The organism is Klebsiella sp. MPUS7 (assembly GCF_009905335.1).
Lineage (GTDB): Bacteria > Pseudomonadota > Gammaproteobacteria > Enterobacterales > Enterobacteriaceae > Klebsiella > Klebsiella grimontii.
Window position 1 is genome coordinate 4,248,488 of the sequence record NZ_CP047604.1, and the last position, 57,671, is coordinate 4,306,158.

Below are 57,671 nucleotides of genomic sequence, written 5' to 3' on the forward strand. Positions count from 1 at the left end.
ACGGCGCTTATCGGCTACGGGCAGGCCCTGATCGTCAATAGTTTTTACCGTATCGGGATGCGCGATATCAGCGCCTGCGACGCCGGAGCCGGGAGCGCGATTCTCAGCACTCTGCAACAGGCGACGCTGGGTCTGGGTCCGGCGATTCTCGGCTCGCTATTCTTAGCCCTTGCCCAGCGCAGCGGCGGCGACTATCCGCGGGCGCTGATCGATTTCCTCGCGGTGGAAGTGGTGATGATGCTGGTACTGGGCGCCATCGCGCTATGGCTACGCCACCACCTTAACGTCCGCCCGGCGGTCGCGACCTCATAATCACATCCGCATAACCTGCAATTTGCATAATAGACATCCAGCGGTCATCATAACCGCTGGATGTAAAGGAGACGTTATGCAGGAATTAATATCGCAAATCGCCGCATTAGGCATCAAAATTACCGCCACGACCTCACTCATTATTATCTTCGGCATTATTTTTCTGACGGCGATTGTCGTTCACCTTATTCTGCACAAAGTGGTGCTGCGTACCTTCGAAAAGCGGGCGCAGGCCAGCAGCCACCTGTGGTTGCAAATTATTACCCAGAACAAATTGTTTCATCGTCTGGCCTTCACCCTGCAGGGGATTATCGTCAACGTGCAGGCGGTGTTGTGGCTGCAAAAAGGCAGCGAGGCGGCGGAAATCCTCACCACCTGCGCCCAGCTGTGGGTGATGATCTACGCGATGCTGTCCTTCTTCTCGCTGCTGGACGTGGTGTTCAATTTATCGCAGAAATTCGCCACCGCCTCTCAGCTGCCGCTTAAAGGCATATTTCAGGGAATTAAGCTGGTCTGCGCGATTATTGTCGGCATTCTGGTCATCTCCTTACTGATTGGCCAGTCGCCGGCGATTCTGATTAGCGGCCTCGGCGCGATGGCCGCGGTACTGATGCTGGTGTTCAAAGACCCGATTCTCGGCCTGGTCGCTGGGATCCAGCTCTCCGCCAACGATATGCTCAAACTCGGCGACTGGCTGGAGATGCCGAAATATGGCGCCGACGGCGCGGTGATCGACATCGGGCTGACCACGGTGAAGGTGCGCAACTGGGATAACACCATCACCACCATTCCCACCTGGTCGTTGGTTTCCGACTCGTTTAAAAACTGGAGCGGTATGTCGGCCTCCGGCGGCCGCCGCATTAAGCGCAGCCTGAATATCGATACCACCAGCATTCATTTTCTCGATGAACAGGAGCAGCAGCGCTTAATTCAGGCCCGGCTGCTGAAGCCGTATATGGATTCGCGTCATCAGGAAATCAGCCTGTGGAACCAGCAGAACGCCGCCGATCAATCGATATTGAATCAGCGCAAGATGACCAATATCGGCACCTTCCGCGCGTATTTGCAGGAATATTTGCGTAATCATCCGCGCATCCGCAAAGATATGACGCTAATGGTTCGCCAGCTGGCACCGGACGCCAACGGTTTGCCGATTGAGATCTATTGCTTCACCAACACGGTAGTGTGGGCAGAGTATGAGAGCATCCAGGCGGATATTTTCGACCACGTATTTGCGGTGGTTGACGAATTCGGCTTGCGGATCCATCAGTCCCCCACCGGCAACGATATTCGTTCGCTGGCGGGCGCGTTTACTCAGTAATATCCTCAGGCACTGGCGCGGGAAATGACGCGCCAGTCCATCATCACCCGCTCAACCGCGGCGTCGGGATTATCGATCCTTTTCATTAATAACGTCACGGCGGTACGGCCAATTTCGCGTGAAGGCTGTTCCACGGTGGTCAACTGCGGCGATACCACTTCGGCGAGTTCGGTGCCATCAAAGCCGACCACCGCGATATCTTCCGGTACCCGCAGCCCGGCCTGCGCAATGGCCCGCAGCGCGCCCGCCGCCAGCGAATCGGAAACCGCAAACACCGCATCCGGCTTCTCTTCCTGAGCCAGCAGCGTCTCCATCGCCTTTGTACCGGCTGCGGCGCTTAAGTCGCTGGCGTAGATCACCTGCTGATAGTCCAGCTCGCGAACGTGCAGCACGCTTTTATAGCCGCGCTCGCGCAGACGGGAATAGCGGTAGCTGAGATCGTGGTTGATTAAAGCAATGCGTCTGCGCCCGCCGTCGACCAGCCGGGAAACGGCGCCCTGCGCCGCGTCGACGTCGTTGATGCCGACGCAGGAGATACTGCCGTTATCGGCGTATTCCGCGCACTGAACCCAGGGCGCGTCGCCGATTATGGTGGTCAGTTCCGGCAGGCTGGAGAGCGCGTTCATGGTGATGATGCCGTCGACCATTTTGCCGGAAAGCAGCTGCAGGCCCGAGGTGGAACGGGCTAAATCCGAACCGGAATTACACAGCAGAATCCGGTAGCCGTTCTTTTCCGCCTCTTCTTCAATACCCTTGACCACTTCGGCGCAAAAGGGGTTGGCGATATTCGAGACCATCACCAGAATCATATTGCTGCGGGCCGTTCGCAGCTGGCGGGCCAGCAAATTCGGCTGGTAGTTACTCTCTTTGATCGCCTGCAGCACACGTTCGCGATTCTTCGCTTTCACGGTATCGCTGTTATTCAATACCCGCGATACCGTCGCCACCGAGACGCCCGCCAGACGAGCGATTTTCTGAATTGACATAGAGGCTGCACTTCCCGCATAGACGTTATATTTCGCAGGCTATCATAAATGAGCGCCGTCCGCGCCGTCAGCAGGTTTTGCAAGAATCGACGGGATTGATTAGCACGCTAAGGTCGCTATCATGATAGCGTCGGCGTTGTTTCGCGAGAGGCGAAACGTACGCTGGCCGTTGAACGTCATCGGCATATAACTGGGGTATCTCTTGAACACCATAAAAAATATTCACATCGCGGCGGCAATGATCACCGACGGTCAAGGACGCTGTCTCTTAGTACGCAAACGAGGGACGGAATACTTTATGCAGCCTGGGGGAAAGCCTGAAATCGGTGAAGCCTCGGAGGCGGCGCTGATCCGCGAGCTCGAAGAGGAGCTCAACTTCCTCGTCTCACCTGAAGAACTGGTTCCGGTAGGCCGCTTCACCGATACGGCGGCAAACGAGCCGGGCCATACGCTCTCTGCGGATATCTTTCAAATAGCAACCAACAGAGCGAGCTTTACACCGACGGCAGAAATAGAAGAAGTTATCTGGTATACGCCGGGCCAGGATCGGCATATTAAGCTTGCTCCTCTTACCGAGAATCACCTGCTTCCTCTGCTGAAAAAGGCGTAAGCGCCCGGGGCGCATCGAAAGTCTTGGTTCATTTGTCTGCAAGCCAAAATCCATGGTGCCGTCGTTCCGGTGGCGTTGCGGCGGCCTGCAGGCAGAGCCAGTTCAGGCTGAAGCGCCCCACTTCCACAAGAAACATTTGTCCGCATCTTCCGGTTAAGATTTAGCACATCCTGCTGATTCACCTCCCTTCAAACTGCGACGTGTTTTAGCTCTTAAAAACGCCCCATTTTGTACGCCAGATCATATTTCGCCAGACAATCCTTTCCCCCACAATCCAAAATATCGCAACTTTCCCTTACAAAAATAAGGTCATTACAGAATAACCTCCACGAAATAAAACAAAATAAAAACACAAAATTAACAAACAGCGATGAGATAGCGTTTTTTTTGACTTATTGTGCTGTTTTTTTTTAACCAATTCTCCCCGATTCAGCGAGAAAATTCCTGGTAACTATGGATTATTCTTAAAGAGAGATCGACATAAAATTCTGTATCTTAAGATTTTTCTTATTCATAATAGTAGGTTAGTATAAATCCAGACAATTTTTGGACTTAAGAATTTACACATTTTTCATCTATATAACTCTCCAGAAATTAAAGTTGTCACATTTATTAACTAGCCATAATATAGCCACATCATTGAACGATAGGGTAAGGCAATATAGGGAAATAAATCGACATATGCTTCCGCAGAAATATGAGAAGGTATACTGCATAAGCTGTCAGTATCAGTGCGAAATCTATCCACGACCTACGATAAAATCGATTAACTGCACTGAAACTCACTATTGCGTATGGCCTGATAAAAATATCTATTTAAAAAATGGTGTGCATTGTTTTTTAATTAACAAGCACTACAACTTCTCTAATTCTGGATATATTTTTGTTGATTTTTCTCGCTACAACATCAGATTATTCACCAATAATAAATGGATTGAATATCTGCTCAAAACAGGCTTGCGGGTAATTTTGATTGCCGACAGATTAGCGCAGCCGCTGGCGCTGTACTGGAAACACCGCTGTCAGCAGATAATTTCGATTATCAATACCGGCGATACTCGAGATGAGATTGAAAAGAAAATACAGCTTTCGTTTCTCGGTCAAAGAGATGCTCGAGGTTACCGTCAAAAACTTAGCGATCAAGAGGTATTGGTACTCGATCATTTACTCGCAGAGAAGTCGGTTAAAGAGATAGCAAAAGAATTGCAGATGGCAGAAAAGAGAATTTACGCAATCAAGCTCAGCTTGCAGAATAAGATGGGAGGCAGAGGGAAGTTAAACATTATTCTATCTGGATAAAGTCATTATCAGTATTTGTAGCAATAACTCCATAAATGGAACTAACTTAATTATTCTCAGGAAATTTAAAATGAAAAAAATCGTATTAGCGGGTGTTGTGGCTGCGGCTCTTATCTCTTCCAACGCAATGGCTAACGTGACGACTTCCGCCACTGCAAGCTGGGATGCTAGCGCAACTAAAGACACCACCAGCGCGCTGGTTGTCACTCCGCTGAAATCCCTGAACTTCCAGTACGCTGAAGGGATTAAAGCGTTTAACGCTCAGAAAGGCGCTTTTGATATCACTATCCAGGGCCAGTCTGGCGCGACTGACTTCACGCTGACCTCTCAGATCGTCAGCAACACCCTGAGCCGTACCACTGACGCCTCTACTCTGGCCGTTGGTGTGAGCTGGAACGGCAACGCGCTGAACAAAACCACCCCGGTAACGATGATTGATACCGCCAACAACATCTCCGCGGGTCTGGATGCGCTGGCTGTCGCGACCGCCTTCGCAGGCGCCGATCGCGTCAGCACTCAGGGTAACTTCGATTTCACTATCGACTCCGCGACTTCTGACGGCAGCACCGCCGCTGAGTTCAAAGATTTAACCGACGGTTACTGGAGCGGCGACGTTCGCGTTCAGTTCAATGCGGAATGGACTATCTAATCAGGTGTAGCCAACACCTGTCCGGTATGACAAGGAGGCTTCGGCCTCCTTATAAGGATGCGCCATGAAACTGAATCCATTATTACTCTCTCTCTTTTTATTCACCGTGACGCCCTCCTCCCATGCCATTAATGTCGGAGACGTCACCTCAATAATGGGGCCAGACGCCTCGACGCTGGCAAAAGAAATCATTAATACCACCGATACGGCACGTTACGTTAGCGTCAGCGTGGAGCGTATCTCATCGCCTATGGCCGGCGGCAAGGTTATCCCGATGGCGAGCAGATCGGAATTATTATCAACACCAGCCAGTCTGATATTACCTGGAAATGCTAAAGAGAACTTTCGTTTTTTTTACAAAGGACCTCAGGATAACCAGGAACGTTATTATCGCATATCCTGGACCGATGAGCCGGTGACCGAGTTTGAAGCCAGTAAAAAGAAAAAACAGGGCGAGGCAACGACCTCGGCCATTATTGGTACGATTCTGGTGGTCGCGCCGCGTGAAGAAAGATTTGACTATCGTCGCGATAATGACACGGTAACCAATACCGGTAACGCTTCATTCCGCGTTATCTCCTACGGACCCTGTCGTGATAAAGCGAAGGATGAGGGGCAAGGCTGCCGTGAACGCTATTATGTCATGCCTGGTATCAGCGTAAAAATAAAGCATACCGATCTCACCAACAAAAAAACACGAATTGGAATATGGCACGGTGAGCAATATATAAATGTAAACTGAGTAATATTATGGATAATCTTGGTTATGTCAAAGGGACGTTGTTCGCTGGGTTATTGATTACGGTAAACCAGGGTTGGGCAGCTAATGCCACAGCGCCAGTTAAAGTCAGTAACTATGTTATTCCTTCGGTATTTGCTAACGCGTTATATCAGGGCATGTCGGTCCCTGTTTTTATTCGTTATGAAGGCGATAATAGTACCCAACGCAGCCAGCAAAAAATCGCTGATGCCATCCTTACCATCAAGGATAATGAGTTTCGCCTGAACCAGATCGCGCTCAGCGATCTGCCGGAACGAACCGAATTATCACCTCAGATAAAATCATTGCTCAACGACATGCAGGACAAAAGCATCGGCGACGGTCAGCGCGTTTATATCAACAAAGACGCCTCTCTCTCACTCGATACGCGTTCCTTTTATCTTGAGCTGACGGTTAACCGGGCAGCCATGCAGGCCGCTATTTTGCCGCGTACCAATATGCTTGGGGAATCCACTGCCCAGAATCTCTCGAGCGTGCTGAATTACTCGATGGGGAGCTATTACAACAAATATGAGAATACCGATAGCGCCAGCAGCTATCTGACGCTGGACAATACCTGGTCGCTGCGGGAGCATCATCTGAATTTTAACGGTTCCCTCTACGGGATTGGTACCGGCAACCAGCAGGGTAAACTGTATCGCTCGATGTACGAACGTGACTATCAGGGACGCCGCTTCGCAATGGGGATGGTGGATACCTGGAATCTGCAATCGATCGCCAGCATGAGCGCCCTGAACTCCAGCCGCATTTACGGCATCAGCTATGGCAATAAAAGCAGTTCCCAAACGCAGGACAATACGCTTGCTCTGGTGCCCGTAACGGTGTTCCTGCCGGCCGCCGGCGAAGTGCACGTTTATCGTGACGGCAAACTACTCAGCATTCAAAACTTCTCGATGGGTAGCTACGAGCTCGATACGTCACGCCTGCCGTTTGGCATCTACAACGTTGATATACAGGTGGTCGTTAACGGGCGCGTGGTCAGCAGCCGGACGGCGAACATCAATAAAACGTTCGCCCGGAAATCGAGCGTGACCGGCGATCTCTCGTGGCAAACTTTCGCGGGCAGCCTCGAATACAACAAGATGGACTATCGCCATAAATACAACATCAATTATGGCACACGGAATACGTGGATAGCCGGGGTCGCCGCTGCAACCAGCCAACCCTGGCTTTCCGGCGTGAATCTGAAAACCACGCTCTACGGTTTTGACAATAACGGCGTCAATGAAACGGAAGCGAACGTGATTTTCAACAACGCGTTCAGCTTTAACCAGCAGGGGCTGCTCGCTACCGACGGCAGCTGGCAGAGTACCTCCACCTTCAACATGAGTTTACCGGACGGGTATGGCAACCTGTGGGGGTCGCGCCAGTACAGTTCCATCGGTAACGCGCTACCGATGCAGCAAAACGACTACGTGACCGTCGGCGCCAACGCTAACCTGCGCAAAATCGCGCCGTTCCTCGGTACGCTGAGCGTCAGCCGCACCAATAACAAATATACCGGGAGCACCTATACCAACGTCGATTACGATCAATCGCTGTTAGCTAATCGCTACGCAACCGTCACGCTACGCGCCGGTATTCAGAACTATCAGTACAACAACCATGAAAATCTGCGCGATAAGTACGTCAATATTGACGTCTCTATCCCCTTCTCTACCTGGCTCAGCACCGGGGTGTCCAGCCAGAACGGAAACATGCTGGCGAACGCCACGCTGCGCAAAAGCTTTGACAACAGCGCCATTACTCAGGTAGGGGCATCGGTTTCGAAGCAGATTAAACAGAATAAAAATGACGATAGCCGCTACCGTTCCGACGATTACGCCGCCAATGGTTACGTTAGCTATGACACCAAATATAACGCTGGCACCGTCTCCGTTAGCCGCTCATCGCAGCACAGTTCAAACTACAGCCTGAGTTCGCAGGGCAGCGTGGCCTGGACGGAAAAAAATGTCTATGTCGGCAAAGGCACGCAAACCGCGGGCCTGGTGGTCAACACCAACTTCAGCGGCAAAGGCAGGATGATGGCGCAGATCAACGGCCAGAACTACCCGCTGACCGGCAAAAGCAACTTCATCAGTCTTCCGCCCTACTCGGAATATCAGGTGGAGCTGATGAACGACAAGAATTCGGAAGACAGCGTCGATATCGTGACCGGCCGACGTAACAAAGTCGTGCTCTATCCCGGCAACGTCAGCGTGCTTAACCCGGAGGTCAAACAGCTGGTCACCGTATTTGGCCGGGTGAAAGACCGTCGCGGCGGTTACTACGCCAACGCCGATATTCATAACCACATTGGTAAAACCCGAACCGACGAACTCGGTGAGTTCGCCATGGACGTCGATAAGCGTTATCCAGTGATTACCCTGGTGGATAAATTCGGCGGCATTTGCGAAGTGGATCTGGATCTGAGTGAAGCGAAAGGCGCTGTCTGGGTCGGGGAGATTCCTTGTGAGATCCAACAACAAACGGCATCAGTGACTGGAGATGTTAAGAATGTCTATTAAACCCCAGAGCATCATGCTGCTGGCCGGCTGGCTGCTGGCTGCGCCGGCTATGGCGCTCACCCCCAGTAACAGCGGAAGCGGCAGTAACTCCTATATGTTTATCGACAATGATGTTGATGACGAATATTTCATCACCACCAGCTCCCTCGACCCGCGCTTCACCGGAGCCAACGTCTGGACAAAATATCCGACTAACCAGCGTAGCCTGGGATATATAACCTACATCGGCTGGGCTTACGCCAACCGCTACTTCGACCTGTGGATCGAGAATTCGCCCATTAACCAGCCATTTCTCGGGATCCGCTGCATGTCTACGGGCTCAAGCTGCCCGGCGTCTGGCTATATTTCTCCCGATGTCATCGATAAAGACGGCTACTATCATGCGATGTCCGGCAACACCGTAGCAAACGGTTATTACGGCGCCGGAGCGCTGAGCCAGTCGGCCTATGAGTATTTTCGCGATCGGCCGGTGGGGACCATCGATTCTTTGCAGCTTAATCTTTGCTACATGAATTCCAATACCGATTATGACTTTGCCTCCGGCGTTCGCTGTAAAGACCTCCCCAGCGGGGGAACATGGCGCTACTACACGTTCAACCTCGAAAAGGTCTCGCATCTGAAGTTAAACAGTACCGGTGCTCTGGCAGAAGTGTGGATTGCCAGCGATGGCACGCCAAGCGTTAACCTCGGCTCTGATTTGTGTCAAATGGGTGTGGTCGGGAGTGCTTCGGGGATCATCTGTAAAATGGTGTCTTACAGTTTTCAGGAGACTAAAACTCTCACCACCTTACTTGATTTCCGGATGGTGATCGACACGGCGATGCTGGGATTTTCTCCTTCTACGTCTGACGTAAAGTACAGCGGTGATGGGGCAAGCTGGACCAATTTTGGTACGGTCAGCACCTATAACAAGGTTTTCAAACCGTCAGGCGAGTACGTTTACGTATTCCTGTCCAACGCCTTTTTCCAAAAAGTCCTCAAGGCAGGAACGGATTTAACCAACAAGGATGCTCTGTTTACCTTCTATTTTGATAACTCCGTCACGCCACAATCGGGTTATTATCAGTTCACGCCATCAACATTAATTAACATCATCCCACGGGAATACGGGATTAGCATTGTCGCCAGCGACGGGACTTCTCATCCCAAAGCATCCGGCAAAATCGGTAGCGAAGAGCCCATCACCTTTGAGTATAAAGTCACCACCTCCGCGTCGCGTCAGGCCGACAGTATTACCGCCCAGGTGATTGGCGACTCCGTCAACATGTATGGCTTGCCGTTCTGCCTGTTTACCTCAGCGGACGAGACGCTAAAAGTACCGGTCCCGGCCTACCTCGAATGGACATCCGCTACCGGTAAAGCGGTAAAAGTCCGCAACAGCTGCGGCGAAGCGCCTGTCGATATGACCAACGCCGTTTGGGTACAGACGGCCTGGAACGCCAACGTCAACGACGGTTTCTTTTTTACCACCACGCTGAAACTGCTGTTTCCGATGGATGACCCACATTCACAATTCACCACCAATGGTCATGACTGGATGGGGACCGTCAGCGCCACCGGCGATGTAAAAGTGACCGCCACGTGGGTCGGCGTGGACCGGGGGGTGTGATGCAAAAAATCCTTGTCATCGGATTATGCGGGCTGTGTATTCAGCCCGCTTCCGCGGTGTACTTTGATTCCATCATTTATGATATGGATGCCAGCAAAGATTTTATCTCCCGGCCGCTGGTCAACGATACAAAAAGCACTAACTTATATACCATTTCGGCTTACAAAATCTCCCGGCCGGGCAACGGTAATGAGCGACCGGTGCCTGGTCAGGATAAAGATCTGGTCTGGTCGCCGCTGCAGTTCACCGTGCAGGCCAAAGGTCAGGAATATTTTAAGCTCTATTACCGTGGGCCTAAAGATGACGTTGAGCGCTATTATCGGGTGATCTTTAAGGAGACGCCCGTCACGGTTTTCCCCTGGCGTCAGGATCAGAAAAAACTGAATGTTGTCCCTTCGGTATCGATGAGCACAATTCTCATCGTGCGCCCGCGTAAGACGCGATTCCAGTATGAAATTAATGAAGCCACAGGCACCATTAAAAATACCGGTAACACCTTTTTTAGAGTTGTTATCCAGAAAGGATGCAATGGTGATGATGAAAGTTCAACGCAATTTTACATGCTGCCAGGGGAAAGCTGGACCGGCCCCGAGGCGAAGACTAGCAACAGGAAATACATTGTCGCATTAGGCCGCTATCATCAGTTAGGAAAGGGCTGTTTTATGAATTCGCCGGGCTAACCGCCGCTAATCCAGAGCGGGGATATTATGCCTGAAGCGCAGCTCGCGCAGGCGGTTGAGCCCGCCAAACTTTTTGCATAAAGAGTATTGAAAGCGGTAGACGCTGCGGGTATCACACGCCATGATGCGGGCGATATCCTGACTGGAGTGCCCGTCCGCCAGCAGGCGCAGCGTCTTCATTTCATGCTCCGTCAACGACGGTGTGCGCCGGCAGCGAAGATTTCGCCCCAGCATGATGCGTTTTATTTTCTTGATTAAGCTGGTTAAGCCATCGTTGACCTCTACCACCGACCATAATAATCCGGAACGCAACATCCAAAAATTAGCCATGGGTAGCATGCTCTTATCCGCGAGCAAAATAACTTTCAGCCCGGTCTCATGCAATTTTTCAGCCCATCCCTCATGCAGAAAATACAAAATATTGTCGAGAGAGAAATCCACTACCACCATTCCTTCAGGCAGGAAACAGGTAATTTCACGAAATACAAGATCATTTACCGCACGTTTGAAAAAATAGTTTTTATCTGGCCATACAGAAAATTTCCTCTCTCCACAATGCGAACGTTCAATTTTATCTTCTGCTTCAATAGGGCAGTTTAAACCACACGCCATACATTTAATCTCATGGTCACCTGCCGGCATTACGCTTACCTCTTGAGTGGCTAAAAATATTTTCGAAAAGATACAGACGGAATATCAAACATACTATAAACAAAAATTCCTGCTGCTATTATATTTACTATAAACATAGAAAACAAAAGACTAATTTATACTTCCAGACCTTAGGGAAAATAACGTTAACAGATCTTATTAAATATTTTAATAGAATCTCCTATAATTTAACTATATCATATTCTATATATCAAAACATATCTGACCTGATTTCCTTAGTCGAAGCGAGCATAATATTTTTTTGTGACTAAATTTATCATCACGCAATACATAAAATTCGCAGGCTATCATCATTCTTTGCTTCTTGTGGGCAATGACCCATTCACCGCCGCCGGGAATGTCTCCGCCAGCCAGTCGATAAATACGCGCAGCCGGGATGTGACATGGCGATTCTGCGCATAAACCACGTGAAAGGGATAAGGAGCCGGACGCCATTTGTTCAATATTTCCACCAGTAATCCGTTCGCCAGCGCATTTCTCAGCGAATATGAGAAGGTCTGCACAATACCCAGCCCAGCCTCCGCAGCCGCAATATGCGCGTTGCTCTCATTTATGCCAAGGTGATGTTCCGTTTTAATCTCTTGCGCGATGCCGTTAGCCAGAAAGCGGAACGGGAAGGCTCTTCCGCTGGCGGGAGATAAATAGCTGACCAGCCGATGTCCGTTCTTCAGCTCATCGGGATACGCGGGAACACCATAAAGCCTGAAATAGCCCGGCGTGGCGCAGGTCACGATCGTCGCTTCGCCGATTTTGCGCGCGATCAGCGTCGAGTCGTCCAGCGGCCCGCCTCTGATCGCGCAGTCGATATTGCCGCTGATAAGGTCAGATGGGCTGTCAGCGACCGCCAGATCGATGCGGATATCCGGATAAGTCGCCATAAAATCAGCCAACAGCGGGATCCGCACATCGCGAGCGGTGGATCCGCCTACCGCGACGCGCAGATGGCCCTTTGGCTTATTGCGGGAAGCGCGAAATGAGGCATCCACCTCATCCAGCTCTTTCAGAATCCGCACCGCTTTTTCATAGTACTCGCGCCCTTCCGGCGTGACGGTAATGCGCCGGGTCGTGCGCTGTAGCAAGCACACGCCCAGATGCGATTCAAGCTGTTGAATCGCTTTACTAAGGGTGGCATTGGGCATATTCAGGGAGTCTGCGGCCCGAGTAAAGCTGTTGGCTTCAACAACGCGCGTAAAAACTTTAAGGGCTGAAAACCGATCCATTATTCGCTGTTCCTGATAGCAGTCGCTGATTATTCACCGGCGTGAAGAGTGTTTTTCACATTACTCCGTTTTTTGCATCCGTGGCTGACGGTAGAGTGACTCCCGTACTCAGTCGCCAGGTGGTCACGGTAAGTGGATGACTCAATTGGCATATTCATACTTTAGTTAAGGAAGTGCATCATGAGTAAAAAACTTTCGGCAAAAATCGCGTTAGTCACCGGCGGCACCTCGGGCATCGGCCTGGCATCAGCCCGGGAGCTGGCCTTGCAGGGAGCGACGGTCTATATCACCGGTCGCCGTCAGGAAGAGCTTGATGCGGCGGTCGCGTTAATCGGTCCCGCCGCCAGCGGGATCCGCGCCGATGCCTCGATATTAAGCGACCTCGATAGGGTGTTTTCGACCATTGCCAGCGAATCAGGGCGACTGGATGTGCTTTTTGCCAATGCGGGCGGCGGCGATATGATGCCGCTGGGCGCCATAACGGAAGAGCACTTCGATCGCATTTTCGCTACCAACGTGCGCGGCGTGCTGTTCACCGTCCAGAAGTCCTTGCCGCTGTTGACCCTGGGGGCTTCCATCATCCTTACCGGCTCGACCGCGGCGGTGAAAGGCACCGCGAACTTCAGCGTGTACAGCGCCAGTAAGGCCGCCGTGCGTAATCTGGCACGCTCATGGGCGCTGGATCTCAAGGATCGCGGTATCCGCGTGAATGTGGTCAGCCCGGGACCCGTCCGTACGCCCGGCCTGGGAGGACTTGTCGCAGAAGAGCAGCGTCAGGGGCTCTTCGATATGCTGGCCGCCGACGTCCCGCTGGGCCGCATTGGCGAGCCCGAGGAGGTCGCTAAAACCGTCGCTTTTCTGGCGTCAGACGACGCGAGCTTTATTAACGCCGCCGAAATCTACGTTGATGGCGGGCTGGCGCAGATCTAAAAAATGCTGCCTGAAGACCCTTGGATTCATGGGTCTTCAGGTGCTACCGTACATCTATAATTAACCGTTTTGTTCTGTCGCCGAATGATCGGTATACCTGTTCTAATAATTATGGATGATGATATCAATGAAACTCAAAATAGCGCTTATCGCGCTCGGCTGTTCGCTCGCCGCCCTTTCCGGCTGTACCTCCTCAAAATCTTCACCGGAACGCCACGCTTACTACTTTATTTCACACCGCAGCGATTTCGTCGGCGGTAACTTCGCCACTAACCGTCAGGAAAACTACCGCTTAAATCTGCCGAACTTTACTGAAATCTATGCCCGCGGCCAGCAGGACAGAAAATCGGGGATGAGCGAAAGCGACGCCCGCCGTACTGCCGACGCCATCAGGCAGCAGGTGGCGCAGGGCACAAAAACCCAGCACGCGTTCAACGGTAACGCCAGCGATAAATGGGACAACGAGATGGAAAATAAAGACGCCGTGCTGTTTGGTAATGAACTGGCCGGGACCTATCTCGACGGCTATTTTGGCGTGAAATAACACAGCGGGTGCGCGAAATGCGCACCGCGCCTTCTGCTTATCTTTCCACCTGCACCCAGCGCTGCTGCTGATGGCTTTTCACTATCGCATCAACGATGTACATCACGTCCGCCCCCTCATAGAACGAGGCGAAACGCCGCGACGACGCCGGCGGCATCTCACCGGCGCGCACCGCCTGATAAAAGCTGAGCATCATATTTTTAAACGCATCGGGCCAGCCTTCGTTATGCCCGCCGGGGAAATGGGCGCTGGCGGCGGCCTCGCCGAGCATCAGGCTCGGATCGTCGCTCAGCAGCTGGTTTGGCTGCTGGCGATGACCTACCCACAGCCGCTGCGGCACCTCCTGCTCCCATGCCAGCGAACAGTTACTGCCGTTGATCTCTACCGTCAGGCCATTTTTTCTCCCGGCGCTGACCTGCGAAACGGTAAAACAGCCCTTACTGCCGTCATCAAAACGGAACAGTACCGACCCCAAATCTTCGGTGTCGACGGGCCGCGCCTCATACGCGCCATTATCGCGATGCTGGCTAAAGGTCGCATCCCCGGCGACGGGCGCCTTACGCGTCGGCCAGACGATAGAGAGATCCGCCATCACCTCGACAATGCGGCGACCGGTCATAAACTGCACCGTATCGCACCAGTGGGAGCCAATGTCGGCCACCGCCCGCGAGGCGCCGCCCTGCGCTGAATCAACCCGCCAGTTATAGTCGGTTTCCAGCAGCATCCAGTCCTGCAAATAGCTGCCATGCGCCGCAAACAGCCTCCCGACGTCGCCGTTGCGCACCATCGCCGCCGCCTGCTGCACCATGGCGAACTGGCGATAGACAAAGCTAACCCCGTGGACCACGCCGGCATCCTCCGCCAGCGCCACCAGCTCACGCGCTTCTTCCGCGGTCATGCAGAGCGGTTTTTCTGAAAAAACGTGCAGACCGGCGGAGAGGATCTGGCGGTTAATCCGCGCGTGCAGGTGGTTCGGCGTACAGTTATGCACCACCTGCAATCCGGGGTGGGCCAGCAGAGCCTCGACGCTGCCGTAGGCGTGCGCCACGTTGAGCTGACGCGCCTTCTGCTGCGCCATCTCGAGGCTACCGTCGCACAGCGCCACCACCTCGATATCCCCCACCCGGCGCAGCGCCTCCAGGTGCGCCGGCCCGATAAACCCGGAACCAATAATGCCGACCTGGATCATTCTCTCCCCTCCTTGCCCGCGGCGAAATCATCAAACGCCCGCCCGGAGACCGGGATGATATGGCGGCGGATAAACTCGCTGCCTTCGCGCGCGCCAACCTCCGCGTCCTTCAGGCAGCACTCCCACTCCAGCACCGCCCAGCCGTCAAAATCATACTCGGTGAGCTTGCTGAAAATCGTTTTGAAATCGATCTGCCCGTCGCCCAGCGAACGAAAGCGCCCCGCCCGCTGCGGCCAGTTCTGATAGCCGCCGTAGACCCCGCTGCGCCCGTCGCGGCGGAATTCGGCGTCTTTGACGTGAAACGCTTTGATTCGCGCGTGGTAGATATCGATAAAGGCCAGGTAATCCATCTGCTGAAGATGAAGGTGGCTGGGATCATAGAGTATGTTGCAGCGCGGGTGGTTATCGAGGCGCTGCAGAAAACGCTCAAAGGTGACGCCATCATGCAGATCTTCGCCGGGATGGATTTCGTAGCAGAGATCCACGCCCTGTTCGTCGAAAACGTCCAGCAGCGGCCGCCAGCGCCGGGCCAGCTCATCAAAGGCCTCATCGAGAAGCGGCTGATTATGCGGCGGCCACGGATAAAAATAAGGCCACGCCAGCGCCCCGGAAAAGGTGGCATGCGCTTTCAGCCCCAGACGCGCAGAGGCCACCGCCGCCTGGCGCACTTTCTCTACCGCCCACTGCTGGCGCGCCTGCGGGTTACCGCGCAGCGCGGCGGGCGCAAAGGCGTCAAAGGCCGTATCATAAGCCGGGTGAACGGCCACCAGCTGACCCTCAAGATGGGTGGACAGCTCGCCGATCGCCAGGCCATGCTCCGCCAGCTTGCCGCTCACCTCATCGCAGTAGGTCTGGCTGGCGGCGGCGCGTTCAACATCGAAAATCGCCGGATGGTTGCAGGGGATCTGTAATGCCTGATAGCCCAAACCGGCAGCCCACTGCGCCAGGCCCTCCAGGGTATTAAACGGCGCCTGCGAACCGATAAACTGCGCCAGAAAAATGCCCGGCCCCTTGATTGTTTTCATACCACCTCCTGAAAAATTAACGCGACTCTTTCTCGTTGTACTGGAAAGAGAAAAGGAAAATCAGGGCGATGACCGCTGCGGCCACCGCCGGGATCCACCAGAAGGCGACCCACGCCTGCGGTACGCTCTGGCCTGCCACCAGGTGGTTATACAGCGCGCCGGAAATCTGCGATCCCAACAGCATGCCGATACCGTAGGTGAACATCACAATCATGCTCTGCGCCTGGCCCTTCACCTTTTCACCGGCCACGCGATCGGTATAGATAAAGCCGACAACAAAGAAAAAGTCGTAGCAGACGCCGTGCAGCAGGATGCCGAGATAAAGCAGGAACCGTCCCTCTTCGCTGACGCCCAGCGCAAAGAAGGCATAGCGTACAAACCACGCCGCCATGCCGATCAGCAGCATGTATTTCACCCCGAGACGGCGGAACAGCAGCGGGATCACCAGCATAAAGAAGATTTCTGACATCTGACCGAAAGACATTGCGGTGCTGACGTCCGCGATACCGGCATCCGCAAGATAAGACGCGGTGTAGGCGTAGTAGGTCCCCAGCGGAATCGAAATCAGCGTCGCGCAGAGGGAGAAAATCAGGAAGTGACGCGTTTTCAGCAGCGCGAAGGCGTCGGCGCACAGCAGGTCGCGAAACTGAACCGGGGTCCCTTTCGCCGGGGCCGGCGTGTGCGGCAGCGTCAGGCTATAAACGGCCAGCGCCACCGAACAGAGCGCCGCAACAGAGAAAATTCCTGTGGTATCGGAAATCCCCGTCACGCCGATAAAGATACCGGCGATGATCCAGCCGATGGTGCCGAAGACGCGCACCACCGGGAAGGTTTTATCGACGTTCGCCAGGCTATGGAAAGCGATGTTATTGGTCAGCGCCAGCGTCGGCATATAGCACAGGGTATAGCCGAACAGCAGGCCAATCAGCAGCGCGCCGTTTTGCGCCACCAGCGCCTGCGGGACAAACCATAGAATCACCGCGCCGGCCAGATGCATCACCGCCATCACCTTCTGCGAAGCGAAAAAACGATCGACCAGCATGCCCAGCACAAACGGCGAGAGAATAGACGCAATCGGCCCGGCGGAGAAAGCATCGCCGATCAGCAGCGACATCTCATAGCGGGTCATCACCAGCCCCAGCGTCACCGACCAGCTACCCCAGATAAAGAACTGCATAAACATCATTAACGACAGCCGCGGCACCAGAAAACGGTGGGCTACGCGGGGACTTTCACGACCTTCGGTTGTTGTGACCATTTCGACCGCCCTCAAAAAAGTAATCGATTACAAATACGCTCAAATAAAAAGTAATCGATTACAAAAAGAAGATCGCGAGCAAAATACGCTAAGCGCGAAGAAGATCACAATAAAAGTGGAAGATACCCCGCCGGACGGCGGGGCGATCGCGCGCTACGCCGTCCGGCGCAGGGTTTTAAAGGCCGCAAACAGGAACAGGATCCACACCGGCAGCAGAATCGCCGACAGACGCATCCCGTCGATGGTGCACATCAGCACCAGGATCAGCGCCAGAAAGGCGATACAGATATAGTTACTGGCGGGCGACAGCAGAGCTTTAAACTTCGGCTCGCGCCCCTTGCGCCGTTGGGCGGCGCGGAATTTCAGGTGCGCCAGGCAGATCATGATCCAGTTCAGCAGCAGCGTCGCCACCACCAGCGCCATCAGCAGGCCGAGGGCTTTCTGCGGCAGCAGATAGTTAAGCACCACCACCAGGGAGGTAATAATCCCGGAAAGCAGCAGGGAGTTGACCGGCACGCCGCGCTTGCTGACGCGGGCGAGAAACTTCGGCGCGTTGCCCTGCACCGACAGTCCAAACAGCATCCGGCTGTTGGAGTACACGCCGCTGTTATAAACCGACAATGAAGCCACCAGAATCACAAAGTTCAGCGCAGAAGCCACCACGTTGCTGTCAAGATTATGGAAGATCATCACGAACGGGCTGCTATCGGATTGGATTTCCACCCACGGATAGAGCGCCAGCAGAACCACCAGCGAACCGATATAAAACAGCAGAATACGGTATACCACCTGGTTAACCGCTTTCGGGATGCTCTTTTCCGGGTTCTGCGCTTCTGCGGCAGTAATGCCAATAAGCTCCAGTCCGCCGAAGGAGAACATAATGACCGCCAGCGACATAATCAGGCCGTGCCAGCCGGTGGCGAAGAAACCGCCGTGTTTCCACAGGTTATCGATTCCCGCTTTACTGCCGCCGTGGCCGCCGAACAGCATCCACAGGCCAAAGCCAATCATGCCGATAATCGCCAGCACCTTAATCAGCGCGAACCAGAACTCCGCTTCGCCGTAAAGGCGAACGTTTACGAGGTTCACGGCGTTGATAATGAGGAAGAAAGCGGCGGCCCAGATCCACGTCGGCACGTCCGGCAGCCAGTACTGCATATAGATGCCGGCGGCGGTCAGCTCCGCCATCCCCACCAGCACGAACATTACCCAGTAGTTCCAGCCGGAAAGAAAACCGGCAAACGGGCCCCAGTATTTATAGGCAAAGTGGGCAAAGGAGCCAGAAACCGGCTCTTCAACGACCATTTCGCCAAGCTGGCGCATGATCAAAAAGGCGACGATGCCGGCGACGGCATAGCCGAGCAGGACCGCCGGTCCCGCCATTTGAATCGCTGGCCCGATGCCGAGAAACAGGCCGGTACCGATGGCGCCGCCAAGGGCGATAAGTTGGATATGTCGGTTCTGTAAACCGCGGTGCAGCGTCGGGCCGCTTTCCTCTACGGTCTCCGACGACGTTGACGCGTCTTTCACGTCGATCCCCTGTGTATTTATATGAAGGGGCACCTTTTAACACTTATACTCGCCATACTTCAAGCGGCAGATGCGCAGGCTTCATACGTTCATTGATTTATCACAAGGGACGATCGGCCCTGCCCGCCTCTGCATTTTGGCTCAGAACGCGTAACCTACCGATACCTTGAACGTCCGCGGTTCGCCGCGGAACAGATAGGTTCCGCTGTCATCCGCGCCGGACCAGTAGTTCTCATCCGTTACGTTATCGACGCCCGCGCGTACCGTCATCTGGTTTTGATTCGCGTTAAGCGCCAGGCGATAGCGCACGCCGAGATCGAGGGTGGTATAGCTATCAATCTTCTTGCTGTTCGCCTGATCGGCATACTGCGAACCCGAGTGGTTGAGGCGCGCGGTGGCGGTCAGACCGTCGATGGGCTTGATGTCATACTCTGCGCCAAGCACCGTGTAGAACCCCGGCACGCCGATCGCTTTCTTACCATCGTTCAAACCCTTCGCGGTTTTCGACAGTTCGGCATCCAGCCAGGTAGCGCTGGCGTTAAGGCGCAGGCCATACAGCGGTTCGCCGAAGATATTAAATTCGACGCCGCGGTTACGCTGCTCGCCGTTAAGCCCGTAATAGCCGTTGCTGTCGAGGACCGCTGACGGCATTTTAATTTCAAACAGCGACAGCGAGCCGCCAATTGTGCCGAAATCGGCCTTCACCCCGACTTCGTTCTGTTTTGAGTGAATGATCCCAACGCTTTCACCATAGTTTTTAGCGGAGGTTGGCGCATTGCTGCCCGGCTGTAGCGCTTCGGTATGGTTGGCGTATAAAGAAATCACTTTCCACGGCTTATAAACCACGCCGTAAGTGGGCATCCAGCGGCTGTCATCAAATGCGTCATCGGTTTGCAGGCCGGTGGTTTTGTTGTAATTGCGCACCACTACCTTTTGATGACGCGCGCCAGCGGTAAACAGCAGCGTATCGTCGAGCACGCCAAGGGTGTCGCTTAGTAGCCAGCCCTGCGAACGGGTGCGGCCGCTGGTCAGCGGATCGTCATAGTCGCCGCCGAATGAAGCGTTGGCCGGAGGCGCGACCTGCCGGGTATCGTAGATGTTCACCAGCGGATTATCCGCCGCCTTCGACATCCGCCATGCTGTTTTGTCGTTTTGAGTTTTCGCCGAATAGCCGACGTTGACCCTGTGCGATACAAAACCGGTGGCGAACTCGCCGCGAAGGCCCGCCATGCCGCTGGCGGTATCAATATAGCGGTTGGTATCGAGGCGCCCCGCCGTGGCGTTGCCCGCCCGGTCAATCAGCTTCGAGGCGCTATACAGGCCAATCTCATGGGCATGCTGCGCCCCTAACGAGGCGTAGGCGGTCCATTTATCAATAATGTCGTATTCCATTCTCAGCATACCGAACTCATTTTCGATATCGCTGTAAGCCCATTTTTGCGTGTAGTTATGGGTGTTATCCGGCAGACGCGGGATAAAATCCACGGCCGAAATATTGATCCCCATCGGGCCGCCGTGGAAGGTTTTCTTCTGATAGCCAAAGTCAAAAGAGCTGCGTAAGCGCTCACCGCGATAATCGAGGCCAATCGAAGCCAGAGTGGTTCTGCGCTTGTCATTGTCGACCGCCGCCTCGCCTTCGCGATGCACCAGGTTCACCCGCGCGCCGAACTGGTTATCGTCGCCAAAGCGACGGCCTAAATCCAGCGAGCCGCCGACCTGCGAATCCGAGGTATAGTCGACGCCAACGTTGGCGGTGGGGATATCTTCCGCGCGCTTAGGTTCGAGGTTAATCATCCCGCCGACGCCGGAGCTGGCGGCGCCGTTGAGCAGGGCGTTGGCGCCTTTAAAAATTTCGACCCGCTCAAGCATGGCGGTATCCACCACCTGACGCGGCACCACCCCGGCCAGCCCGCTCAGGGTCATATCGTCGCCGTCAAACTTGAGGCCGCGAATGCGGTAGGTCTCGGCATAGTTACCGTAGCCCTGCACCGGCTGAACCCCGGCATCGTTGCTCACCACGTCGGTGATGGTTTTCGCCTGCTGGTCCTGAATCAGCTTCGAGGTATAACCGATGATGCTAAACGGAACGTCCATGGCGTTTTGCTCGCCGAGCATCCCGAGACGCCCGCCGTTCGCCACCTGTCCGTCGAGATAGGCAGGCACCACCAGATCGCCGCCGGCTTTAAAATCGCTGGCGGGCGTTGCCTGGACGACCATGGTTTCTTCGCTTTTCTTGCTTTCCGCCGCCGCGGCTGAATGGGTGATTGCGCCGATGGTTAACGCCAGCAGCGTTTTGCGTAGCGGGAAAACAGAAGAGTGATAGGTACGCATAATGAGTCCCATAGGTAAGAAAAAATAAAAAAAGATTAATTATTAATAAAATCAATAAATTAACATTTACTTCGCCGCCGATGTTCTCTTTTCGATCTTGCGTGAGCGAGCCCTATCCCGCTTTCGCAGTTTCCCCGTGAGCATCCGCTGAGGCAGGCAATCACCGAAAACATAAAAACAAAATAAGAATGAGAACTATACGCATTATCTTAACGTAATCAAGAAGGGCTTTTAGCGCATGAAAAAACGTTTCATTTTTCGCTGAAAAGTATTCAGAGCCGGGGAAGTGACTAAAAGAGAAAAGAAAAGGAATACAAAACGCTGATGGAAAAGCGCCGGAACCTGACAGGCTCCGGCATACAGTATTACGCGCTGGCGCTGTCCAGACGCGCCAGTTGGTCGGCGCTCAGGGTCAGCGCGGCGGCGCGGGCGAAGCTCTCCACCTGAGCGATGCTGGTGGCGCTGGCGATAGGCGCCGTTACGCCTTCGCGGCTCATCAGCCAGGCCAGCGCGACTTCGGCGGGTTTGGCGTCGTTTTGCTCCGCCACCTCAACCAGCGTATCGACGATGCGCAGCCCGCGCGGATTGAGATATTTGCCAATGCCGCCCCCGCGCTGGCTTTGCGCCAGATCGGACTGCTGGCGGTATTTGCCGGTCAGGAAGCCGGACGCCAGGCTGTAGTAGGTCACCACGCCGATATCGCGGCTGATGCACAGGTCGCCGAGCGCGCCCTCAAAAGCCGAGCGATGATAAAGATTGTATTCCGGCTGCAGCACCTGCCAGGCCGGCAGACCGCTTTTGCGCGACACTTCCAGCGCGCTCGAAAGCTGGCCGGCGTCAAGGTTGGAGGCGCCCATAGCGCGGATTTTCCCCGCCTGCTGCAGGGCGTGAAACGCCTCGAGGGTTTCCGCAACCGGCGTTTCCGGGTCCGGCCAGTGGGCAAAATAGAGGTCGATATAATCGGTGTTCAGGCGCCGGAGTGAATCCTCAACCGCCTGCTGGATCCACGCTTTTTTCAACCCTTTATGCCCGGGAAGGCCTAAATCGGCCCCCACTTTGGTGAAGATCTTCACCTTATCGCGCATGCCGGGCCGCGCCTGTAGCCAGCGGCCGATAATGGTTTCAGACTCGCCGCCCTGATTACCCTCCGCCCAGCGGGAGTAAACATCCGCCGTGTCGATAGCATCAAAGCCGTGGTCTATAAACGCATCAAGAATGGCAAAACTGGTTTTTTCATCGATGGTCCAGCCAAAAACGTTGCCGCCAAACACCAGCGGGGCGATGGAAAATCCGGTTTTGCCCAAGGGACGTGTGATCATGCCGTTCACTCCTTATCGCTTATATTCAGTATCCTTCGGAACGCCGTGAGGGCCAGGAAAGGACAATTACGGGATAGTAAGAAAAGGAAGCTTGAAGCGGGCTAGCCGTGCCCGCTGAATGCATAACAACATTATGTCCCGGAATAGACGTCAAAGCTAAAATATTTCCCGGCTAACTTTTTATAAGTGCCGTCGGCGAGAATGCGGGCAATCGCGCCGTTAATCTCCTGGCGCAGGGCATCGTCCTCTTTGCGCAGGCCAATCGCCGCGCCGGCGCCGAACAGCTTGTCGTCCTTCAGATGGCCGCCAACGAAGGCAAAATCTTTACCCTGCGGCTGCTGCAGGAAGCTGTAGTCGGCCATCATCCCGGACAGCACCGCGCCATCAATACGCCCGGACTCCAGATCCTGAACCACGCGATCCGCCCCCTGATAGGCGACGATATTGATCCCCGCCGTGCGCCAGTGCTGGTTGACGTAAGTCTCCTGCGCCGAGCCCTGTTCTACGCCGATGGTTTTGCCCTTCAGCTGTTCGACGGTATTCCCGGCCAGGGTATTTTTACGCGCCACGAGGAACACCGGACCGTTGTAGAGCTTGTCGCTAAAGCCGATCTGCTCTTTGCGCTTCTCGGTCATATACATGCCGGAGAGGATCGCGTCGAACTTACGCGCCTTCAGCGCCGGGATAATGCCGTCGAAGTTGCTTTCCACCCACACGCACTTGGCCTGCAGCTGGGCGCAAATCGCGTTGCCGAGGTCAATATCAAAACCCGCCAGCTTACCCTGCGGATCTTTCCATTCAAACGGCGCAAAGGTGGGATCGACGCCAAAGCGAATTTCCTTATTTTCTGCGGCCAGGGCTGAAGTTGAGGCCATCAGCGCGACCCACAGCAGAAGAGATTTTTTCATTATTTACGGACTCCAGAGATCAACGGCAGTGTGTTTCAACTAACCGGACGAACAGCGTCGCGCCGGTAGAAATAATGTCATCATTAAAGTCATAGCCGGGGTTGTGCACCATACAGCCGCCCTTCCCGCCTTTCTCCCCATTACCCAGCAGGAAGTAGCAGCCGGGGCGTTTCTGGAGCATAAAAGCGAAATCTTCGCTGGCGTTCATCGGCGAAATGGATTCCAGCACGCCCTCCTCGCCAAATACCTCCAGCGCCAGCGCTTTGGCGAACTCGGTCTCCTCGTCGCTGTTGGTCAGCACCGGATAGGAGTCAAAAACCTCAACCTCGCTGCTGGCGCCGTAGCTTTTGGCGGTAAAATCAGCGAGCTCCTTGATCCGCTTAATTAGCAGGTCGCGAATTTCCGGCTTCATCGCCCGCACGCTCAGCTCCATCACCACGTTCTCGGGGATGACGTTGGAGGCGATACCCGCCTGGAAAGTGCCGACGCTGACCACCGCGGTTTCGCCCGGCGGTACGTTACGGGCAACGATACTTTGCAGATTCATCACCAGCGCCGCGCCGGTCACAATGGGGTCGACGGTGCGCTCGGGGTGCGCGCCGTGGCCGCCGTAACCGGTAATGGTGATTTTGACCGTATCCGCCGAGGCCATAAAATTACCGGCGTAAAAGCCGAGTTTCCCCACCGGCAGGCCCGGCATATTGTGCAGGCCGAAGATGCGCTCGCAGGGGAAACGTTCAAACAGGCCGTCTTTAATCATTAAATCCGCGCCGCCGATAGCTTCTTCCGCGGGCTGGAATATCAGGTGTACCGTGCCGTTGAACTGGCAGGCCGGCGAGGCGATATATTTCGCCGCCGCCAGCAGAATGGTGGTATGGCCATCGTGGCCGCAGGCGTGCATTTTCCCGGCAACGGTGCTGGCCCACGGGAGATCGGTCGCTTCGAAAATCGGCAGCGCGTCCATGTCGGCGCGCAGGCCGATTGTGCGCGGAGAATCGCCTTTGCTTAAGGTTCCGACCACCCCGGTTTTCGCCAACCCGCGGGTCACCGTATAGCCCCACTCGGTCAGTTTTCCGGCCACCAGCTCGCTGGTATTAAACTCTTCCAGGCTTAATTCCGGATGGGCATGTAAATAATGACGGATCGCAATCATTTCATCTTCGGTGGCTTTAATTTCAGGAATTACACAGTCGGTCATGCCGGTCTCCGGGAATAGAATCAGATGCAAAGCTTTAATAACTTAACGTGCTAAGGGTTTATTGCAAGCAGGATTTCTTATTCCGCAGGCAGTTTTCATCTGATTTATTCATAGTGATTTAACGGCGAAGCGGACGTCTTTTACTCTCGCCTGAACCAGGGCGCTTCTTACATTCTCTGCTTTTTATTAATCATGAAGCATAATACTCATTTATAAAGTCTAAATAAGCAGATAAAACATCAAAGAAGAGGCGCAAGAATGATATTTTCAACTTTGCGGTTTTTAAGTGAGAACAAGGGCGGGTGGGCATTGCCCGATAGCGCTACGCTGACCGGGCTACCGTCCCTCAGACGCGGGGAAATCGGTAGCCCGGACAGGCGCGCAGCACCGCCTCCGGGGGAAGCGGTAGCGAGGTTAAGGCAGAAAAAGGTTAGTGACTCAGCGCGCCGTTAATCAGGATCGACGTAATAATCCCGGTCGCGGCGGCAATCAGCACATAGTTGCCATCAATATAGGACCAGTGCTGCCCGCGCGGCGGTGCCGGTAATCCGCGATCGTTCCAGTCGTTTATCCGGTAATCATTGCCGCGAAAACGTTCCGGCGCCGGATGACCTTTGCGGAAATCATGCCCGTTCCACGCAAAGTGGTCCTGCTCATGACGCGCCTGATGAGGGTTACCCTGCGGCCCCTTGTCACCATGCGCCGGGCCACGGTTATCGCCGTTGCCCTGATGGTTGTTAGCCTGCGGCCCCTGCTGACGGTTACCGTTCGGGCCGCCGCGCCCGGCGTCTTGCTGCCAGACCTGCTGCTGACCGTGGTTGTTGCCGCCAGGACCATCCGCCCAGGAGACGGAAGTCAACGCACAAGATAAAATAATCGCCAGTGAAAGAATCTTTTTCATAATACACCTCCTGATATATTTCCTTTGTACCAGGAGAATGTGGAGGAATAGTGAGTAACAATATAACCAGGACAATTCCTGGCATATCCGCTTAGTCTTCCAGGGCGCATTTTTATTGCCTGCGCTCATTTAACCCAGCCACAGGGTTTACTATGCCCCCGGGTATACCGCAAGCCGGCTCGATATCCATTGCGGATAATTATCCCGAGGCTGAACCATGGACGCTAAATAACAAAAAAGGCCGCTTTCGCGACCTTTTTTAGCAAAGAGTCAGTAATTACTCAGTGACTTTAGTTTTTAGCTCTTCGGCACCCTGCTTGGTTTTATCCCAGCCTTCTTTGCTGACCTCTTTGGTCTTATTCCAGCCTTTTTCGGTGCCTTCTTTAGTTGCGTTCCAGCCCTTCTCAGTCCCTTCTTTGGTCTTATTCCAGGTTTTCTGCGCGCCTTCGCTGACTTCGCTGCCTACGCTGTCGCTTTTGCCTTCCGCCGCGTGTTTAGCTTTGAGCTGCTGCTCTTCACCCTGGTGCTGGGCCTCGTGCAGTTTTTCCTTCGCGGTGTTCGCCCCTTCATGGGCCGCCGCGACGGTATCGTCGGTTGCGTGTGTCGTTGTTGCAGCAAAAACAGGAGCTGCTACCAGAATCGCAGATAACGCAATCATTGCTTTTTTCATAATATCCTCTCTCGCTAACGAACTTAATGTTATGAGTCGCATTTAGCATGGCACAAGATTTTGCCGTCTGGCTTTAGGGATTGTTCTTAAAACTGATTTCAGACTTTTCTATCGACTTTTGGTCTGCCGCTCCCCCCTTTGCACCTGTCCGGGCTGCCGCTTTTTACCGCTATAGAGTCCGCAGCCATCAGAAGTCTCTCCCGCTCAGCCGAACGGCCGCTCTTTTGCCAACCGGCTCACGTTTTTATACCCTGGTTCGCACTTTTCCGCCGCTGACGTTCCCCTGATCCTGTCGCTATGCTTTAATAAGCTAAACCGGTTTAACTAAGTTTAGCTATGGAGATTTTTCAGCATGATTGCAAAAGTTTGGGTTCTGGGAGATGCGGTAGTTGACCTGCTGCCGGAGAGCGAAGGCCGTCTGCTGCGCTGCCCCGGCGGCGCGCCGGCCAACGTGGCGGTAGGTATCGCCCGTCTTGGCGGCATCAGCGGGTTTATCGGGCGCGTCGGCGACGATCCGTTTGGCCGCTTTATGCGCCACACCCTGCAGCAGGAGCTGGTCGACGTCAGCCATATGCGCCTCGACGGCGAGCACCGAACCTCCACCGTCGTGGTCGACCTTGACGATCAGGGCGAACGCACCTTTACCTTTATGGTGCGCCCAAGCGCGGATCTGTTCCTGGCGAAAGAAGACCTGCCGCAGTTTGCCGCCAACCAGTGGCTGCACGTCTGCTCTATCGCGCTCAGCGCCGAACCCAGCCGCAGCACCACCTTCGCGGCTATGGAGAAAATCAAGCTGGCCGGCGGCCGGGTCAGCTTTGACCCCAATATCCGCCCGGACCTCTGGCAGGATCAGGAGCTGCTGCACGCCTGCCTCGATCGCGCCCTGCGCATGGCCAACGTGGTGAAGCTGTCGGAAGAGGAACTGGTATTCATCAGCGGAAGTGATGATTTAGCGCAAGGCATCGCCAGCATCACCGCGCGCTACCAGCCTGAATTGCTGCTGGTCACCCAGGGCAAAGCGGGCGTGCTTGCCGCCTTCCAGCAGCAGTTTACCCATTTCAGCGCCAAGCCTGTGGTCAGCGTGGACACCACCGGCGCGGGTGACGCTTTTGTCGCCGGACTGCTCGCAAGCCTTGCCGCCAAAGGGATGCCGACGGATATCGAAGGGCTGGAACCCACCCTGACGCTAGCGCAAACCTGCGGCGCTCTGGCGACAACGGCGAAAGGCGCGATGACCGCTCTGCCATACCAGCGCGATCTTAATCGCCAGTTTTGATTCTTCAGGCCGTCGTGCGCGGCCCACTTTGTTGCATCCATCACATTTATTAAACCGGTTTAGCAAAATCCATTTCCAAATGTTAAGGGTCATGCTTAACATAGCGCCTAAACCGGTTTAGCAAAAAACAACATTTCCAAATTTTACTTTCGGGATGCAATCAGCATGTATAAAAAAAGCACACTCGCGGTCCTTATCGCTTTGCTAACCGGTGCCGCCTCAGCCCACGCGCAAACGGACCTCAGCACCATCGAAGCCCGCCTGGTCGCGCTGGAAAAACGCCTGCAGGAGGCGGAAAACAGAGCGCAAACCGCGGAAAACCGCGCCGAGTCAGCGGAGAAAAAAGTCCAGCAGCTGACCACCCAGCAGCAAAAAAATCAGGACACGACGCAGGAAGTGGTTCAACGTACCGCCAAGCTTGAGAAAAAAGCCGATGAGAAAAGCGGCTTTGAGTTTCACGGCTACGCCCGCTCCGGCGTGATAATGAATGATTCCGCCGCCAGCACCAAATCCGGCGCCTATATGACGCCAGCGGGGGAAACCGGCGGGGCTATCGGCCGTCTGGGAAACCAGGCCGATACCTATGTTGAAATGAACCTTGAACATAAGCAGACCCTGGATAATGGCGCGACGACCCGCTTCAAAGTGATGGTCGCCGACGGCCAAACCAATTATAACGACTGGACGGCGAGCACCAGTGATTTGAACGTTCGCCAGGCTTTCGTCGAACTGGGCAACCTGCCTGCCTTTGAAGGGCCGTTTAAAGGCTCCACCCTGTGGGCAGGGAAACGTTTCGACCGCGACAACTTTGATATTCACTGGATTGACTCTGACGTTGTGTTCCTCGCCGGTACCGGCGGCGGTATTTACGACGTCAGGTGGAACGATAGCATTCGCAGTAACTTCTCTCTTTACGGACGCAACTTCGGCGATATTGCTGACTCGAGCAATAGCGTGCAGAACTATATCGTCAGCATGAACAACTTCATCGGTCCGGTGCAGGTGATGGTCAGCGGGATGCGGGCAAAAGACAACGATGAACGTCAGGATACCAACGGCAATCCGGTCAAAGGCGATGCGGCAAATACCGGGACGCATGCGCTGCTCGGGTTGCATAACGACACTTTTTACGGCCTGCGTGAAGGCACCAGCAAAACCGCCCTGCTCTACGGTCACGGCCTGGGCGCTGAAGTTAAAGGCATCGGCTCTGACGGCGCGCTACGCTCGGGCGCCAACACCTGGCGCTTCGCCAGCTACGGCACCACGCCGCTCAGCAAAAACTGGTTTATCGCCCCGGCTATCCTGGCGCAAAGCAGTAAAGACCGTTATGCCGAGGGCGACAGCTATCAGTGGGCAACGCTCAACATGCGTCTGATCCAGGAGATCAACCAGAACTTCGCCCTCGCTTACGAAGGCAGCTACCAGTATATGGATCTTAAACCTGAAGGTTATAACGATCGCCATGCGGTGAACGGTAGCTTCTACAAGCTCACCTTCGCTCCGACCTTTAAGGTCGGCAGCATCGGTGATTTCTTCAGCCGTCCTGAAATCCGCCTTTACACCTCATGGATGGACTGGAGCAAAAAACTGAATAATTACGCCAGCGACGACGCGCTGGGCAGCAGTGGTTTTAAATCGGGCGGCGAATGGTCGTTCGGTATGCAGATGGAAACCTGGTTCTGACGGGTAACGTCTGACGGCAGGAACATCCGGGGCGATTACGCGCGCGTTGTCGCCCCGGACACGATAATGACGCAGAAACTGCGCCCCCGTGAACACGGGACGACAACACGAAAATTTTACGCATTCAGAGGGTACTATGGATTTTGAACAGATTTCCCGCTCGCTGCTTCCGCTTTTGGGAGGCAAGGAAAATATCGCCAGCGCCGCGCACTGCGCCACGCGTCTGCGGCTGGTGCTGGTCGATGATTCGCTGGCCGACCAGCAGGCCATCGGCAAAATTGAAGGGGTTAAGGGCTGTTTCCGCAACGCCGGGCAGATGCAGATTATTTTCGGCACCGGGGTGGTGAACAAGGTCTACGCCGCCTTTATCCAGGCGGCGGGCATTAGCGAATCGAGCAAGTCGGAAGCCGCCGACATTGCGGCGAAAAAGCTTAATCCTTTCCAGCGTATCGCGCGCCTGCTGTCGAACATCTTCGTGCCGATTATCCCGGCAATCGTCGCCTCCGGCCTGCTGATGGGCCTGCTGGGGATGGTCAAAACCTACGGCTGGGTTGACCCGAGCAACGCCCTCTACATCATGCTGGATATGTGCAGCTCGGCGGCGTTTATCATTCTGCCGATCCTGATTGGCTTTACCGCGGCCCGCGAATTCGGCGGTAACCCCTACCTCGGCGCGACGCTCGGCGGCATTCTGACCCACCCGGCGCTGACTAACGCCTGGGGCGTGGCCGCCGGTTTCCATACCATGAACTTCTTCGGCCTCGAGATCGCCATGATCGGCTATCAGGGGACAGTGTTCCCGGTGCTGCTGGCGGTATGGTTTATGAGCCTGGTTGAGAAGCAGCTGCGTCGCGCGATCCCCGATGCGCTGGACCTGATCCTGACGCCGTTCCTGACGGTGATTATTTCCGGTTTTATCGCCCTGCTGATTATCGGCCCGGCCGGTCGCGCGCTCGGCGACGGCATCTCGTTTGTCCTGAGTACCCTGATTAGCCACGCCGGCTGGCTGGCTGGACTGCTGTTTGGCGGTCTCTATTCGGTTATCGTCATTACCGGTATTCACCACAGCTTCCACGCCATCGAAGCCGGGCTGCTGGGTAACCCGTCCATTGGGGTTAACTTCCTGCTGCCGATTTGGTCCATGGCCAACGTCGCTCAGGGTGGCGCCTGCCTGGCGGTATGGTTTAAAACCAAAGACGTCAAAATCAAAGCCATTGCGCTGCCCTCGGCGTTTTCCGCTATGCTGGGCATCACCGAGGCGGCGATTTTTGGTATCAACTTACGTTTCATGAAGCCGTTTATCGCGGCGCTGATCGGCGGCGCGGCGGGCGGCGCGTGGGTCGTGTCAGTGCACGTCTATATGAGCGCAGTCGGCCTGACGGCGATTCCCGGCATGGCTATCGTGCAGGCCAGCTCGCTGCTGAACTACATTATCGGTATGGTCATCGCCTTTGGCGTCGCTTTCGTCGTCTCTCTGCTGCTGAAATACAAAACGGACGCTGAATAATGTCACTTCCATCACGTTTGCCTGCGATTTTGCAGGCCGTTATGCAGGGCCAGCCGCGCGCGCTGGCCGATAGCCATTATCCCCGCTGGCACCATGCGCCGGTCACCGGGCTGATGAACGACCCCAACGGCTTTGTCGAGTTTGCCGGGCGCTATCACCTGTTCTACCAGTGGAACCCGCTCGCCTGCGATCATAAGTTCAAGTGCTGGGCGCACTGGAGTTCAGACGATCTGCTGCGCTGGCGGCATGAGCCTATTGCGCTGATGCCGGATGAAGAGTACGACCGCAACGGCTGCTACTCCGGCAGCGCGGTGGATAACAACGGTACGCTCACCCTGTGCTATACCGGCAACGTGAAGTTCGACGATGGCGGCCGAACCGCGTGGCAGTGCCTGGCGACGGAAAACGCCGACGGCACCTTCACTAAGCTCGGCCCGGTCCTGCCGCTGCCGGAGGGCTATACCGGCCACGTCCGCGACCCGAAAGTCTGGCGGCATCAAGACCGCTGGTACATGGTGCTGGGGGCGCAGGATCGGCAAAAGCGCGGTAAGGTGCTGCTGTTCAGCTCCCCGGACCTTCATCAGTGGCGCAGCGAGGGCGAAATCGCCGGTGACGGCATTAACGGCCTGAGCGACGCGGGCTATATGTGGGAGTGCCCGGATCTGTTTGCGCTCGGCGACCAGCATATTCTGATCTGCTGCCCGCAGGGGATTGCCCGTGAAGAAGAGCGCTTCCTCAATACCTATCCGGCGGTGTGGATGGCCGGTGGTTTCGACTACGACCGCGCCGCGTTCAGCCACGGCGAACTGCGCGAGCTGGACGCCGGATTCGAGTTCTACGCCCCGCAGACCACGCACACCCGCGATGGCCGCAGCCTGCTGGTCGGCTGGATGGGCGTCCCGGACGGCGAAGAGATGCGCCAGCCGACGCTCGCTCATGGCTGGATCCATCAGATGACCTGCCTGCGCGAGCTGGAATTTATCGACGGTCAGCTCTACCAGCGTCCGCTGCGCGAGCTGACCGCCCTGCGCGGGGAAGCGCACGGCTGGCAGGGGAACGCCCTGCCGCTGGCGCCGATGGAAATCGCGCTGCAAACTGCCGCCGACGACGCGCTAAGCCTTGATTTCGGCGGCGCGTTAACCCTCGAGCGCGACGCCAGCGGGATCCGACTGGCGCGACGCAGTCTCGTCAGCGACGAGATGCACTATCGCTACTGGCGCGGCGAGGTCCGCACGCTGCGGATTTTCATCGATCGGTCGAGCGTGGAGATTTTCATTAACGACGGCGAAGGCGTAATGAGCAGCCGCTGCTTCCCGGCTTATCCGGCGCAGCTGATTTTCTCCGGTAGCGCGCCGGATGCATTCTGCTACTGGCCGCTGCGCACATGCATGGTAGAATAAGCGTTTTGCTTTCAGGCTCATGGCGTCGTAATGAAAACCAAACGCGTAACCATTAAAGATATCGCCGAACTGGCGGGCGTTTCCAAAGCGACCGCCAGCCTGGTGCTCAACGGGCGTGGCAAAGAGCTGCGCGTGGCGCAGGAAACGCGCGAGCGCGTGCTGGCGATTGCCCGCGAGCAGCACTATCAGCCGAGCATTCACGCCCGCTCCCTGCGCGATAACCGCAGCCACACCATCGGCCTGGTGGTGCCGGAGATCACCAACTACGGCTTTGCGGTCTTTTCCCATGAGCTGGAGATGCTGTGCCGCGAGGCGGGCGTCCAACTGCTGATCTCCTGTACCGACGAAAACCCCGGTCAGGAGAGCATGGTGGTCAATAACATGATTGCCCGTCAGGTCGACGGGTTGATCGTCGCCTCCTGTATGCACGCCGATGCCGACTATCTCAAGCTCAGCGAACAGCTGCCGGTGGTGCTGTTTGACCGCTACCCGAATGAAAGCGCCCTGCCGCTGGTGATGACCGATTCAATTACCCCGACGGCGGAGCTGATTGCCCGCATCGCGCCTCAGCATCGCGATGAGTTCTGGTTTTTAGGCGGCCAGCCGCGCCTGTCGCCCTCCCGCGATCGTCTGGCCGGGTTTACGCAAGGTCTGGCCCAGGCGGGTATTGAATTGCGCCCGGAGTGGGTGATCAACGGCAACTACCATCCCAGCTCCGGCTATGAGATGTTCGCCGCCCTCTGCGCGCGTCTGGGTCGGCCGCCAAAGGCGCTGTTTACCGCCGCCTGCGGGCTGCTGGAAGGGGTGCTGCGCTATATGAGCCAGCACCATTTGCTCGATTCAGACATCCACCTGGCGAGCTTTGACGATCACTATCTCTACGATTCGCTGTCGCTGCGTATCGATACCGTCCAGCAGGACAACCGCCAGCTGGCCTGGCACTGCTACGATTTGATAAGCCAGCTGATTGACGGCAACACGCCCGAGCCGCTACAGCGCTACCTGCCGGCGACGCTGCAGTTTCGGCATCGGTGATACTACGGAGGTTTAAAAGGTTATCGAAACGTGTTAACGGACTATTTGTCTTGCCGCGTTGAAAATGCAGTGGCACCGGACGCGTTAAAGCCACGACTTACGTAGTCTCAAAATCTCTTCTGGCGCGCCTTCAAATATGAAAGGATTAAAAAACATCCTTCCCCAGAAGAGTTTTCTGTCCACTTCACTTAACCCCACCTCATCGCCGAGGGCTTTCCAGTTCATATGGACCGTATCGAGATAATGGGCAATAAGCTCAATGGCTTCACGTCTGCTCAGTAAAAAACGGTCGGCAGCCGACAGGCAAACCGCAAGGTTACTCATCCGATTTTCGCCTACGATCAGCATAGCCTGTGTGGCTTCATTGCCGGCTCTCCCTTGAGGACAAATGTCATATGCAGGCGTCAGGCTAAGCCTTTTACCATCCCAAAATGCCGCATGGTTTCTGGCATGATCGTCGGTATTACCACAAATAATGTTAAAAACAAGTCGCCCAAACAGCTCCCGCAGCGTCTCTTTAGGGGCACTAAAACGCTGACGTATAATGTCCGCCAAATCTTCATAGCTCGCATATCTTGCCATCATTTCATCAAGACCAAAGATAGTCAGCGCTGACACCATCAGGCGGCGTTGCCAACCGGTCTTGCTTTGGACGCGATCAAAACGCTCGATAAGCAAAACATCTTTACCAGTAGTATGGCGAAAGAGAACAGGCGCAACATTCAACCCAACGCAGCCTGCCAGGCGCATGGCGATATATTCGCCTTTAACAACATTATAGGTATCTGTTGAAGAAGAAAATTTAGCGATAAATTTACGATTCCCAAATTCGATCATCGCTTTTGGTCGTGCTCCACCGAGTGAAGTGCCGTGAAATAACGCCTGTTCAAGATCGACGGTTAACGGTATACCGTTTTCCACCATCGACGCTGCCTGCATAAGCTCTTCAAGCGATGCTCCTCGGGCCGCGCGTGGAACGTACTCCGTCGCAGAGCGCTGAAAATCAAGACCACCAATCCGATCGGAACCGGACTCAAGTAAGTAGGTCATTTCATCCAGGGTGTTGGGATCGGTATCTCTGCCTTGTGCGCCCATCAGTCGGTTCAGAATAACTCGCCGCCCCCAGGCATCAGGAGCTCCATCGCGTAACGCGCCAGCCATTTGCAAACCAGGGGCAGGTACCATTGCGCCTCTGACTAAAGGAAGCTCCGGCACATAAACCGCTATCGCCTCTTTCCGCTCCAGATAACTGCGGCCGTAGTTGAAAATAAACCGACCGTTGTCTCTGCTTAACACTCCGGCGACAACGGGTTCTGTTGCTCCAGGCAGCCAGATCCAGACATACACTTGCTCAAGGCTATTCTCAGAAGTCATCATTTATCACCTTCCTTGAGTGATGAACCGCACGCGGCATTAATGACAGCGTTTTCTCTGCATTAGCAATATGTAACGCCAGAGCAGAACTATCTGGCGTAAACAGCGGCACGCCCACTATTGTCGCCAGTTCAAATACCGCGCCAATCGCACATCCCATATCGCCTTCCTCAGCACGATAAACCAGCCCACGCGACACGCCAGCACGTTCTGCCAGCTCCTCGATAGTGAGTCTGGATTCTATGCGCGCGGTGCGGATCATCATTCCCAGCAACCGTGCTGCATCGCGACTGTAACGAGAGTAGGTTCGGGTTGACGGCTTTGCCATAATGCTTCTCTTGTCTTATTAATAGAACTTAGTTAGCGATTATAACCTGTTTATAGAACACTACAAATGAGCCAACTCAGTCATTCCAAAGAGCTCATGTCCCATAAAAAAAACAGAAATGGCTATTACGCCCCATTAATAGAACACGTTCACGCATCCAGGCCCGCGATACGCACCAGATGTACGGTGAGCCATAACAGCTCGTTGCCGCCGAGGGTGATATCGAGCTGGGCTTTGACGTAATCGCGGATCAGCAGCGCGCAGCGGTACGCCTCCGGATACTCCTTAATCACCTGCACCAGCAGAAAACTGTCCCGCGCGCCGTCCAGCTCTCCCTCTTGTAGACGCTGGAGGAAAAACTGCATATGGACCAGAAAACGCGAGTAGTTAATCGAGTCGGTGTCTATCGGCTGTTTAAAGTGATACTGCACGAGATTAAAAATATCCTTCAGCATCTTCACCGACTGCATGGTTTGCGCCACGTCGTCGCCCTCGCTCTGGCCGTTTACCAGATGAAAGGCGATATTCCCGGCTTCCTCCTCCGGCAGTTCAATCCCGTACTGCTGGCGAATAATCGTTACCGCCTCGCTGGCGACGCGGAACTGCTGCGGATAAAAACGCCTGACTTCCGGCAGCAGGCGATTTTGAATGGCGATCCCTTTGCGGCTGCGCTCGATGGCAAAGGTCAGGTGGTCGGCGAGGGTAAAGAAAATCTGCTCGCGGACTTTGCTGGCGAGCTGCATATTGGCGCGGGAAATAATCATCGCCGCCATTTCAATGACCTCATCCGGAATGGCGGAGAGCGCCTCAAGATAGCCGCTGCGCGCGCCGAGCACCTGGGTCACGAACAGCTTCTCAATCTTATCCGGGGCGATCTCATCCCCGGGTCTGCTGTTGAAGCCAATGCCTTTCCCCATGACGATAACCTCCCTGCTATCGTCATCCATAGAGAGCACCAGGCTATTATTGAGCACCTTCTGAACAATCATCTCTGCGACTCGTCGTGGTTGCCGTTTTGCGCGATGACATCCTTATACCACCAGAAGCTGCGTTTGCGGATCCTTTGCAGGCTTTTCAGGTCATCCTCGCCGCGATCGACATAAATAAAACCGTAGCGCTTGGCGTATCCCTGATGGGTGCTGACCACGTCAATCGCCGCCCACGGACAGTAGCCCATCAGCTCGACGCCGTCGGCTATCGCCAGGCGCATTTGCTCAATATGCGCCTGTAAGAAGGCGATGCGATAGTCGTCATTTACCGTCCCATCAGGCGCCAGCTTATCCGGCGCGCCCATGCCGTTTTCGCTAATCAGAATCGGCAGGCCGTAGCGTTCGCACACTTTACGCAGCGTCAGGCGCAGCCCCACCGGATCGACCACCCAGCCGTAGGGGGTTTTGCCAACCCACGGGTTTTCCGCCGGACGATAAACCCCCTCTTCGCCCAGCATAATTTGCTGGTCCCCGGCGCGGGGCGCAACGTCGCCGCCGTCGCCCCGGCTGGCGGCAATGGTAGCGGTCGAGTAGTAGTTAATGGCGATAAAGTCCGGCCTCCCCTGCTGCAAAATCAGCGCATCTTCCGGCTGCAGCTCCGGCGCGAGGCCGCGATCCTGCATATAGGCCCACGCCAGGGCGTTGTAGCGGCCATGCGCCGCAACATCCAAAAAGCTCCAGCAGCGCAGCGTCTCCCAGTTATGCGCGGCGATGGCGTCCTCAGGCTTACAGCTTTCGGCGTACATCGACGTGGTGTTTATCGCCGGGCCAATGCGCAGCCCGGGGAACTCGCGGTGGCACAGGGCGAAGATCTGCGCCTGGGCCAGCATCATATGATGATTCTGCTGGTACAGCGCCTTCTTGTCCGGCAGTTCGCGATCCGCTGGCACGCCAATCGCGCCGGGATGGAGGATCATGGTGTTCTGTTCATTGATGGTCAGCCAGAGCGGAACTTTGGCGGCAAATTCGCTGAACAGCAGCCTGGCATAGCGCACGAATGCTTCCCCGGTTTTGCGGTTCAGCCAGCCGCCTTTAAGCTCCAGCGCCCACGGCAGGTCGAAGTGGTACAGCGTGACGATGGGGGTGATGCCATGGCGGGTCAGGGCGTCGATCAGGCGGTGATAAAACGCCAGCCCGGTCGGATTCACCGGGCCATCGCCGTCAGGTATCACCCGCGACCAGGCCACCGAAAAACGGTAGGCCTTCAGCCCCATCTGCGCCATCAGCGCGACGTCCTCCTCCACGCGATGATAGTGGTCGCTGGCGATGCGGAAGTCCGCCGTTCCCGGCGGATGGCTGAGCATATCGACCACCGAAGGGCCTTTACCATCTTCATTCCACGCGCCCTCGACCTGATAGGCTGAGGTGGACGCGCCCCACAGAAAACCGTCCGGGAACTGCGCTTTCTTTTGATAAATCATGCCTGCGCCTCCTTAGCGGATTGCACCATCAGTTGCTCCCCGTAATCGACCTGCGCGGCGGCAGTCAGGCGCAGTGAGTGCTGCTCATCGCCGTTGACCACAATCACCGGGGTAATCAGGTCATACCCGGCCTGCTCGATGGCGGGTATATCAAAGCGGATTAGCTCCTGTCCCGCTTCCACCCTATCGCCCACCTTCAGCGTAGAGCTAAAGTGCTGGCCGTTAAGATTAACGGTGTCGATACCGATATGGATCAGCAGCTCAAGACCGCTGTCGCTCTGCAGGCCAACGGCGTGGCACGACGGCAAAAACATCATCACCGTGCCGCTAAACGGCGCGCGCAGTACCCCTTCCTCGGGACGAATCGCCAGGCCCTCGCCCAGCAGGCCGCCGGAAAAGACATCATCGTTCACTTCGCTGAGCGCCACCACCTGGCCGCGCAGCGGGCTGAATACTTCCGTCTCCCCCTCGTTTTTCGGGCTCACCGCAGGCTGCGGCGCCTCGCCCACTTCCTCTTGTTCCTCAGGAACGTCTTTAAAAGCGATAAACCAGGTCAGGGTAAAGGTCACCACGATGGAGATCGCGCAGGTTACCAGCGCATGGACGATGTTCATCGGGTTTTCGCCGATAAACGCCGGCAGCGCCGCGAGGCCTGGTGAGACAAACGCGTAGCGCACCAGCCCGCTCACCCCGGCGTAGACCCCGGCGCAGCCGCCGCCGATCATCGCGGCAATCAGCACGCGGCGAAACTTGAGCAGCACCCCGTACAGCGCCGGTTCGGTGATCCCCAGCAGCGCGGTAAAGCCCGACGAAGAGGCCAGCTGGCGCAGGTTGCTATTTTTGGTTTTCAGCGCCACGCACAGCGTCGCCGCCCCCATCGCCACGTTGGACGCCAGCATCCCCGGTCCGTTAATCATCTCGTAACCGCTTTTACTCAGCTGTCCGGTGGCGATCGGCGTCATCGCCCAGGCGGTGCCGGTAATGATCAGGAAGGGCTGCAGGGTGCCCATCAGCATCGGGATCAACCAGCTGGCGTGGCGGTCGATAGCGCCCGCCCCCGCGGCCACCAGATCGTTAAGCAAAATGCCCGCCGGGCCGACCACCACCAGCGCCAGCGGCGCGGTAATCAGCAGGATCAGCATCGGCTTAACAAAGAATTTAATAATCGACGGCGAGACTTTTTCGGCAAAGCGCTCCACCCACGACATCAGCCACACCGTCAGAATGATCGGCAGCACCGAACCGGCGTAATCGGAAAGCAGGACGTTGATGCCGACAAAATCGACCGCTTTACCGGCCGCCAGCATCTGGCCGATGCCCGGATGCAGCAGCACGCCCGCGAGGGTCATCGCCAGAATCGGGTTGCATTCAAACTTCAGCGATGCGCCGTAGGCCAGCAGCACCGGTAGGAAGAAGAAGGCGGCGTCGGCAATAATATTCAGCAGCTGATACGTCGAACTGGTCTCGCTAATCACCCCGGTGAGCTTGAGAATAGCCAACAGCGCTTTAATCATCCCCGCGCCGGTAATCGCCGGGATCACCGGGGTAAAGGTGGTCGAAATAACGCTGATAATCCGGGCGACGATGCCGGCCGGCTTCGCATTTTTATCGCCGCCTGCCGGGCCTTTTTTCTCCGGCAGCGCCTTATTGAGCCGCCGGTAAACCTGCTGCACCTCGTTACCGATCACAATCTGGAACTGGCCGCCCTTCTCCACCACGCTGATCACGCCGGGGAGGGTGCCAATCTGCGCATCGTTTACCTTTGCGCGGTCGTTGAACTCCATGCGCAGCCGGGTGGCGCAATGGGTGAGCATGCGGATATTCTCCGCACCGCCCACCGCGTGGAGGATTTTGTCTGCTGTTTCGTTATAGTTCATAGTGTTCCTTGGTGTTGGGGCAAAAAAAAAGACCAAAACAGAGACGCTCCCCTTGGCGGGAGAGCATTTCTATTTTGGTCTTGCCTGCTTTCGCAGTAGCACGCCATCATAAAAATGGGTTATTTCGGCGGATTATCTAAGCGCCCCTGCGTAATGACAATGGCAACCGAACAAAAATGTGAGCTGGATTAAGTAAATTCTTAACTAAATATCAACCGAGGGCCTGCTGGCGTAGCCAGCTCTGCAATAGCTTACCGTTGGGGGTCATATCACTATCCTGACGTACGCAAAGATAATAGTCCCGGCCATCATCAATTGCCGCATCGAAGATTTTCACCAACTCGCCGCTCTTCAGATAGGGAGCGATCAGCGGCTCGCGCATGAGCGCGCAGCCCAGCCCGGCCTGCACGCCCGCGAGGGTCAACAGGCCATCCTCAAATAATGGCCCGGTCGAGCGCGGCGGGCGCTTCACTCCCTGCTGCACAAACCACTGATTCCAGGTCGTGCGCTCCTCGTCGTGCAGCAGCGGCATCTGCAACAGCTGTTCCGGGGTATCAATATGCCCGTGCAGGCGTAAAAAGGCCTGGCTGCATACCGGCACCATTTTGCCGGAAATCAGCTTTTCGCTTTGATAGCCCACCCAGTGACCGTTGCCAAAGCGGATCGACATATCGGAAGCGTCGCTAAGATAGTTGCGATGGTTGGCGTAGACCACGTTGATTTCGGTATGCGGATTGGCGTGCACGAATGACGGCAGGCGGGGAATAAACCAACCCATGCCAAACAGCGGGATCAGGCTGATCGTCACCTGCTGGGTTTGCACCTGCTCGACCAGATGCTCGGTGGCCTGGCGCAGCACGTTAAACGCCGCGCGGATCGAGCGATAATACTCCCGCCCCTGCTGGCTGAGGGTCAGCCGTCGCCCCTGACGTTCGGTGAGCGGGATCTGCAAATAGCCTTCCAGCACTTTGAGCTGATGGCTAACCGCCGAGGGCGATATCGCCAGCTCCTGCGCCGCCAGGGTTACGCTGCCGAGGCGCGCGATCGCCTCGAAGGCGCGCACCGCCCGCAGCGGCGGATCGTTTACCAAAGTACTCTGCGACCAGCTACCCGGCGCCTCCGATTGTTCTGTTTTTTTCATATATTGATTTTCTTAGCGCATTACGCTATCCAGCGATTTATTAAATTATATTTAAAATCATAACGTTAGTTAACCACACATTTATAATAAGAAAGAATATATGCGTATTTTACAATTTAATTCATTTGTTGGATGGTAGCTATTATTTGAGCATCTTGTCGGAACAATCAGTTGGACACACTCATACAACAAATCATCAACGGGGTCATGCTCGGCAGCATCTACGCCCTGATCGCGCTCGGCTATACCATGGTGTACGGCATCCTGCGCATTATTAACTTTGCCCACGGCGACATTCTGATGGTCGGCGCGTTGACCACCCTTTCCGGGATGCACGCCCTGAACGCGCATTTCCCCACTCTGCCGCCGCTGGCGCAGCTCGGGCTGGCGCTGCTGCTGGCCATGACGGTCTGCGCCCTGCTGGCGATGGCGGTCGAACGCTTTGCCTACCGCCGCCTGCGCAACGCCCCGCGCCTGGCGCCGCTGATCTCCGGGATCGGCGTCTCGGTGCTGCTGCAAACCGTGGCGATGATCGTCTGGTCGCGCAATCCGCTGATGTTCCCGCAGATCCTGCCAATGGATCCGATCGCCGTGACCCACGGCAGCGCAGCGCATCCTCCGGCTCTCATTACCGTCACCGGTATCGTCACCGTCGCGCTGGCCCTCACGGTGATGCTTGGCCTGTGGCTGCTGGTGGAATACACCCGCTTAGGCCGCGGTATGCGCGCGGTAGCGGAAAATCCACGCATCGCTACGCTAATGGGCGTTAACCCTAACGCGATTATCGCCCTCACTTTCGCCATCGGCGGCGTATTCGCCGCGCTGGCTGGCGTGATGATGGCCAGCAACTACGGCAGCGCTGGTTTCTCCATGGGCTTTCTGCCCGGCATTAAAGCCTTTACCGCCGCGGTGCTCGGCGGCATCGGCAATATTCGCGGCGCGATGATCGGCGGCCTGCTGCTGGGGCTTATCGAATCCCTCGGAGCGGGCTATCTCGGCGACCTGACCCACGGCGTCTTCGGCAGCAACTACCAGGATATCTTCGCCTTTATGGTGCTGATCCTGGTGCTGGTCTTCCGCCCGGCCGGTTTGCTCGGCGAACGCGTCGCGCACCGGGCTTAGGAGAAAAATCATGACAACGCTACAACTCGATACGCCTGCCGTCTCCCGCCGCTTCTGGTCCGGGATGACCCTGTTGGTCTGCGCGCTGCTGGTGGCGCCGATGGTCGCCAGCCAGCTCGGCGGCAACTACTGGGTGCGGGTCATCGACTTCGCCCTGCTCTACGTTATGCTGGCGCTGGGGCTGAATATTGTGGTCGGCTATACCGGCCTGCTGGATATGGGCTTTATCGCCTTTTACGCCGTCGGCGCGTATTTGGCAGCGCTGCTGGCTTCTCCGCATCTGCTGGACGTCTTCCCGATTTTAAATAGTTGGTTTCCGGACGGCCTGCACACCTCCTGGCTGGTGATTATTCCGCTCGCCGCGCTGGTGGCGGCAGGCTGCGGTATCGTGCTGGGCGCGCCGACGCTGAAGCTGCGCGGCGACTATCTGGCGATTGTCACCCTCGGGTTCGGCGAAATTATCCGCATCCTGATGCGCAACCTCGACCGTCCGGTCAACATCACCAACGGCGCAAAAGGCATCTCCGGGGTCGATTCGCTGAATCTGTTCGGCCTCAAGTTTAGCGGCGTTTATCACTGGTTCGGCTTTAAAGTCCCGGCGCTGTGGCTGTGGTACTACCTTCTGATGCTGGTGATTGTGGCGATTATTTTCGTCTGCCTGCGGCTGCAGCATTCGCGCATTGGCCGCGCCTGGCACGCCATCCGCGAGGATGAAGACGTCGCCCGGGCGATGGGCATCAACCTGCGTAACTACAAACTGCTGGCTTTCGCTATCGGCGCCTCATTCGGCGGCGTGGCGGGCGCGCTGTTCGGCGCATTTCAGGGCTTCGTTTCGCCGGAATCCTTTACCCTGCAGGAGTCGATTGCGGTGCTGGCGATGGTGGTGCTGGGCGGGATGGGGCATATCCCCGGCGTGATCCTCGGCGCGGTGCTGCTGACCGCGCTGCCGGAGCTGCTGCGCAGCCAGGCGGCGCCGGTACAGCAGGCGCTGTTTGGCGAAGTGCTGATTGACCCGGAAGTGCTGCGCCAGCTGTTCTACGGCCTGGCGCTGGTGCTGGTCATGCTTCTGCGCCCGCAGGGCATCTGGCCCGCGCGACATCAAGGAGCGAAAGCATGAGCCTGTTAAGCGTATGCCATATGACGAAGCGTTTCGGCGGTCTGACGGCGGTCGACAACGTATCGCTGAGTATTAATCAGGGTGAAATCTACGGCCTGATCGGCCCCAACGGCGCGGGGAAAACCACCTGCTTTAACCTGATTACCGGCCTCTACCCGGCGGACAGCGGCGAGTTCGCTATCGGTGGCGAAGCCTATTTTCCGAGCAATATTGAGAAAGTGACCGCCGCGGGCATCGCCCGCACCTTCCAGAACGTGCGGCTGTTTAACAACATGTCGGTACTGGAGAACGTTATGGTGGGCCGCCACGTCCGCACCCGCAACGGCCTGTGGGCCGCGATCTCCCGTCATAAACGCGCCCGCGCCGAGGAGACGCAAACCCGCGAGCTGGCCTGGCACCTGCTGGACTATACCGGCATCTCGCAGTTCGCCCACTATCGCGCCTGCGACCTCGCCTACGGTCACCAGCGGCGGCTGGAGATTGCCCGCGCGCTGGCCACCGAACCGCGCCTGCTGGCGCTGGATGAACCGGCGGCCGGAATGAACGCCGCCGAGAAGATGGCCCTTGGCGAACTGCTGCTGCGCATTCGTGACGACGGCAAAACGCTGCTGATGATTGAGCATGACGTCAAGCTGGTAATGGGGATCTGCGATCGCCTGATGGTGCTGGATTACGGCAAAACGTTAACCAGCGGCACGCCGGATACCGTACGCCGCGATCCGGCGGTGATCGCCGCCTGGCTGGGAGGCAATATCCATGTCTGATTTATTAACCGTCAACCAGCTTAGCATTCACTACGGCGGCATCCAGGCGGTGCGCGACGTCTCATTCAGCGTTAAAGAGGGCGAGCAGACCACGCTTATCGGCGCCAACGGCGCGGGCAAAAGCTCCACCGTCCGCGCCATTACCGGGCTGGAACCCTTTAGCGGTGAAATTTTGTTTAACGGCAAGCCGATCCGCAAACGTCGGGCCGAATCCCTGCTGCGCGAAGGACTGGTGATGGTGCCGGAAGGACGCGGCATCTTTGCCCGCATGACGGTGCTGGAAAACCTGCAAATGGGCGCCTGGCTCCGACGCGACGCGGCGGCGGTAAAGCAGGAGATGGGCGCCATCTTCGCTAATTTCCCGCGCCTCGCCGAACGCCAGCATCAGCTGGCGGGGCTGCTCTCCGGCGGTGAACAGCAACTGCTGGCGCTCAACCGCGCCCTGCTCAGCCAGCCGCGCCTGCTGATCCTCGACGAGCCGTCAATGGGCCTGGCGCCGCTGATGGTCGAGAACATTTTTCGCGTTATCGCCACCCTGCGCCAGCGCGGCGTCGCGCTGCTGCTGATCGAGCAGAACGCACGCCTGGCGCTGGAGGCGACCGACAGCGCCTGGGTAATGGATAGCGGCAGCATCGTCGAGCGCGGTCCGTCGCAGACGCTGCTGGCCGACGATCGTATTGCACAGATTTATTTGGGCGAAATGTCCGTTTAACACACCAACCAGCATCAGGGAAAAACAATGAAAACCGTAAAAATCAGCGCGCTCAGCGCCGCTATTCTGCTCAGTGGTTTTGCCTCATCCGCCGCGTGGTCCGCGGCCAGCGAAACCGTGATTATCGGCCTGGCTGGCCCGCTCACCGGCCCTTCCGCGCGTATCGGCAAGGATCTGGAAAACGGCGCGCAGCTGGCGATTGACGATATCAACAAGCAGCACCCGACCATCGGCGGCAAGGCGGTAACCTTCAAGCTGCAGTCGGAAGACGATCAGTCCGACCCACGCACCGCCGTTGCCGTCGCCCAGCGTCTGGTGGACAGCGGCGTCGCGGGCGTCGTCGGCCACTGGAATACCGGCACCAGCATTCCCGCTGCGCGGGTTTACCACGATGCGGGCATCGCCCAGGTCGCGCCGGTCGCCACCGGGCACGCCTACACCAAACAGGGCTTCGACACCAGCTTCCGCGTGATGGGCCACGACGATGACGGCGGCCAGTTTGCCGGACAGTACGCGGTACAAACCCTGAAGGCCAAACGCATCGCGGTCATCGATGACCGTACCGCCTTCGGCCAGGGGCTGGCGGATGAGTTTATTAAGTCGCTGGAAGCACAGGGAATCAATATCGTCGATCGCCAGTACGTCGATGACAAAACCGTCGACTTCAGCGCCGTGCTGACCGCGATCCGCAGCAAAAACGCCGACCTGATTTTCTTTGGCGGCGTCGATAGTCAGGCCGCCCCGCTGGCGCGCCGCATCAAACAGCTGGGCATGAACGCTACCCTGATGGGCGCAGGTGGCTTCGTTAGCCAGACCTTCCTCCAGCTGGCGCAGAAAGAGGGCGACGGCGTGGTGGCGCTGGAGCCGGGACTGCCGGTCGAGCGGATGCCGGGCGGTAAAGCCTTCGAGCAGGCCTACCAGTCGCGCTATCACACCCATATCGAACTGCACGCGCCGTTCGCCTATGACGCTACCCGCGTGCTGGTCGCGGCGATGGAAAAATCCGACTCCGTCGATCCCGCCGACTATCTGCCCGCCCTGCGCGCCATTAACTACGCCGGCGTGACCGGACAAATCGCCTTTGATAAAGAGGGCAACCTGAAATCGCCAACCTTTACCGTTTATAAAGTCGTCGAGGGCAAATGGCAGCCGCAAACCGTACTCGGCGGCGCAACAACGAAGTAACGCAGTGAGGCAATGTGATGAGTGATCATAATGAGCTGGGCATTCTCGCCCGCCGCAAAATTGAAGCAGAAATAATCAAGCCGATTTACGACATCCTGGTACGCGAGATAGGTAAGGCTCGCGCCCAGGCGATCATCGGCGAAGCGATTGAAAACGCCGCCATTGAGGCGGGAAAAGCGTTTGCCCGCCAGGAGCCTGACGGCGCGGATATTCGCAGCTTTGTCGCGCTGCAGTATCTGTGGGAGAAAGATAATGCCCTGGAGGTCACGGTGCTGGACGCCGACGACCAGCAGTATAACTACAACGTAAACCGCTGCCGCTACGCCGAGATGTATCACGAAATGGGCCTCGGCGAGATTGGCCACCTGCTCTCTTGCGCCCGCGACGATAAATTTATCGTCGGCTACGCCCCGGACGTGGAGCTGACCCGCACCACCACCATCATGGAGGGCGGTAAGTGCTGTGACTTCCGCTATCGCGTGCAAAAGGACAAGTCATGATAACCGTCAACGGCGCACGTCTGTGGTCGACGCTCAACGAGATGGCGCTGCTCGGCGCCACGCCGGCAGGCGGCGTGACCCGGCTGGCGCTCAGCGAAGAGGATCGTCAGGCGCGCGACCTGCTGCGCCAGTGGGCGCGGGAAGCCGGCTTTCCCTGCGAAGTCGACAGCATGGGCAATATGTTTATTCGCCGCGCCGGTAAAAATTCGCAGTTAGCCCCGGTGCTGACCGGTTCCCACATCGACTCCCAGCCGCTCGGCGGCCGCTATGACGGCATTTACGGCGTCCTCGCCGGGCTGGAGGCGCTGCGCACGCTGAACGATCGCGGCATTGAGACCGAACGCGATATCGTGCTGGTGAACTGGACCAACGAAGAGGGTGCGCGCTTTGCCCCGGCGATGCTGGCATCCGGCGTGTGGGCCGGGCAGTTTAGCGAAGATTTCGCCCTCGCCCGTATAGACCGCGACGGCATCAGCGTCGGCGCGGCGCTGGAGGCTATCGGCTATCGCGGGGAATGTCCGGCCGCCGCCTTCCCGCTCCACGCCTGCTACGAAGTGCATATCGAACAGGGGCCGATTCTGGAAGAAGAAGGCGTTGATATCGGCCTCGTTCACGCGGCAATGGGCCAGCGCTGGTTCAACGTCACCCTGGAGGGCTTTTCCGCCCACGCAGGCACCACGCCGATGGGCAGCCGCCGCGACGCGCTGACCGCTTTCGCCGAGTTGGCGCTGGCGGTGGAGCATATCGGTATCGCCCATAATCCCGACGGGCGCGCGACTATTGGGATGGCGCAGGTGATACCGGGCTCGCGCAACGTGGTGCCGGGACGCGTGGCGTGCAGCGTCGAGTTTCGTCATCCGCAATCCCCGGCGCTGGAAGCCATGGAACGGGAACTGCATCGCGCTGCTGAAGCGCTGGCGGCGCGCGGCGTGACGGCAAACGTCGAGCGTATTTTTGATTACGCGCCCATTACCTTTGATGCCGGATGCCTGGCGCGCAGCCAGCGGGCGGCGGAAACGTTGGGCTACAGCGCGCGAACCATAGTTTCCGGCGCCGGGCATGATACCTGCTATATCAGCAAGGTCGCGCCCGCCAGCATGATTTTCATTCCCTGCGAGAAGGGCATTAGCCATAACGAAGCGGAGAACATTCTGCCGGAATGGGCGGAGAAAGGGGCGAACGTGCTGCTCAACAGTTTACGTCTTGCCGCGGATGAGTCCGCTTGCGGCGCGGCATAAACGCGACATGGCCCACGGCAGTACAGGCCGTGGGCTATTGCCGATTAATGCTTTTTGCGGTTGCGGCGCATATCGATAGTCACCGCCGCGACGATAATGATGCCTTTGATAATATCCTGCACGTAGGCGTCGACGCCGACAAAGGTAAAACCGCTTTTAATCAGGCCGAGGATCATCGCGCCGATTAAGGTCCCGGTGATGCGCCCCACCCCGCCCATCAGGCTGCTGCCGCCGATAACCGCCGCGGCGATAGCATCCAGCTCGTAGGACATGCCCATGCTCGACTGCCCGCTGCTGACGCGCGCCGCCAGCACCACGCCCGCGAGGCCGGAGAGCGCCCCGGCGATGGCATAGACGATCACCAGGTATTTATTCACGTTGATACCGGAGACCTTGGCCGACGTCATGTTACCGCCGATAGCGTAAACGTATTTACCGTAGCGAGTATGCTTCAGGGCAATATGGAACACCGCGGCGACGACGAAGAAAATAATCACCGGCATCGCCCCCTGGCCGATGGCGGTAAAGCTGTCGGATAAGAAGCTGATGGGGTTGCCCTGAGTGTAATACTGCGCCAGACCGCGCGCCGACACCATCATCCCAAGCGTCGCGATAAACGGCGGGATGCCGGTGCGGGTCACCAGAAAGCCGTTGGTTAAGCCGCACAGCAGGCCGACGCCGATACCGGCGCCAATCGGGATAATCGCCGGCATATTGACCAGCGACGGGAACATCGGCGACAGGCTATCGGAGGTTTGCGCAAGGCTTGCCGCCACCACGGCGGCGAGCGCGATCACCGACCCGGAGGAGAGATCAATGCCGGTGGTAATAATGACCTGGGTGACCCCGACCGCGATAATACCGATAATCGCTACCTGTAAAACAATTAATATCAGGCGATTGGTGTTTAATAAAAAGGACTGGTCGCGGACGTACCAGCCGGCAATTTCAAAAGTCAGGGCAATCACCAGCATGACGATAAATATCCCGGTATCTTTCGGCAGCCGGTGGCGTAATTGCCCAAAGAAAGAGGGTTTCTCAGTGACCGGGGTTGCCGTTATTTTCATATTGCTCATTCTCTGTGCCTCAGTGGGATGCCAACGACAAAATGGTTTCCTGGTCGGCGTCCTCTTTATCGAGGATGCCGGTAATACGCCCTTCATGCATAACCATCACCCGATCGCTCATCCCGAGAATCTCAGGTAATTCTGAAGAGACCATAATCACCGCCACGCCGCGGTTGGCCAGCTCGCTGATCAGATGGTAAATTTCCGCTTTTGCCCCGACGTCGATTCCGCGCGTCGGCTCATCGAGGATCAGTATTTTCGGCTGCGCCAGCAGCCAGCGGGCAATCAGTACCTTCTGCTGATTACCGCCGCTGAGGTTATTAATAATCTGATCCATGGTGGGGGTTTTAATATTCAGGCGGCGGATCTGCTCCATGCAGTCTTCGGCCATTTTGAGGTGCTGAACAAAGCCGGTTTTACCGATATATTCCGGCATTTTGACGATGCTCATATTCTCCAGCACCGACAGCACGAGAAACAGCCCGGACTTTTTCCGGTCTTCCGTCAGCAACGCCATCCCTTTCTCAATCGCCGTCGAAGGCGAATCAATATTGACCGGCATCCCATCAATCAGCACTTCGCCGCTATCGGCTTTCTCCATGCCGAACAGGCTCTCCATCACTTCGCTGCGCCCGGCTCCCACCAGCCCCGCCACGCCGAGGATTTCGCCGCGGCGGACGCTAAAGTTGATATCGTGAAACGCCCCCTTGCGCGATAGATTGCGGACGGTCAGCACCTCTTCGCCAATAGCGTTATTGAACTTGGGAAAGAGCTGGGTGAGCTCCCGGCCGACCATCTGGGTAATCAGCGACTGGCGGGTAAACTCGGTGGTCTGTTTACTGCCGACCCAGGTGCCGTCGCGAAATACGCTGATCTCATCGGTAATCGCGAAAATCTCATCCATTTTATGGCTGATATAGATAATGGCTTTTCCCTGCTGGCGTAAATCGCGAATAATGGTAAACAGATGCGCCACTTCGCTCTCGGTTAACGCCGAGGTCGGCTCATCCATAATCACAATATCCGCGTTCCACGAAACCGCTTTGGCAATTTCCACCATCTGCTGGGAGGCGATACTTAACTCCCCCACCAGCCGGTCGGCGGATAATCGGATATTCAATTTATCCAGCAGATCCTGCGTCTGACGGGCAAGCTGGCGATGATCGACAAAACCATATTTCATCGGCTCGCGGCCGAGCCAGATATTTTCCGCCACCGTCATGTGCGGCACCAGGTTCAGCTCCTGGTGGATCATCGAGATCCCGGAGCGCAGCGCGTCCATCGTATCCTGAAACTGGACCGGCTCCCCTTTAACGCGGATCGCGCCCTTATCGGGACGGTAGATCCCGATAAGGCATTTCATCAGCGTGGATTTTCCGGCGCCGTTTTCGCCCATCAGCGCGTGCACCGTCCCCGGGCGCACGCGTAATGAGACGTTGTCGAGCGCCTTCACGCCGGGGAAGAATTTGCTGATCCCTTCGGCTTCAAGTGCAAAAGCGTTCATACTTCACCTCCGTACCCTGAGCGACTATTTCTGGTTGCGATTGACGAACTCAGCCATGTTGTCTTTGGTGATCAGCTGGTAAGGGACGTCAATGATCTTTTCCACTTTCTCGCCGTTGGCCAGCTTAATGGCGGCATCCACCGCGCCTTCGCCCTGCCCTTTGGCATCCTGGAAAATCGTGGCGATCATTTTGCCGTTTTTGAGCATTTGCAGGGCATCGGGCGTCCCGTCCACGCCGGCAATCAGGATATGGTTCGGGTTTTTACCCAGCGCCTGCAGCGCGCCGATCGCCATTTCATCGTTGTTGGAGGCGATGGCCTGAATGTCTTCGCCGCTGGTCATCCAGTTGCTGACCACGTCAACGGCGTCGTTACGGGTAAATTTAGCGGTCTGCTTCTGCACGATTTTGATATCCGGGTACTTCGCCACCACCTCTTCGACGCCTTTGGTGCGGTCACGGGTCGATTCATTCGCCAGGTCGCCGAGCAGAATGGCGACGTTCCCTTTGCCGTTCATCGCTTTGGCTAACGCTTCCATCTGTAAGCGCCCCGCCAGCACCGAGTCGGAGCCGACGTAGGCCATTTTGTCGGTCAGCTGCGCCTGCGGGCGGCGGTTAACAAAGATCAGCGGAATGCCCGCTTTGGTCGCCTGGTCCATAATCGGTTTGACCGCGTTGGTATCCACCGGGTTGACGATAATCGCGTCGACGCCCTGGCCAATAAAGTTCTGTACCTGCTGTAGCTGCTGGGAGACGTCGCCTTTGGCATCTTCCACCTGCGCCTTAACGCCGTCTTTTTGCATCTCTTTTTGCATGGCGGTGCGCAGAATCGTCAGGAAGTTGTCATCGAAAAGCGCCATCGAAACACCGACCGAAATATCTTTCGCCATCACGACCGCTGGCAGCATGCAGGCTATCAAAGAGGCAACAACCGTTTTCTTGATGTTCATAGTTGATCCTTTATTTTCAGGTGCATCGGTTAGGTAAGGTAAAATGAAAAAATAGTTTCATTAATCGTGCGCTAAGCGCCTGCTTTTTCAGCTTTTCGAAAAAACGGCCTGCGCGCTGGCGCCTTTTTCACGGGTGATCGAAATCACAAAATTCAGTTGTTTTAAAATGGTTTTTTGAAACATCAGTCCATTTGTCGCGAAAGAAAAATTCCAGACCATTTATTTCATTAACAACGCATATGAAACTTTTATAAGTAAATAACTGAAATGAAAATTTTAAAACTACACGTTAACAGAACTTTGACACACATCTAACATTGACGCATAAACGCGCAAAAAATGAGAGGCAGCCGACGGTTTGCCGCGCGGCGCGCCGATAGCGGCAGCGGTATGAAACGGGGTATCAGATACGGGGTTAAAAGGGGATATTGTCCCGCGGACCGCGAGCGTTCAGTCGACGTTTTCAGCGCTGTAAAGGATAAATTCGACCTTGCCGTCGCTAAAGAGATGCGGCTGATAGCCGGTTTCCAGGTGACGCAGAGCCAGCTCCACCGCCAGGCGGGCATGCTGATGGGCATGCTGATCGATCGTCAACGCCATTCCGCCCTGCGCCAGCTGTTCACGGGTGGTTCGGTAACGTTCATGGGTGATCCAACAGCACTCGCCGTAGCGGCGGTGGCGAGCCAGCGCCTGCGCCACCTGCGTGTTGCCCAGCCCGGTATTGTAGATGCCCACCACGTCGCGGTTGCGGCGCAGGGCCTCTTCCAGCAGGCGGTCGATCCGCTGCCGGTTGTCCTCCCCCGCCAGCACCTCGCCGAGCTGCAGATGCGGAAAGCGCTGGGTTATCACCTCGCGGAATCCCTGAATACGCAAACGATGGGCGCTGAAGTCCTGGCGTCCGCTGAGCATCAGCACTTCTCCAGGCCGATGCGCCATTAATCCCATCATCCTGCCCGCGGTGCGGCCAGCCTGCTGCTGATCGATGCCGACGTGGCAAAGCCTTTGCGCGCCGGGCAGATCGGTAACCAGCGTAATCACCGGCACGTTCGCCTCGCGGCACTGGCGCAAAGCCTCGTAGACCAGCGGATGTTCGTTGCCAAAGACAATCAGCGCATGGCGCTTTTTGCTGCTGCGGATAATGCTTTTCGCCAGCTTTTCCGGCGCGGACTCCGCCACCAGCGTACGGTGCAGCGTCAGTCGGCGATAGCCAAGGCTATCCGCCACGTCGGCGAAATCCTGCGTCAGGCGGGTGAAAAAGCGCGAATCGTTACCGCTGAGAAACACTTCTATTTGCCACGGGAGACGGCGCTCTTCCGGCAGAATGCGCTTCAGCCCGGCTCCCCGCGCGGCCTGCAGCACCTTACGCGTGGTTTCCGGCGACACGCCGCCGCGTTCGTTAAGCACCCGGTCAACGGTTGCTACGCCCACGCCAATCCGTTTAGCCAGCGCCTCCAGCGACATGCTTTTCATCGTTTCCCCCATGATGGAAATCCATCAAAACGCGTGTGTCGGTCAGTGTAGCAAACGGATTACTTTGGCAACGCTGAATCCCTCTTTCTGGAGAAAAAAATGACCTGCATTCGTTTTGCCTTGTTGGGCAGCGGTTTTATCGGCCAGGTTCACGCCGCCAGCCTCGCTCGCCATGAGCGAACCGTTCTGTCCATGGTGGCTGACGCCGACCCCGAACGGGCGAAAGCGCTGGCGTCCCGCTACGGCGCGCGGGCGGTAACCGTCGCCGAGGCCATCAATAGCGACGCCATTGACGCGGTACTGATCGCCAGCTCGACGCCTTCACACGCGGCGCTGCTGGAGGCTGCCGCCCGCGCCGGGAAAGCGGTCTACTGCGAAAAACCGATCGATCTTTCGCTGGCCCGCGCCCGCCAGGTCGTCGAGAAAGTGCTGCCGCTCGGGGTACCGGTGACCGTTGGCTTTAACCGCCGCTTCGACGCCAGCCACCAGCAGCTGCGCCGGGAGATCGAGGCCGGGGTGATTGGCAAAATAGAACTGGTGCAGATGGTGTGTCGGGCATCGATTATGCCGCCGCTGGAATATCTGCGCAGCTCCGGCGGCCAGATGCGCGACCAGGCGATTCACTTCTTTGACCTGCTGCGCTTTCTTACCGGTGATGAAGTGACAACCGTCGCCGCCATGGGGGATGCGCTGGCGCTGGCGGAAATTGCTGAATTCGACGATGTCGATACTTCCATTCTGATGCTGCGGATGCGCGGCGGCGCAATGGCGCAGCTGGACAACACCCGGCGTACCGGCCACGGCTACGATGAGCGCATTAGTCTGCTTGGCTCGGATGGCGTGCTGGAGTCCGGCAGCCAGACAACGCGCGGCGTCACGCTGTGGCAGGGAGAGCGCCGCATTCAGCCGGGCCTCTACCCGGACTGGTTCAGCCGCGTCGAGGGATCGTACTACGCGCATCTGGACGCGTTTGTCCGCTCGCTAGGCGGAGAAGAGGTGGCGGACCTGCCGGGGCTGCTGGACGGCCTGCGGGCGCAGGCCATCGCCGAAGCCGCCGTGCTCTCGCTGCAGCAGGGGCAATTTGTCAGCGTCGAACCGCTGGCGTAAAAAAGCCCCGTATGCGGTCGGCATACGGGGCCGCTTCGCTTAGCGCTCTTCGTTAAATACCACGCCAATCTGCCGCCGCACTTCATCCATCACGCTCAGGTTTTCCAGCACCCTGGCCAGCGGGCGGATCGGCGAGTCCGTCAGCCCCTGACCGACGCACCAGGCAAAATGCTCGGCCTGATAAAACAGCTGGTCGTAGCGGTTGCGCGGCTCCTCCCAATGCAGCACCTGCCCGCCCTGACTGGCGGCGAGGGTAAAATTCCCCGGCGCGTAGAACTGCCCGTCAAGGGTAAGAGTCGCATCGCGCCCGGCCACCACCGCGCCGCCCGGCGTGTTGCTGAACAGGGTGGTGTTCAATAATCCCTGGAGGCCCTTTTCCCAGTTAAACAGCATCGAAATCTGCCCGTTGACGCCTCTTTGGGCGGGGCGTCCGCGGGCGATAATATCCTGCGGTACGCCGCCGACCATCACGCTGAATGAGGTCAGATAGCTGCCGAGATCCATCATCGGCCCGCCGGCGAGATCGGCATTAAAAATGCGATGATCCGGGGTAAAGAATTCGCCGTGATCGGCGAGCAGCGTGTGCAGGTCGCCCAGAACGCCGTCCTCCAGCAGCTGGCGAATCACGTCATACTTCGGCGCGTAGTCGCACCACATCGCCTCCATCGCCAGTGTCCCCTGCTTCACGGCTTCCGCTTTCAGCGCCGCGCCTTCCCGCCGGTTCAGCGCAAACGGCTTTTCAATCAGCACATGTTTGCCCGCCCGCAGCGCACGCAGCCCGTCGGTAAAGTGGTGGTTATGCGGCGTGGCAATATATACCGCGTCAATATCCGGTCGCGCCAGCATCTCATCCACCTGAGCGTAAGCCTGCGGGATCCCCCAGCGGGCGGCAAAGGCGTCGGCTTTTTGCTGCGTGCGCGAGGAGACGGCAACCACCTGCTGGCGGCTGAGCTCTTTTAACGATTTCACAAAGCGCTCGGCAATCCAGCCGGGGCCAATAATCCCCCAGCGCAGCGTGGGGATCGCCGAGGCGGCGTGGTGGCGCGGTTTTGGTAACTGTGACGGGAACATAGCGGCTCCTGATTTTATTTTGCCGGGGAGGGACACTATAAGCAGGCGCGGAGGAGGACGAATAACGAATTTATGATGGAATTCCATCATCGACATAGTGCTTGTCAAAAGCGCGGGAGTCGCGGATAGTCCGGGCAGCTCATCACTATCAAGGAGTCAGAGATGTTGAAAAGTTCGTGGCGTAAAAGCGCCCTGATGGCCGCCGCCGCCGTTCCGCTGCTGCTGGCGAGCGGTTCATTATGGGCCAGTGCCGATGCTATCCAGCAAAAGCTGGCTGATTTAGAAAAACGGTCCGGTGGCCGGCTGGGCGTGGCGCTGATTAACACGGCGGATGATTCGCAAACCCTTTATCGCGGCGACGAACGTTTTGCCATGTGCAGCACCGGTAAAGTGATGGCCGCCGCCGCGGTGTTAAAGCAGAGCGAAAGCCATCCCGATGTGGTGAATAAAAGGCTGGAGATTAAAAAATCGGATTTAGTGGTCTGGAGCCCGATTACCGAAAAACATCTGCAAAGCGGAATGACCCTGGCGGAACTCAGCGCGGCGGCGCTGCAGTACAGCGACAATACCGCGATGAATAAGATGATTAGCTACCTTGGCGGACCGGAAAAGGTGACCGCATTCGCCCAGAGCATCGGGGACGTTACTTTTCGTCTCGATCGTACGGAGCCGGCGCTGAACAGCGCGATACCCGGCGATAAGCGCGATACCACCACCCCGTTGGCGATGGCCGAAAGCCTGCGCAAGCTGACGCTGGGCAATGCGCTGGGCGAACAGCAGCGCGCCCAGTTAGTGACGTGGCTAAAAGGCAATACCACCGGCGGGCAAAGCATTCGCGCAGGCCTGCCCGCAAGCTGGGCGGTCGGGGATAAAACCGGCGCCGGAGATTACGGCACCACCAACGATATCGCGGTGATCTGGCCGGAAAATCATGCCCCGCTGGTGTTAGTGACCTATTTTACCCAGCCGCAGCAGGATGCGAAAAGCCGCAAAGAGGTGTTAGCCGCGGCGGCGAAAATCGTGACCGAAGGGCTGTAGTCCGGGAACAGGCCCGAACTGCAACCCTCTGCGCTCTGCTCCCGGGGGCGGCGCTCAACGCGCCTTGCCCGGGCTACGGGTTCACCGCCGTCTGCGGACCGGCGCAACGCGCCGCCTCCGGGACAGCCTGAATAGACAGCCGCCACATTTTAGTCGGTAATTTTAAACGTCAGCGCGTAGGCGCTGGTTTTCCCTTCATCACGCGCGCCGCCCATCTGATATACCCGCACCGTATATTTCCCGCTGACACCCAGACGCTGTTCAAAAATATCGCCGCTCATCGAACCGTTAAAAATCGCGTGATTATCCGGAGTAATCACATTAAAAAAGGGATGCGGCCACTGGCTGTTCATACCGATATGCATCATCTGGCCGGCTTTCGCCTCCAGCGTATAGTCATTAACATCGTCGCCGGTCACGGTACTTTTTATTATCGTGCCGTTGCTGCCTTTATCAAAATGAATGGTATTGCTGTTTATATTATCACTTGCCATTGATAATACTGACGTTAATAAATAACTTGCACAGATCACGCCGCCAACAATTAATTTTATTTTTTTCATTTAATTAACACCTTATGTTTTTTATGCGCGCTGTTATAGCACATAAGGTGCCCGGAGTAAGCTTATTCGCCATATCACTCGCCGGGATAAACGCGTCGAAATTAAGGCCCCCCGCTCAAATAAACGAGGGGCCTGGTTTCAGCATGATTTATTTCTGCGGACGCATTGCCGGGAACAGGATAACATCGCGGATGGTGTGGCTGTTAGTGAACAGCATCACCATACGGTCGATACCGATACCCAGACCGGCGGTCGGCGGCAGGCCGTACTCCAGCGCGGTGACGTAGTCTTCGTCGTAGAACATCGCTTCATCATCCCCCGCCGCTTTGGCGTTGACCTGCTCCTGAAAACGCTGGGCCTGGTCTTCCGCGTCGTTCAGCTCGCTAAAGCCATTACCGATTTCACGTCCGCCGATGAAGAATTCGAAGCGGTCGGTAATTTCCGGGTTCACGTCGTTACGGCGCGCCAGCGGCGATACTTCCGCCGGATACTCGGTGATAAAGGTCGGCTGGATCAGATGCGCTTCCGCCACTTCGTCGAAAATTTCGGTGACGATACGCCCCAGACCCCAGCTCTTCTCAACGTGAATGCCGATGGATTCCGCCAGCGCTTTCGCCGCATCGAAGTTATCCAGCTCCGCCATCTCGGTTTCAGGACGGTATTTCTTGATCGCTTCGCGCATGGTCAGTTTTTCAAACGGCTTACCGAAATCGAACACCTGGTCGCCATACGGCACTTCGGTTTTACCCAGTACGGTCTGCGCCAGCGTGCGGAACAGGGATTCGGTCAGTTCGATCAGATCTTTGTAATCCGCATACGCCATATAGAGTTCCATCATGGTGAACTCTGGGTTATGGCGCACGGAGATACCTTCGTTACGGAAGTTACGGTTGATTTCGAACACTCGTTCGAAGCCGCCGACCACCAGCCGTTTCAGGTACAGCTCCGGCGCGATGCGCAGATACATATCCAGATCGAGCGCGTTGTGATGGGTGATAAACGGACGCGCGGAGGCGCCGCCGGGGATCACCTGCATCATCGGCGTTTCGACTTCCATAAAGCCGCGCGCGACCATGAACTGACGCATGGTCGCCAGGATCTGCGAACGCACCTTGAAGGTGTGGCGCGACTCTTCGTTGGAGATCAGATCCAGATAGCGCTGGCGATAGCGCGCTTCCTGATCCTGCAGGCCGTGAAACTTGTCCGGCAGCGGACGCAACGCTTTGGTCAGCAGACGCAGCTCGGTGCAGTGAATGGAGAGTTCGCCGGTCTGGGTTTTGAACAGCTTACCGCGGGCGGCGATGATGTCGCCGAGATCCCATTTCTTAAACTGCTCGTTGTAGACCCCTTCCGCCAGATCGTCGCGGGCGACGTACAGCTGAATGCGCCCGCCCACGTCCTGTAAGGTGACGAAGGAGGCTTTACCCATAATACGGCGGGTCATCATGCGCCCAGCCACGGAGACCTCGACGTTCAGAGAGGTGAGCTCGTCGTTTTCCCTACTATCATATTCAGCATGGAGCTGGTCGGAAGTATGGTCACGGCGAAAGTCGTTCGGGAACGCCACGCCCTGCTCGCGCAGCGCGGCCAGTTTTTCACGACGGGTTTTCAGTTCATTATTAAGGTCAATTGCCTCATCGGCACCTTGTGCTTGTTGTTCAGACATGTTGGTTCCTCATAACCCTGCTTGCAAACTTGCTTCGATAATTGAACCAGGCCTGTTCCGGCGTCGGCGCCGGAGAACAATCTTAAGGAGCCTGGCTTCAATTGCGGCTGATTTCACTC

General features: G+C 56.5%; 50 protein-coding genes and 1 pseudogene (1 of these 51 cut by a window edge). 25 read left to right on the forward strand and 26 right to left on the reverse strand.

Annotated features, from left to right (window positions below; genetic code table 11):
• Positions 1 to 312 carry the 3' end of an MFS transporter gene (locus tag GUC22_RS19870; RefSeq protein WP_049099585.1) on the forward strand. 1,116 nt of this gene lie to the left of the window's left edge, so only the last 312 of its 1,428 coding nucleotides appear in the window; its start codon lies beyond the left edge, outside the window; its stop codon occupies positions 310 to 312.
• 76 nt (positions 313 to 388) lie between these two features.
• Positions 389 to 1,633, forward strand: a complete 1,245-nt coding sequence (locus tag GUC22_RS19875) for a mechanosensitive ion channel family protein (protein WP_049087492.1) — start codon at positions 389 to 391, stop codon at positions 1,631 to 1,633.
• A gap of 5 nt (positions 1,634 to 1,638) precedes the next feature.
• Here the strand turns inward: GUC22_RS19875 and GUC22_RS19880 are convergent, their stop codons facing one another.
• Positions 1,639 to 2,619 (reverse strand): LacI family DNA-binding transcriptional regulator, encoded by a 981-nt coding sequence (locus GUC22_RS19880; RefSeq protein WP_049099584.1) that lies wholly within the window; start codon positions 2,617 to 2,619, stop codon positions 1,639 to 1,641.
• Between the two features lie 211 nt (positions 2,620 to 2,830).
• Between GUC22_RS19880 and GUC22_RS19885 the strand changes: the two genes are divergently transcribed.
• From GUC22_RS19885 to GUC22_RS19915, 7 genes are all read left to right on the forward strand, one after another.
• Positions 2,831 to 3,229 carry an NUDIX hydrolase gene (locus GUC22_RS19885; protein ID WP_024358878.1) on the forward strand — a complete coding sequence of 133 codons (399 nt, stop codon included), beginning with the start codon at positions 2,831 to 2,833 and terminating at the stop codon, positions 3,227 to 3,229.
• 681 nt (positions 3,230 to 3,910) lie between these two features.
• A complete protein-coding gene (locus GUC22_RS19890) occupies positions 3,911 to 4,528 on the forward strand; it encodes a LuxR C-terminal-related transcriptional regulator (protein ID WP_004135339.1) in 618 nt (205 codons plus the stop codon).
• A gap of 70 nt (positions 4,529 to 4,598) precedes the next feature.
• Positions 4,599 to 5,177: a common pilus major fimbrillin subunit EcpA gene (gene ecpA, locus GUC22_RS19895; RefSeq protein WP_049099583.1), complete on the forward strand. Its 579-nt coding sequence runs from the start codon at positions 4,599 to 4,601 to the stop codon at positions 5,175 to 5,177.
• Positions 5,178 to 5,241: 64 nt separating this feature from the next.
• Complete coding sequence (locus tag GUC22_RS19900) at positions 5,242 to 5,919, forward strand: hypothetical protein (protein ID WP_049099582.1); 678 nt, start codon at positions 5,242 to 5,244, stop codon at positions 5,917 to 5,919.
• Positions 5,920 to 5,927: 8 nt separating this feature from the next.
• Positions 5,928 to 8,465, forward strand: a complete 2,538-nt coding sequence (locus GUC22_RS19905) for a TcfC E-set like domain-containing protein (RefSeq protein ID WP_160183737.1) — start codon at positions 5,928 to 5,930, stop codon at positions 8,463 to 8,465.
• A complete protein-coding gene (locus GUC22_RS19910; RefSeq protein ID WP_024358882.1) occupies positions 8,455 to 10,074 on the forward strand; it encodes a hypothetical protein in 1,620 nt (539 codons plus the stop codon). The genes GUC22_RS19905 and GUC22_RS19910 overlap by 11 nt, the downstream gene beginning before the upstream one ends.
• The gene (locus tag GUC22_RS19915; protein WP_177343043.1) at positions 10,071 to 10,754 is read left to right on the forward strand and encodes a fimbria/pilus periplasmic chaperone; all 684 of its coding nucleotides are present in this window, start codon (positions 10,071 to 10,073) and stop codon (positions 10,752 to 10,754) included. Before GUC22_RS19910 ends, GUC22_RS19915 begins: the two co-directional genes overlap by 4 nt.
• A gap of 6 nt (positions 10,755 to 10,760) precedes the next feature.
• Here GUC22_RS19915 and GUC22_RS19920 read toward each other — a convergent pair.
• Together GUC22_RS19920 and GUC22_RS19925 are read right to left on the reverse strand one after the other, a co-directional pair.
• A pseudogene (locus GUC22_RS19920) lies at positions 10,761 to 11,458 on the reverse strand (helix-turn-helix transcriptional regulator).
• Positions 11,459 to 11,716: 258 nt separating this feature from the next.
• Complete coding sequence (locus tag GUC22_RS19925; RefSeq protein ID WP_160183739.1) at positions 11,717 to 12,646, reverse strand: LysR family transcriptional regulator; 930 nt, start codon at positions 12,644 to 12,646, stop codon at positions 11,717 to 11,719.
• A gap of 180 nt (positions 12,647 to 12,826) precedes the next feature.
• Between GUC22_RS19925 and GUC22_RS19930 the strand changes: the two genes are divergently transcribed.
• Entirely contained in the window at positions 12,827 to 13,576 is a 750-nt protein-coding gene (locus GUC22_RS19930; protein ID WP_004135321.1) for an SDR family NAD(P)-dependent oxidoreductase, read from the forward strand.
• A 127-nt stretch (positions 13,577 to 13,703) separates the two neighbouring features.
• Positions 13,704 to 14,120, forward strand: a complete 417-nt coding sequence (locus GUC22_RS19935) for an Exc2 family lipoprotein (protein ID WP_004135319.1) — start codon at positions 13,704 to 13,706, stop codon at positions 14,118 to 14,120.
• Between the two features lie 37 nt (positions 14,121 to 14,157).
• Here GUC22_RS19935 and GUC22_RS19940 read toward each other — a convergent pair whose 3' ends face one another.
• The 10 genes from GUC22_RS19940 to GUC22_RS19985 all read right to left on the reverse strand — a co-directional run bounded on the left by GUC22_RS19940 (position 14,158) and on the right by GUC22_RS19985 (position 26,449).
• Complete coding sequence (locus GUC22_RS19940; protein WP_024358886.1) at positions 14,158 to 15,309, reverse strand: Gfo/Idh/MocA family protein; 1,152 nt, start codon at positions 15,307 to 15,309, stop codon at positions 14,158 to 14,160.
• On the reverse strand, positions 15,306 to 16,334 hold the full coding sequence (locus GUC22_RS19945) for a sugar phosphate isomerase/epimerase family protein (RefSeq protein ID WP_024358887.1): 1,029 nt from the start codon (positions 16,332 to 16,334) through the stop codon (positions 15,306 to 15,308). Before GUC22_RS19945 ends, GUC22_RS19940 begins: the two co-directional genes overlap by 4 nt.
• A 16-nt stretch (positions 16,335 to 16,350) precedes the next feature.
• Positions 16,351 to 17,592 carry an MFS transporter gene (locus tag GUC22_RS19950; protein WP_004135314.1) on the reverse strand — a complete coding sequence of 414 codons (1,242 nt, stop codon included), beginning with the start codon at positions 17,590 to 17,592 and terminating at the stop codon, positions 16,351 to 16,353.
• Positions 17,593 to 17,745: 153 nt separating this feature from the next.
• Positions 17,746 to 19,122, reverse strand: coding sequence for a phenylalanine transporter (gene pheP / locus GUC22_RS19955; RefSeq protein WP_024358888.1), 1,377 nt, complete (start codon positions 19,120 to 19,122; stop codon positions 17,746 to 17,748).
• 141 nt (positions 19,123 to 19,263) lie between these two features.
• Positions 19,264 to 21,465, reverse strand: a complete 2,202-nt coding sequence (locus GUC22_RS19960; RefSeq protein ID WP_370512064.1) for a TonB-dependent receptor — start codon at positions 21,463 to 21,465, stop codon at positions 19,264 to 19,266.
• 353 nt (positions 21,466 to 21,818) lie between these two features.
• A complete protein-coding gene (locus GUC22_RS19965) occupies positions 21,819 to 22,772 on the reverse strand; it encodes an aldo/keto reductase (protein WP_024358890.1) in 954 nt (317 codons plus the stop codon).
• Positions 22,773 to 22,903: 131 nt separating this feature from the next.
• On the reverse strand, positions 22,904 to 23,680 hold the full coding sequence (locus GUC22_RS19970) for an ABC transporter substrate-binding protein (protein WP_024358891.1): 777 nt from the start codon (positions 23,678 to 23,680) through the stop codon (positions 22,904 to 22,906).
• A 19-nt stretch (positions 23,681 to 23,699) separates the two neighbouring features.
• Positions 23,700 to 24,878, reverse strand: coding sequence for a M20 aminoacylase family protein (locus GUC22_RS19975; protein ID WP_049087502.1), 1,179 nt, complete (start codon positions 24,876 to 24,878; stop codon positions 23,700 to 23,702).
• A gap of 430 nt (positions 24,879 to 25,308) precedes the next feature.
• Complete coding sequence (locus GUC22_RS19980; protein ID WP_004135302.1) at positions 25,309 to 25,779, reverse strand: RcnB family protein; 471 nt, start codon at positions 25,777 to 25,779, stop codon at positions 25,309 to 25,311.
• A gap of 277 nt (positions 25,780 to 26,056) precedes the next feature.
• Positions 26,057 to 26,449 carry a hypothetical protein gene (locus GUC22_RS19985; RefSeq protein ID WP_004130158.1) on the reverse strand — a complete coding sequence of 131 codons (393 nt, stop codon included), beginning with the start codon at positions 26,447 to 26,449 and terminating at the stop codon, positions 26,057 to 26,059.
• A 352-nt stretch (positions 26,450 to 26,801) separates the two neighbouring features.
• Here GUC22_RS19985 and GUC22_RS19990 point away from each other — a divergent pair, with 352 nt between their 5' ends.
• The 5 genes from GUC22_RS19990 (at position 26,802) to GUC22_RS20010 (ending at position 33,350) form a co-directional block, all read left to right on the forward strand.
• The gene (locus tag GUC22_RS19990) at positions 26,802 to 27,725 is read left to right on the forward strand and encodes an aminoimidazole riboside kinase (protein ID WP_024358893.1); all 924 of its coding nucleotides are present in this window, start codon (positions 26,802 to 26,804) and stop codon (positions 27,723 to 27,725) included.
• A gap of 165 nt (positions 27,726 to 27,890) precedes the next feature.
• Positions 27,891 to 29,408, forward strand: a complete 1,518-nt coding sequence (locus tag GUC22_RS19995; protein WP_024358894.1) for a carbohydrate porin — start codon at positions 27,891 to 27,893, stop codon at positions 29,406 to 29,408.
• 136 nt (positions 29,409 to 29,544) lie between these two features.
• Positions 29,545 to 30,915, forward strand: a complete 1,371-nt coding sequence (locus tag GUC22_RS20000) for a sucrose-specific PTS transporter subunit IIBC (protein WP_024358895.1) — start codon at positions 29,545 to 29,547, stop codon at positions 30,913 to 30,915.
• Positions 30,915 to 32,315: a sucrose-6-phosphate hydrolase gene (locus tag GUC22_RS20005; RefSeq protein ID WP_024358896.1), complete on the forward strand. Its 1,401-nt coding sequence runs from the start codon at positions 30,915 to 30,917 to the stop codon at positions 32,313 to 32,315. The genes GUC22_RS20000 and GUC22_RS20005 overlap by 1 nt, the downstream gene beginning before the upstream one ends.
• A 30-nt stretch (positions 32,316 to 32,345) precedes the next feature.
• Positions 32,346 to 33,350, forward strand: a complete 1,005-nt coding sequence (locus GUC22_RS20010) for a LacI family DNA-binding transcriptional regulator (protein ID WP_004135287.1) — start codon at positions 32,346 to 32,348, stop codon at positions 33,348 to 33,350.
• An 84-nt stretch (positions 33,351 to 33,434) separates the two neighbouring features.
• Here GUC22_RS20010 and GUC22_RS20015 read toward each other — a convergent pair whose 3' ends face one another.
• The 6 genes from GUC22_RS20015 to GUC22_RS20040 form a co-directional block, all read right to left on the reverse strand.
• On the reverse strand, positions 33,435 to 34,724 hold the full coding sequence (locus GUC22_RS20015) for a type II toxin-antitoxin system HipA family toxin (protein ID WP_024358897.1): 1,290 nt from the start codon (positions 34,722 to 34,724) through the stop codon (positions 33,435 to 33,437).
• On the reverse strand, positions 34,714 to 35,052 hold the full coding sequence (locus tag GUC22_RS20020; RefSeq protein ID WP_024358898.1) for a helix-turn-helix domain-containing protein: 339 nt from the start codon (positions 35,050 to 35,052) through the stop codon (positions 34,714 to 34,716). Before GUC22_RS20020 ends, GUC22_RS20015 begins: the two co-directional genes overlap by 11 nt.
• 149 nt (positions 35,053 to 35,201) lie before the next feature.
• Positions 35,202 to 36,041, reverse strand: a complete 840-nt coding sequence (locus GUC22_RS20025; protein WP_160183740.1) for a PRD domain-containing protein — start codon at positions 36,039 to 36,041, stop codon at positions 35,202 to 35,204.
• Positions 36,038 to 37,462, reverse strand: coding sequence for a glycoside hydrolase family 1 protein (locus tag GUC22_RS20030; RefSeq protein WP_024358900.1), 1,425 nt, complete (start codon positions 37,460 to 37,462; stop codon positions 36,038 to 36,040). Before GUC22_RS20030 ends, GUC22_RS20025 begins: the two co-directional genes overlap by 4 nt.
• Positions 37,459 to 39,339, reverse strand: coding sequence for a beta-glucoside-specific PTS transporter subunit IIABC (locus tag GUC22_RS20035; RefSeq protein ID WP_004135282.1), 1,881 nt, complete (start codon positions 39,337 to 39,339; stop codon positions 37,459 to 37,461). The genes GUC22_RS20030 and GUC22_RS20035 overlap by 4 nt, the downstream gene beginning before the upstream one ends.
• Positions 39,340 to 39,550: 211 nt before the next feature.
• The gene (locus tag GUC22_RS20040; protein ID WP_004135280.1) at positions 39,551 to 40,480 is read right to left on the reverse strand and encodes a LysR substrate-binding domain-containing protein; all 930 of its coding nucleotides are present in this window, start codon (positions 40,478 to 40,480) and stop codon (positions 39,551 to 39,553) included.
• Between the two features lie 207 nt (positions 40,481 to 40,687).
• Here GUC22_RS20040 and GUC22_RS20045 point away from each other — a divergent pair, with 207 nt between their 5' ends.
• From GUC22_RS20045 to GUC22_RS20075, 7 genes are read left to right on the forward strand one after another with little or no spacing between them, the layout of a single operon-like run.
• Entirely contained in the window at positions 40,688 to 41,602 is a 915-nt protein-coding gene (locus GUC22_RS20045; protein ID WP_223226917.1) for a branched-chain amino acid ABC transporter permease, read from the forward strand.
• A gap of 10 nt (positions 41,603 to 41,612) precedes the next feature.
• Positions 41,613 to 42,719 carry a branched-chain amino acid ABC transporter permease gene (locus GUC22_RS20050; RefSeq protein WP_004135278.1) on the forward strand — a complete coding sequence of 369 codons (1,107 nt, stop codon included), beginning with the start codon at positions 41,613 to 41,615 and terminating at the stop codon, positions 42,717 to 42,719.
• Positions 42,716 to 43,483, forward strand: coding sequence for an ABC transporter ATP-binding protein (locus GUC22_RS20055; RefSeq protein WP_004135277.1), 768 nt, complete (start codon positions 42,716 to 42,718; stop codon positions 43,481 to 43,483). Before GUC22_RS20050 ends, GUC22_RS20055 begins: the two co-directional genes overlap by 4 nt.
• Positions 43,476 to 44,195: an ABC transporter ATP-binding protein gene (locus GUC22_RS20060; protein ID WP_148854906.1), complete on the forward strand. Its 720-nt coding sequence runs from the start codon at positions 43,476 to 43,478 to the stop codon at positions 44,193 to 44,195. The genes GUC22_RS20055 and GUC22_RS20060 overlap by 8 nt, the downstream gene beginning before the upstream one ends.
• 27 nt (positions 44,196 to 44,222) lie before the next feature.
• Positions 44,223 to 45,380 carry a branched-chain amino acid ABC transporter substrate-binding protein gene (locus GUC22_RS20065; RefSeq protein ID WP_049132059.1) on the forward strand — a complete coding sequence of 386 codons (1,158 nt, stop codon included), beginning with the start codon at positions 44,223 to 44,225 and terminating at the stop codon, positions 45,378 to 45,380.
• A gap of 17 nt (positions 45,381 to 45,397) precedes the next feature.
• Entirely contained in the window at positions 45,398 to 45,880 is a 483-nt protein-coding gene (locus GUC22_RS20070) for an L-2-amino-thiazoline-4-carboxylic acid hydrolase (RefSeq protein WP_049132060.1), read from the forward strand.
• Positions 45,877 to 47,118, forward strand: coding sequence for a Zn-dependent hydrolase (locus GUC22_RS20075; protein WP_160183741.1), 1,242 nt, complete (start codon positions 45,877 to 45,879; stop codon positions 47,116 to 47,118). The genes GUC22_RS20070 and GUC22_RS20075 overlap by 4 nt, the downstream gene beginning before the upstream one ends.
• Positions 47,119 to 47,162: 44 nt before the next feature.
• On the opposite strand, the gene GUC22_RS20080 is transcribed toward GUC22_RS20075, so the two are convergent.
• The 4 genes from GUC22_RS20080 to GUC22_RS20095 all read right to left on the reverse strand — a co-directional run bounded on the left by GUC22_RS20080 (position 47,163) and on the right by GUC22_RS20095 (position 52,107).
• Positions 47,163 to 48,185, reverse strand: a complete 1,023-nt coding sequence (locus GUC22_RS20080) for an ABC transporter permease (protein WP_171016429.1) — start codon at positions 48,183 to 48,185, stop codon at positions 47,163 to 47,165.
• Positions 48,186 to 48,204: 19 nt separating this feature from the next.
• Positions 48,205 to 49,689 carry a sugar ABC transporter ATP-binding protein gene (locus tag GUC22_RS20085; RefSeq protein ID WP_004130130.1) on the reverse strand — a complete coding sequence of 495 codons (1,485 nt, stop codon included), beginning with the start codon at positions 49,687 to 49,689 and terminating at the stop codon, positions 48,205 to 48,207.
• A 24-nt stretch (positions 49,690 to 49,713) separates the two neighbouring features.
• Complete coding sequence (locus GUC22_RS20090; RefSeq protein WP_004848507.1) at positions 49,714 to 50,637, reverse strand: sugar ABC transporter substrate-binding protein; 924 nt, start codon at positions 50,635 to 50,637, stop codon at positions 49,714 to 49,716.
• Positions 50,638 to 51,087: 450 nt separating this feature from the next.
• Positions 51,088 to 52,107 carry a LacI family DNA-binding transcriptional regulator gene (locus GUC22_RS20095; protein ID WP_024358905.1) on the reverse strand — a complete coding sequence of 340 codons (1,020 nt, stop codon included), beginning with the start codon at positions 52,105 to 52,107 and terminating at the stop codon, positions 51,088 to 51,090.
• Between the two features lie 99 nt (positions 52,108 to 52,206).
• On the opposite strand from GUC22_RS20095, the gene GUC22_RS20100 reads away from it, so the two are divergent.
• Positions 52,207 to 53,214 carry a Gfo/Idh/MocA family oxidoreductase gene (locus GUC22_RS20100; RefSeq protein WP_024358906.1) on the forward strand — a complete coding sequence of 336 codons (1,008 nt, stop codon included), beginning with the start codon at positions 52,207 to 52,209 and terminating at the stop codon, positions 53,212 to 53,214.
• Between the two features lie 39 nt (positions 53,215 to 53,253).
• Here the strand turns inward: GUC22_RS20100 and GUC22_RS20105 are convergent, their stop codons facing one another.
• Complete coding sequence (locus GUC22_RS20105; protein WP_098066348.1) at positions 53,254 to 54,285, reverse strand: Gfo/Idh/MocA family protein; 1,032 nt, start codon at positions 54,283 to 54,285, stop codon at positions 53,254 to 53,256.
• A 162-nt stretch (positions 54,286 to 54,447) separates the two neighbouring features.
• Between GUC22_RS20105 and GUC22_RS20110 the strand changes: the two genes are divergently transcribed.
• Positions 54,448 to 55,323: an extended-spectrum class A beta-lactamase OXY-6-1 gene (locus GUC22_RS20110; protein ID WP_063864556.1), complete on the forward strand. Its 876-nt coding sequence runs from the start codon at positions 54,448 to 54,450 to the stop codon at positions 55,321 to 55,323.
• Between the two features lie 149 nt (positions 55,324 to 55,472).
• Here GUC22_RS20110 and GUC22_RS20115 read toward each other — a convergent pair whose 3' ends face one another.
• Both GUC22_RS20115 and lysS read right to left on the reverse strand, forming a co-directional pair.
• Complete coding sequence (locus GUC22_RS20115) at positions 55,473 to 55,886, reverse strand: hypothetical protein (protein ID WP_004130120.1); 414 nt, start codon at positions 55,884 to 55,886, stop codon at positions 55,473 to 55,475.
• A 148-nt stretch (positions 55,887 to 56,034) separates the two neighbouring features.
• Positions 56,035 to 57,552: a lysine--tRNA ligase gene (lysS, locus tag GUC22_RS20120; RefSeq protein ID WP_101868566.1), complete on the reverse strand. Its 1,518-nt coding sequence runs from the start codon at positions 57,550 to 57,552 to the stop codon at positions 56,035 to 56,037.
• Positions 57,553 to 57,671 lie beyond the last annotated feature (119 nt).

Excerpts from the sequence above, each read along its gene's own strand:
- GUC22_RS19875 (WP_049087492.1), top strand. The coding sequence starts at position 389 with ATGCAGGAATTAATATCGCAAATCGCCGCATTAGGCATCAAAATTACC.
- GUC22_RS19880 (WP_049099584.1), bottom strand. The coding sequence starts at position 2,619 with ATGTCAATTCAGAAAATCGCTCGTCTGGCGGGCGTCTCGGTGGCGACG.
- GUC22_RS19890 (WP_004135339.1), top strand. The coding sequence starts at position 3,911 with ATGCTTCCGCAGAAATATGAGAAGGTATACTGCATAAGCTGTCAGTAT.
- ecpA (WP_049099583.1), top strand. The coding sequence starts at position 4,599 with ATGAAAAAAATCGTATTAGCGGGTGTTGTGGCTGCGGCTCTTATCTCT.
- GUC22_RS19900 (WP_049099582.1), top strand. The coding sequence starts at position 5,242 with ATGAAACTGAATCCATTATTACTCTCTCTCTTTTTATTCACCGTGACG.
- GUC22_RS19905 (WP_160183737.1), top strand. The coding sequence starts at position 5,928 with ATGGATAATCTTGGTTATGTCAAAGGGACGTTGTTCGCTGGGTTATTG.
- GUC22_RS19910 (WP_024358882.1), top strand. The coding sequence starts at position 8,455 with ATGTCTATTAAACCCCAGAGCATCATGCTGCTGGCCGGCTGGCTGCTG.
- GUC22_RS19925 (WP_160183739.1), bottom strand. The coding sequence starts at position 12,646 with ATGGATCGGTTTTCAGCCCTTAAAGTTTTTACGCGCGTTGTTGAAGCC.
- GUC22_RS19930 (WP_004135321.1), top strand. The coding sequence starts at position 12,827 with ATGAGTAAAAAACTTTCGGCAAAAATCGCGTTAGTCACCGGCGGCACC.
- GUC22_RS19935 (WP_004135319.1), top strand. The coding sequence starts at position 13,704 with ATGAAACTCAAAATAGCGCTTATCGCGCTCGGCTGTTCGCTCGCCGCC.
- GUC22_RS19940 (WP_024358886.1), bottom strand. The coding sequence starts at position 15,309 with ATGATCCAGGTCGGCATTATTGGTTCCGGGTTTATCGGGCCGGCGCAC.
- GUC22_RS19945 (WP_024358887.1), bottom strand. The coding sequence starts at position 16,334 with ATGAAAACAATCAAGGGGCCGGGCATTTTTCTGGCGCAGTTTATCGGT.
- GUC22_RS19950 (WP_004135314.1), bottom strand. The coding sequence starts at position 17,592 with ATGGTCACAACAACCGAAGGTCGTGAAAGTCCCCGCGTAGCCCACCGT.
- GUC22_RS19960 (WP_370512064.1), bottom strand. The coding sequence starts at position 21,465 with ATGGGACTCATTATGCGTACCTATCACTCTTCTGTTTTCCCGCTACGC.
- GUC22_RS19965 (WP_024358890.1), bottom strand. The coding sequence starts at position 22,772 with ATGATCACACGTCCCTTGGGCAAAACCGGATTTTCCATCGCCCCGCTG.
- GUC22_RS19970 (WP_024358891.1), bottom strand. The coding sequence starts at position 23,680 with ATGAAAAAATCTCTTCTGCTGTGGGTCGCGCTGATGGCCTCAACTTCA.
- GUC22_RS19975 (WP_049087502.1), bottom strand. The coding sequence starts at position 24,878 with ATGACCGACTGTGTAATTCCTGAAATTAAAGCCACCGAAGATGAAATG.
- GUC22_RS19980 (WP_004135302.1), bottom strand. The coding sequence starts at position 25,779 with ATGAAAAAGATTCTTTCACTGGCGATTATTTTATCTTGTGCGTTGACT.
- GUC22_RS19985 (WP_004130158.1), bottom strand. The coding sequence starts at position 26,449 with ATGAAAAAAGCAATGATTGCGTTATCTGCGATTCTGGTAGCAGCTCCT.
- GUC22_RS19990 (WP_024358893.1), top strand. The coding sequence starts at position 26,802 with ATGATTGCAAAAGTTTGGGTTCTGGGAGATGCGGTAGTTGACCTGCTG.
- GUC22_RS19995 (WP_024358894.1), top strand. The coding sequence starts at position 27,891 with ATGTATAAAAAAAGCACACTCGCGGTCCTTATCGCTTTGCTAACCGGT.
- GUC22_RS20000 (WP_024358895.1), top strand. The coding sequence starts at position 29,545 with ATGGATTTTGAACAGATTTCCCGCTCGCTGCTTCCGCTTTTGGGAGGC.
- GUC22_RS20005 (WP_024358896.1), top strand. The coding sequence starts at position 30,915 with ATGTCACTTCCATCACGTTTGCCTGCGATTTTGCAGGCCGTTATGCAG.
- GUC22_RS20010 (WP_004135287.1), top strand. The coding sequence starts at position 32,346 with ATGAAAACCAAACGCGTAACCATTAAAGATATCGCCGAACTGGCGGGC.
- GUC22_RS20015 (WP_024358897.1), bottom strand. The coding sequence starts at position 34,724 with ATGACTTCTGAGAATAGCCTTGAGCAAGTGTATGTCTGGATCTGGCTG.
- GUC22_RS20020 (WP_024358898.1), bottom strand. The coding sequence starts at position 35,052 with ATGGCAAAGCCGTCAACCCGAACCTACTCTCGTTACAGTCGCGATGCA.
- GUC22_RS20025 (WP_160183740.1), bottom strand. The coding sequence starts at position 36,041 with ATGATTGTTCAGAAGGTGCTCAATAATAGCCTGGTGCTCTCTATGGAT.
- GUC22_RS20030 (WP_024358900.1), bottom strand. The coding sequence starts at position 37,462 with ATGATTTATCAAAAGAAAGCGCAGTTCCCGGACGGTTTTCTGTGGGGC.
- GUC22_RS20035 (WP_004135282.1), bottom strand. The coding sequence starts at position 39,339 with ATGAACTATAACGAAACAGCAGACAAAATCCTCCACGCGGTGGGCGGT.
- GUC22_RS20040 (WP_004135280.1), bottom strand. The coding sequence starts at position 40,480 with ATGAAAAAAACAGAACAATCGGAGGCGCCGGGTAGCTGGTCGCAGAGT.
- GUC22_RS20045 (WP_223226917.1), top strand. The coding sequence starts at position 40,688 with ATGCTCGGCAGCATCTACGCCCTGATCGCGCTCGGCTATACCATGGTG.
- GUC22_RS20050 (WP_004135278.1), top strand. The coding sequence starts at position 41,613 with ATGACAACGCTACAACTCGATACGCCTGCCGTCTCCCGCCGCTTCTGG.
- GUC22_RS20055 (WP_004135277.1), top strand. The coding sequence starts at position 42,716 with ATGAGCCTGTTAAGCGTATGCCATATGACGAAGCGTTTCGGCGGTCTG.
- GUC22_RS20060 (WP_148854906.1), top strand. The coding sequence starts at position 43,476 with ATGTCTGATTTATTAACCGTCAACCAGCTTAGCATTCACTACGGCGGC.
- GUC22_RS20065 (WP_049132059.1), top strand. The coding sequence starts at position 44,223 with ATGAAAACCGTAAAAATCAGCGCGCTCAGCGCCGCTATTCTGCTCAGT.
- GUC22_RS20070 (WP_049132060.1), top strand. The coding sequence starts at position 45,398 with ATGAGTGATCATAATGAGCTGGGCATTCTCGCCCGCCGCAAAATTGAA.
- GUC22_RS20075 (WP_160183741.1), top strand. The coding sequence starts at position 45,877 with ATGATAACCGTCAACGGCGCACGTCTGTGGTCGACGCTCAACGAGATG.
- GUC22_RS20080 (WP_171016429.1), bottom strand. The coding sequence starts at position 48,185 with ATGAAAATAACGGCAACCCCGGTCACTGAGAAACCCTCTTTCTTTGGG.
- GUC22_RS20085 (WP_004130130.1), bottom strand. The coding sequence starts at position 49,689 with ATGAACGCTTTTGCACTTGAAGCCGAAGGGATCAGCAAATTCTTCCCC.
- GUC22_RS20090 (WP_004848507.1), bottom strand. The coding sequence starts at position 50,637 with ATGAACATCAAGAAAACGGTTGTTGCCTCTTTGATAGCCTGCATGCTG.
- GUC22_RS20095 (WP_024358905.1), bottom strand. The coding sequence starts at position 52,107 with ATGAAAAGCATGTCGCTGGAGGCGCTGGCTAAACGGATTGGCGTGGGC.
- GUC22_RS20100 (WP_024358906.1), top strand. The coding sequence starts at position 52,207 with ATGACCTGCATTCGTTTTGCCTTGTTGGGCAGCGGTTTTATCGGCCAG.
- GUC22_RS20105 (WP_098066348.1), bottom strand. The coding sequence starts at position 54,285 with ATGTTCCCGTCACAGTTACCAAAACCGCGCCACCACGCCGCCTCGGCG.
- GUC22_RS20110 (WP_063864556.1), top strand. The coding sequence starts at position 54,448 with ATGTTGAAAAGTTCGTGGCGTAAAAGCGCCCTGATGGCCGCCGCCGCC.
- GUC22_RS20115 (WP_004130120.1), bottom strand. The coding sequence starts at position 55,886 with ATGAAAAAAATAAAATTAATTGTTGGCGGCGTGATCTGTGCAAGTTAT.
- lysS (WP_101868566.1), bottom strand. The coding sequence starts at position 57,552 with ATGTCTGAACAACAAGCACAAGGTGCCGATGAGGCAATTGACCTTAAT.